Source organism: Rhodococcus sp. 14C212 (genome assembly GCF_011058195.1).
Classification (GTDB): domain Bacteria; phylum Actinomycetota; class Actinomycetes; order Mycobacteriales; family Mycobacteriaceae; genus Rhodococcus; species Rhodococcus aetherivorans.
The window spans coordinates 1-56,179 of sequence record NZ_JAALEH010000025.1; the positions used below are offsets into that span (position 1 = coordinate 1).

Consider the following 56,179-nt stretch of genomic DNA (forward strand, 5'->3'; position numbering starts at 1 on the left):
AGCCGGGCTCGGCGATGGCGCCGCTGCCCGGCATCTCCGCCAAGATCGTCGACGACAACGCCAAGCCGCTGGGGACCGGCGGCAACGGCTACCTGGTGCTCGATCAGCCGTGGCCGTCGATGCTGCGCGGCATCTGGGGCGACATGGACCGCTACCGGGACACCTACTGGTCCCGGTACGCCGAGGAGGGCTGGTACTTCGCGGGCGACGGCGCCCGCTACGACGAGGACGGCGCCCTGTGGGTCCTCGGCCGCGTCGACGACGTCATGAACGTCTCCGGGCACCGGATCTCGACCTCCGAGGTCGAATCCGCACTCGTCGGGCACCCCGCCGTCGCCGAGGCCGCCGTCGTCGGTGCCGCCGACGAGACCACCGGCCAGGGCATCGTCGCGTTCGTCATCCTTCGCGAGGGCGTGCAGAACTCCGGCGATCAGCTCATCGCGGAACTGCGCAACCAGGTCTCCACCGAGATCTCCCCGATCGCCAAGCCCCGGCAGATCTCGATCGTCCCGGAACTGCCCAAGACCCGCTCCGGCAAGATCATGCGCCGCCTGCTGCGCGACGTCGCCGAGGGCCGCGAACTCGGCGACACCTCCACCCTCGTCGACCCGAAGGTGTTCGAGGCGATCCGCGCCCAGGGCAAGTAGGCAGCGGAGCTGCCGGTGCGTCCTTCGGGCTGTCGTAGCCGCCCGAAGGACGCACCGGCCGCGCAGCGGCCCTCCTTTCCCGAGCGAATCAGATCGGACATCGGTCGTCCGGGCCTGCGACGGCTACGATTCGTGCCGGGATACGCCGGGAAGCCCGCTCGGCGGCGCTCCCCGCGTACCCCGAATTCGCGGATCGAAAGGCCTTCGTGAACCAGCCGCTGCGCTCGGAACTCACCCGGTACCTGCGTACCGAGACCGTCGGTGGCGCGATCCTCCTGGTCGCCGCGGCCGTGGCCGTGCTGTGGGTGAACTCCCCGCTCGGACCCGCCTACGAGGCGCTGCGCGACTTCCCCCTCGGTCCGGAATCGCTGCACCTGAACCTCACCGTCGGCACCTGGGCGCAGGACGGCCTGCTCGCCGTGTTCTTCTTCGTCGCCGGACTCGAACTCAAACGGGAGCTGGTGATCGGTGAACTGGCGGACCGTAAGAGAGCCCTGCTGCCGGTCATCGCCGCGTGCGGCGGCGTGCTGCTCCCGGCGCTCATCGCCGCTGCGGTCGGGTGGGGCAGCCCGGGCATGGACCGCGGCTGGGCGATCCCCGTCGCCACCGACATCGCTTTCGCACTCGGAGTTCTCGCCCTCACCGGTTCCCGCATCCCCACCGGCGCGCGTGTATTCCTGCTCAGTCTCGCCGTCGTCGACGACCTCATCGGCATCGCGCTGATCGCCGTCCTGTTCACCACGTCCATCGCGGCGCTGTGGCTGCTCGGGACCGTCGCGTGCGCCGCCGCCTACTGGTACGCCCAGCACAAGCGGATCAAGACCTCGTGGCTGTATGTCCCACTGGCGCTGCTCACCTGGTACGGCATGCACGAGGCCGGCATCCACGCCACCATCGCGGGCGTCGTGCTGGGCCTGCTCACCCGCGTCCGCGTCGACCCGGGCGAGCGGCAGGCACCGGCCGAACGGCTCGCCCACGACATCCAGCCCTGGTCCGCCGGCCTGTGCGTCCCCCTGTTCGCACTGTTCGCCTCCGGCGTCCCCATCAACGGTGAGGTCCTCGGTGACGTGTTCACCAGCCCGGTGGGCCTGTCCGTCCTGCTGGGCCTGCTGATCGGCAAGACCGTCGGCATCTTCGGCGCGTCCTGGCTCGCGATCCGCCTGGGCGTGGCCACCAAGCCGACCGGGCTGGCGTGGCAGGACCTGCTGGCGCTCGCCGTGCTGGGCGGTATCGGATTCACCGTGAGCCTGCTCATCGCCGACCTCTCGCTCGCCGGCATCGACGGTGGGGCGCCTGCGGAGATCGCGAAGGCGTCCGTCCTCGTCACGTCACTGATCGCCTCGCTGCTGGGATCGACGCTACTGTTACGGCGTGGGCGAGCCCACCGTAGTCAATACGAACCAACTGGAGGGGTCGACAAGTGAGCGTGACGAACGGGAACCGGAAGCAGGGTGACGGGGTACCGACGAGCATCTCGTCCATTCCGCTGACCGAGGTGCGCGCCCGCACTCCTCAGGAAGCGAGCATCGGGGACCTGGTCCGCGATGCCACCGCACAGGTCTCGACGCTGTTCCGCGCCGAGGTCGAACTCGCCAAGACCGAGGTCACCGGGGAGGTGAAGAAGGGCCTGCAGGGCAGCCTGTTCTTCATCCTGGCCTTCGCGGTCCTGGTGTTCAGCTCGTTCTTCTTCTTCTTCTTCCTCGCCGAACTGATCGACATCTGGACGCCCCGCTGGCTGGCGTTCCTGATCGTCTTCCTCATCATGGTCGTGGTCACGGCGATCTTCGCCCTGATCGGCTACCTGCGGGTGCGCAAACTGCGCGCCCCGGAGAAGACCATCGACTCGCTCAGGCAGGCCCGTACCGTCCTGCCGCAGCAGCACGACGCGGAGCCGGCACCGGGCCCCCGGCACGCGCGCTGACCCTCCACATGCAGGGCACCGTGTCCCTCCCCGACCCGTCCACGGTCCGGTACCCCGGGCCGTGGACGCACCGCGACATCCACGCCAACGGCATCCGCCTGCACGCCGTCGAGGCCGGCCCGTCCGGCCCCGACGCACCGCTGGCGCTGTTCCTGCACGGGTTCGCCGACCTGTGGTGGTCGTGGCGCCACCAGCTCACCGCCTTCGCGGACGCCGGATACCGCGCCGTCGCCGTGGACCTGCGCGGCTACGGCGACTCCGACAAGCCGCCGCGCGGCTACGACGGCTGGACCCTGTCGGGCGACGTCGCCGGCCTCATCCGTGCCCTCGGCTGCTCCGAGGCGACGCTGATCGGACACGCCGACGGCGGGCTGGTGTGCTGGGCGACGGCCGTGCTGCACCCGCGGCTCGTCCGGGCGATCGCCCTCGTGGACTCGCCGCACCCGATCTCGCTGCGGGACGCGGCGCTGCACGACCGCGCGCAGCGGGCGGCGCTGTTGCCCACGTTCCTCGCCTACCAGGTGCCGTGGCAGCCCGAACGCAGGCTCGTGCGCGACGATGGATGGGAGATCGAACGACTGCTGCAGGCCCGTTCCGGCGCGCGGTGGCAGCAGTCGGACGAATTCCGGGAGGTCGCGGAGCGGATGCGGTCGGCCATCCGGATTCCCGGCACCGCGCACTGCACACTCGAGTACCAGCGCTGGGCGTTCCGCAGCCAATGGCGGCCGGACGGACGACGGTTCATGGCCGCGATGGACAAGACGCTGACCCTGCCCGTCCTGCAACTGCACGGCACGCTGGACCCCTACGTGGTGCCGGCGACCGTGCGCCGGTGCGTACGCCACGCTCCGGGCCGGAAACTGCTCATGATCGACGACGCCGGGCACTACGCCCACCAGGAATGCGCCGACGACGTGACCGCCGCGCTGCTCGACTTCGCCGCCGGACTGTAGGGACGCTCGGCTCAGGCGATGCACGTACCCGTCGCCACCGCAGCGAAGGAATCGTCGGCCAGCTCCAGCTGACTGCTCACCTCCGCCGCGGTCAGCACGAATCCGGTATCGCTGTTGTCCACGGCCGCGCCGAACACGACGCCGAGTACCCGGCCCTGCTCGTCGACGAGCGGCCCGCCGGAGTTGCCCTGACGGATCGAACCGCGGACGGTGTACACCTCCCGTTCGACGGTGCCGGAGCGGTAGATGTCCGGCCCCTGCAGGTCGAGCGTTTCCCGGATGCGGGCGGCGCTCGCCGTGTACGGGCCCCCACCGGGATATCCGAGGACGAGGGCGTCCTGACCCGAATCGGCGGGGGCGGGCGCGAACGCGAGCGGCGCGACGTCGAGGCCCGGCACCGAGAGGATCGCGACGTCGACGGCGGGATCGAACAGCACGACCTCGGCGTCGAGCGCCCCACCGAGTGTCTCCACCGACACCGCCGACGTGCCGGCGACGACGTGCGCGTTGGTCATGACGCGTTCGGGCGCGACGACGAACCCGGATCCCTCGAGCGCACGCTGGCAACTCGGCGCGACGCCGTTGATGCGCAGCACACTCGGGTGCAGGTCGAGCGCGACGGGACTGGCGAGCACGCTCGGGTCCGGCGGCTCCACCTCGGTGATGGGCGTGCGGCCGAACGGACCGATCACCTCCGGCAGGCCCGAGGTGTCGAGCAGGGCCGAGAACTCCTGCGGGACGCCGCGCAGCCAGTCCGGGGCCAGCACGTCGACCGTGGCCAGCACCCGGGAGCCGCGTACGGCGGCCGAGATCTCCGGTTGCGACGACGCGGTGAGCGGAATCGCGAGCAGCCACGCCGCCACCAGCACCGCCACGGCCTGCAGACCGGCTCCGACCACGCTGTCGACGCCCCGCGCGACGGGGCTGTGCATGTTGCTCCGCGCCGCCCGGCCGAGCACCATTCCCGCGACCTCGCCGATGATGACGAGCACGACGATGAGCGCAATCCCGGCGAGGATCCGCATCCGCCCCTCCTCGACGTGCACGAGCACGTGCGGGGCGATGAGGATGCCGGCGACCGCGCCGAGCACCACGCCGAGGAACGCCAGCGCAGACGCCACCGCACCCTGGCGCAGGCCCGACGACGCGGCCACGAGCACGACCAGCAGGATGAGCAGGTCGATCCATCCGGACGGTGTCACGGTTCGACCACCCCTGTCTCGATCTCGGCGAGCGTGACCTCGAAGTCACGGATGTCGGTGTGGTCCCATGCGATCTCCCAGCCCGACACCGCGAACAGGCCCGCCAGGATCCCCGCGGTGAACCCCCACACGAGCATGTCGTCCACGAGGAACGCCGGTCCCTGATAGCCGTGTTCGTGCCGGATCTGGAAGCGGTTGTCCGGATCGAGCAGGTCGTGCAGAGACACCCGCACCACCCGGGCGGCCTCGCGGGGATCGACCACCCCGATGGGGGTGGGCTTCTCCCAGAAGGCGACCACCGGGGTGACGTCGAACCCGGACGGCGGGATGAAGATCTCGGGCAGCACCGTCAGCGGACGGACGCCGGCGGGGTCGAGGCCCGTCTCCTCCTGCGCCTCGCGCAGCGCGGTCGCGATCGGGCCGTCGTCCTCCGGGTCGGCGGCGCCACCCGGGAAGGCGATCTGCCCGCTGTGCTGACGCATCGTCGGCGCCCGCTGGGTGAGCAGGACGTCCGCGTCGGCGGGCAGACCGCCCCGGGCGAGGGGATCGGGTTCGGACGAGCCACCGAACAGCACGAGCACGGCCGCCGGACGGACGGTGAACCCGTCCGGTGCGCGGCGGTCGAGCACCGGGTTGACCTGGTGCGGATCGCTCGGCGCCACGGTGGACACGCGGCGCAGCCAGTACGGCGTCATACCCTCACCCCCAGGTGGTTCTCCACGGCTGCGGCCACCTCGTGGGCGCTGCGGAACGGCTGAGGCAGCACCTTCGCGACGGAACCGTCGGGCCGGATCAGGACCGTCACCGGCAGCACGGGAGGCGACTGCACCGCTGCCTGCACGCGCGCGGACCCGTCCTGCACCCCCGGCAGCCGCACGGCGTACTCGGCGAGCCGGGACAGGGCGTTGGCCTCGTTGGGGTCGGTGTGGACGGTGACGACCGCGACCGCGTCACCGGCACGCTGCGCGTACTCCTGCAGGTAGGGCAGCTCCTCGGCGCACGGCCCGCACCACCAGGCCCACAGGTTCACCAGCGCGGGCCGGCCCGCGAGCGCGGCGGCCAGGTCGACGCTGCTGCCGTCGCCGAGGCACTCGAACCGCAGCCCCGTGAGCGGCCCGGCCCCGTTCCCGGCCGGAGCCGGGCAGGGCTCGAGCGCCGCCGCGGCACGCAGCGGCGCGAGGGATTCGGGGGTGTCCTGGGCGCGGCGGTCCACCGGCGCCGCGGTCGGGCGCCCGCCGTCGGCGGCGGGCGCCGGGTCGTCGGCGTCGCGGGGCCAGATCGCGACGATCAGGGCCACCACGACGACGAGGGCCACCAGGCTCCAGCGGCCTGCGCGGGTCAGTTGCACCGGGTCACCGTCCGGCCAGTTCGAGCAGGTGCTCGGTCTCCGGTCCCTTCACCAGCGCGGCGGCGGTCACGGGGTCGGTCGGTCCGGTGCCGTAGGACGGGCAGTCCTTGGCCAGCACGCAGATGCCGCAGGCGGGTTTGCGGGCGTGGCAGACGCGACGGCCGTGGAAGATCACCCGGTGCGAGAGCAGGGTCCATTCCTTGCGGTCGACGAGCGCGCCGACGGCGTGTTCGATCTTGACGGGGTCGGTTTCCTCGGTCCATTTCCAGCGGTGCACGAGACGCTGGAAATGGGTGTCGACGGTGATGCCGGGGATGTCGAACGCGTTGCCGAGGACCACGTTGGCGGTCTTGCGGCCGAATCCGGGAAGTGTGACGAGATCCTCGAGGCGGCGCGGCACCTCGCCGTCGAATCGCTCGAGCAGGGCCTGTCCGAGGCCGATCAGGGAGTTGGCCTTGTTGCGGTAGAAACCGGTGGGCCGGATGTACTCCTCGAGTTCGGCCCGGTCGGCCTCCGCGTAGGCGCGGGCGTCCGGGTAGCGGGCGAACAGGGCCGGGGTGACCTGGTTGACCCGCACGTCGGTGCACTGCGCGGAGAGGATCGTGGCGACCGCCAGCTCGAGCGGCGTGGTGAAGTCGAGTTCGCAGTACACGTGGGGGAACGCCTCGGCGAGCCGCCGGTTCATGCGGCGTGCCCGTCGCACCAGGGCGAGCCGGCTCTCGGGTTTCCGCTCGCCTCCGGACACGCGTCGTCGGCGCACGTCGGGACTCTCGGACGGGGTCGCATGCACCTGCTCCACTGTACGTACCCGGCCGGTCGCGGATTCGGTGCTGTGTCGCTTCTGAGACCTTTCTTGTGTTTACTTCCCGGTATGCAAGCTCTTGCTGTCGTGCTCTTCCCCGTGCTGCTCATGCTGTTCGCATTGGCGATGGAGCGGGTCGAGTCCCGGCTGAGCCGTCTGTCCGTTCGCCAGCAGGAGGTCGAGGAGTTCCTCGACAAGGCGAGCCACGACGACGTCGCCACCCTGGCCAGGGAGGGATTCCCCCACGCTCTCGCCCGGTTCCACCGCCGTCGGCGGCGGGTCCTCGTCATGGAGCTCGACGATGCGGAGTCCGACATGGGAGCGCGCCGCGCGAGCTGATTTCGGGACGCATCGGTAGGATGCGTGGGCGTTGCTGCAGGAACGGCACGACGGCTGTCGTGGTGTCAATCACTCATGCCGAGTGCGCGCACAGTAGACTTCGTTTCCGTACGCGTTGCAGGTGGCCTGTCCGGGCGCCCGTGGACGTCGTGCAGACCCGGCAGCATGACGATGAGAATTTTCCCCAAAGGAGCGCACGTGGACGACGTCCTGGCCAGAGCAGGCATCTTCCAAGGAGTCGAACCCTCGGCGGTTGCGGCGCTGGTCAAAGAGCTTCAGCCGGTCGATTTCCCCCGCGGACATGTCATCTTCAACGAGGGTGAGCCGGGCGACCGCCTGTACATCATCGTCTCCGGCAAGGTGAAGCTCGGCCGCCGCTCGCCGGACGGCCGCGAGAACCTGCTGACCATCATGGGCCCGTCCGACATGTTCGGTGAGCTGTCGATCTTCGACCCGGGCCCGCGCACCTCCACCGCCACGACCGTGACCGAGGTCCGCGCCGTGAGCATGGACCGCGACGCCCTCAAGGCCTGGATCGACCAGCGCCCGGAGATCGCCGAGCAGCTGCTGCGCGTGCTCGCGCGCCGTCTGCGCCGCACCAACAACAACCTGGCCGACCTGATCTTCACCGACGTGCCCGGTCGCGTCGCGAAGGCTCTGCTGCAGCTCGCGCAGCGGTTCGGCACCCAGGAGGCGGGCGCGCTGCGCGTCACGCACGACCTGACCCAGGAGGAGATCGCACAGCTCGTCGGCGCCTCCCGCGAAACCGTGAACAAGGCGCTCGCCGACTTCGCCCACCGCGGCTGGCTGCGGCTCGAGGGCAAGAGCGTGCTCATCTCCGACTCGGAGCGCCTCGCCCGCCGCGCGCGGTAACAACCGTTCCACTAATCGAGGCCGGTGCATCGACGATGCACCGGCCTCGATTGTTCGGGAGGTCAGGCGAAGCTGCGCAGGTACTCGAGCTGGACATTGACCGACTTCTCCGCGACCGGCCACAGCGACGGGTCCACGTCGGCGTACACGTGTTCGACGACGGACCGCGGCGTGGCGTCGTCCCCCAGCACCCGCAGGGCGGCCCGCACCTGGTCGAGCCGCTCCTCCCGATGGGCGAGGTAGCCGCGGGCGATGGTCTCCAGGTCGGGCAGGTCCGGTCCGTGCCCGGGCAGAACGGTGTACCCGTCGCCCAGATCGATCAGCCGGCGCAGCGACCCGAGGTAGTCCCCGAGGTCGCCGTCGGAGTCGTCGAGGACGGTGGTGCCCCGGCCCAGGATGGTGTCGGCGGTGAGTACGCTGCGGTCGTCCTCGACGACGAAGGACAGCGAGTCCGCCGTGTGGCCCGGCGTGGCGAGTACCCGGATGCGCAGCCCGGCCGCCTCGATCACCTCGCCGTCGGCCAGACCCGCTCCCCCGCCGTGCCGGTGCCGGGCGTCCACGGCTCGCACCGCGCTGCCGGTGAGTTCGGCGAACCGTCCGGCGCCGTCGGTGTGGTCGCCGTGCCGGTGGCTGACCAGGGTCAGCGCCACGGGCACCCGGGCGACGCGCGCGAGGTGCGCCTCGTCGAGCGGGCCCGGATCGACCACGACGCACTCGTCGCTGCCGGGGGCCCGCAGGATCCAGGTGTTGGTGCCGTCGAGCGTCATCATCGACGGGTTCTCCGCCAGCACCACCGCGGCACTGGCGGTGACCTGTCGCAGCTGCGCGTACGCGGGGTGAACCAGCGTCATGATCCGGCCTCCTCCGTCGGAAGGTGTGGGGTGCGTCCCACTCTAGATCCGGCTCACCCCGCGCCCGTCAGCGCACCTCGGCGATGATCTCGACCTCGACGGGAGCGCCGAGCGGCAGTTCGGCCACGCCGACGGCGGAGCGGGCGTGCACACCCGCCTCCCCGAACACCTCGCCGAGGAGTTCGGACGCGCCGTTGATCACACCCGGCTGGCCGGTGAAGCCCTCCGCCGAGGCGACGAAGCCCACGACCTTCACGATGCGGACGACGTTGTCGATGCCGACGAGGCCGTCCAGCGCGGCCAGCGCGTTGAGCGCGGCGATGCGTGCCGCGGACTTGGCGTCCTCGGCCGAGACCTCGGCGCCCACCTTGCCGACGAGACCGAGCGTGCCGTCGACGAACGGCAGCTGCCCGGAGGTGTAGACGTGGTCACCGGTGCGGACGGCGGGAACATAGGCGGCGACGGGTGCCGCCACCGGCGGCAGGCTCAGACCCAGTTCGGCGAGCCGCGCCGTCCAGTTCCGCCCCGCGGAATCCTCTGCTGCCACGCGACTCAGCCCTTCGGGCGCTTGAGGTAGGCGACGTGCTGCTCGCCGGTGGGTCCCGGGAGCACCGACACGAGTTCCCAGCCGTCGGCTCCCCACGTGTCCAGGATCTGCTTCGTGGCATGGGTCAGTAGGGGCACCGTCGCGTACTCCCACGTTGTCAATTCGCTCATGTCTCGACCCTATATGCGCACCGGACTTATAGGCTCGACGTCGTGGCATCAACGACTGCTGAACACGAGGTCTGGCCGGCGAAGGCCGCGCAGGCGCGGCTGCACTTCGTCTCGGGCAAGGGCGGTACCGGTAAGTCGACCGTCGCGGGGGCGCTGGCCCTGGCCCTGGCGGCGGGCGGCCGCAAGGTGCTGCTCGTGGAGGTCGAGGGGCGGCAGGGCATCGCGCAGCTGTTCGACGTGCCGCCGCTTCCGCCGGTCGAGACCAAGATCGCCACGACGGACAGCGGCGGCGCCGTGTATGCCCTCGCCATCGACATCGAGACGGCCTTCCTCGAGTACCTGGACATGTTCTACAACCTCGGGTTCGCGGGACGGGCGATGCGCCGGATCGGTGCGATCGAGTTCGCGACCACGCTGGCGCCGGGCCTGCGGGACGTGATCCTCACCGGCAAGATCAAGGAGACCGTGGTGCGTACCGACCGCACCGGCGAACCCGTGTACGACGTGGTCGTGGTGGACTCCCCGCCGACGGGACGCATCGGCAGCTTCCTCGACGTGACCAAGGCGATGGCCGACCTTGCCAAGTCGGGTCCGATCCGGTCGCAGAGCGAAGGTGTGGTGCGGCTGCTGCACTCCGACGAGACGATGGTCCACCTGGTCACGCTGCTCGAGGCGCTGCCGGTTCAGGAGACCACCGACGCGGTGGCCGAGCTGCTCGCCGCAGATCTGCGGCTGGGCACGGTGATCGTCAACCGCACCGCCCCCGACTTCCTACCCGAGGAGATGGTCGACGAGGCCGCCGCCGGCCGGATCGACGCGGAGGCGGTACGCGAGGGGCTCGACCGCGCCGGGGTCGCCCTCGGCGACGAGGACTTCGCGGGTCTGCTGACCGAGACGATCGAGTACGCATCCACCCTGCAGGCGCAGCAGGTCAGCGCCGCCCAACTCGACGAGGTGAACGTGGCACGAATGCATCTGCCCGCGCTGGCGGACGGCGTGGATCTCGGCGGGTTGTACGAACTCGCCGAGCAGCTCGGCGAACAGGGCGTGCGGTGACCGCGCCGCGGGCGCACCACGCGCCCCCGCTCGACGTCCGGTCCATCCTCGCCGACCCCTCGTCGCGCATCATCGTGTGCACCGGTGCGGGCGGGGTCGGCAAGACGACGACCGCGGCGGCGCTGGCCCTGCGTGCGGCCGAGCAGGGCCGCAACGTCGTGGTGCTGACGATCGATCCGGCTCGGCGGCTGGCCCAGGCACTGGGCGTGCAGGCCCTCGACAACAGCCCGCAACTCGTGCAGCTGGGACCGGACGCGAAGGGCGAGCTGCACGCGATGATGCTGAACATGCGCCGCACCTTCGACGACATGGTGCTCGAGCACTCGGCACCGGAGAAGGCGCAGCAGATCCTCGACAACCCCTTCTACCAGACGGTGGCCTCGTCGTTCTCCGGCACGCAGGAGTACATGGCGATGGAAAAGCTCGGGCAGCTCGCGGCGAGCGACACGTGGGATCTGATCGTGGTCGACACCCCGCCGTCGCGGAACGCGCTGGACTTCCTCGATGCACCGCAGCGGCTCGGGGCATTCCTCGACGGGCGGATGATCCGATTGTTCACCGCGCCGGGCCGCGGGCTCGGGCGGCTGGTCACGGGCGCGATGGGCCTGGCCCTCAAGGCGGTCTCGACGATCGTCGGCAGCCAGATGCTCTCGGATGCCTCGGCTTTCGTGCAGTCCCTCGATTCGATGTTCGGCGGGTTCCGGGAGCGGGCGAACCGCACGTATCAGTTGCTGCAGCAGCCGGGCACCCACTTCATGGTGGTGGCCGCGGCCGAACCGGATGCGCTGCGCGAGGCGTCGTTCTTCGTCGAGCGGCTCTCCGAGGACCGCATGCCGCTCGCGGGTCTGATCCTCAACCGCACGCATCCCACACTGTGCCCGCTGCCGGCCGATCACGCCCTGACCGCGGCGGATCTGCTCGAGGAGCAGGGCCGGAAGGAGGACGCGCCGACCGAGGCCGTGCTCCGGGTCCATGCTCATCGGGCGGTGACGGCGAAACGAGAGCTGCGGCTGCTGGCCCGGTTCACGAGCGCGCACCCGCGGGTGCCGGTCGTCGGCGTGCCGTCGCTGCCGTTCGAGGTCTCGGACCTCGAGGCACTGCGCGCCGTCGCCGATCAGATGACCCGCGAGGCATAACCTCGCGGGTCTCGGGGGCGCGCGGTCAGACGGCGTTCTGGTGCTGGCGCTGCGCTTCGAAGAAGTCGGCCCAGGAGTCGACTTCGGGGTGCTGCTTGAGCAGCGCCCGGCGCTGACGTTCGGTCATCCCGCCCCACACGCCGAATTCGACGCGGTTGTCGAGGGCGTCGGCGCCGCACTGCAGCATCACCGGGCAGTGCCGGCAGATGACTGCGGCCTTGCGCTGGGCGGCGCCGCGGACGAACAACTGATCGGGGTCCACTTCTCGGCATCGGGCTTTCGATACCCATGCGATGCGTGCTTCTGCTTGGTCTACGTCGAGCCGGGCCGTCGGGGTGGTCATGTGCATTCAGTTGCCCCTTACTCTCCGAACGCCGTGTCACGGGTCCTGGAAGGCGCGCAGAATCGACGGCGTAGCACGACGGATCTGCACCACATTCCTATTCAGGTGTTATCTGCATCACACTGAGGACTCAATCTAGGTAAAGACTTCCCCGCGCGCAAGGTGGAGAAACACTTTTCTGGTACGCCCGTGCATCACTGCACGTCGGAGGGCTTTTGCCAGCGCAACGCGCACACGGGAACGCGTGCGCCGGGGCCTGCGCCCCGCGGTGGCACGTACTGTGTAACCGTGTCGATCGGAAAAACGGTGGCGAAGCTCGCAGGATGCACGGCACTGGGCGGAGTCCTGCTGGCCGGTGTGATGTTCCCGGCGGCCGGAGGCTTCGGCTACGTGTCGAACCGCGCCGCGGACACGGTGGACAACAGTTCCGCCGAACTCGTCGAGGGCGTGGTGCCGGCGGTCACCACGATGACCGATGCGGCGGGCACCCCCATCGCCTGGCTCTACGACCAGCGCCGGTTCGAGGTGCCGAGCGACCGGATCTCCAACGAGATGAAACTCGCCATCGTCTCCATCGAGGACAAACGCTTCGCCGAACACCAGGGTGTGGACTGGCAGGGCACCATCCGCGCCTTCCTCACCAACACCACCAGCGGTCAGGTCGAGCAGGGCGCGTCCACGATCGACCAGCAGTACGTGAAGAACTACCTGCTCCACGTGGTCGCCAAGACCGACGCCGAGCGGCGCGCGGCGATCGAGACGACGCCCGCACGCAAGATCCGGGAGATCCGGATGGCGCTGACGCTCGACGACGAGCTGACCAAGGACGAGATCCTCACCCGCTACCTGAACCTCGTGCCGTTCGGGAACGGGTCCTTCGGCGTGCAGGACGCCGCCCAGACGTACTTCGGCATCGACGCGAAGGATCTGAACGTCACCCAGTCCGCGATGCTTGCCGGCATGGTGCAGTCCAGCTCCGCGCTGAACCCGTACACCAATCCGGACGGCGTGCTGGCGCGACGCAACGTCGTGCTCGACACGATGATCCAGAACATCCCCGAGCGCGCCGCCGAGATCCGGGCCGCGAAGGAGCAGCCGCTCGGCGTCCTGCCCGAGCCGAAGACCCTGCCGCGCGGCTGCATCGCGGCGGGCGACCGCGGGTTCTTCTGCGAGTACGCCCTGCAGTACCTGGCCGAGGCCGGGTTGTCGCGCGAGCAGATCGACAAGGGCGGATACCTGATCCGCACCACGCTCGACCCCGAGATCCAGAACTCGGTCAAATCGTCCCTGGACAAGTTCACCAGCCCGACCGTCGACGACGTCGCGACGGTGATGAACGTGATCCGGCCCGGGGAGGATTCGCACCGCGTCCTGGCGATGGGGTCGAGCCGCGTGTACGGCCTCGACGGCGGGGCCTCGCAGACGGTGCAGCCGCAGCCGTACTCGCTGACCGGTCACGGCGCCGGCTCGGTGTTCAAGATCTTCACCGTCGCCGCGGCGATGGAGAAGGGCCTCGGCACCAGCGCCGTGCTGGACGTGCCGTCCCGCTACAACGCCCGCGGCCTCGGCGACGGCGGTGCCCCCGGCTGCCCGCCGGCCACCTACTGCGTCGAGAACGCCGCCCCGTACCCGGCGAAGCTGTCGGTGCCGGACGCGCTCGCGCAGTCCCCCAACACCGCCTTCGTCAAGCTGATCGAGGCCACCGGTGTGGACGCGGTCGTCGACATGTCGGTGCGGCTGGGCCTGCGCTCGTACGCACAGCCCAACACGTCCGGCTTCGGCGAGCAGAGCATGGTCGAGATGCAGAAGGCCCAGCACCTCGGCTCGTTCACCCTCGGTCCCACCTGGGTGAACCCGCTGGAGCTGTCGAACGTCGCCGCCACGCTGGCGTCGCACGGCAAGTGGTGCCCGCCGACGCCGATCGACGCCGTGTTCGACCGCGACGGCAAGCCCGTGCCGATCACCCAGCAGGCGTGCGAGCAGGTCGTCGAACCGGGTCTGGCCGACACCCTCGCCACCGCCCTGAGCAAGGACACCGCGGGCGGCGGTACGGCGTCCGGCGCGGCCGGCTCGGTGGGCTGGAACCTGCCGGTGGCGGCGAAGACCGGAACGACCGAGTCGCACATGTCGTCGGCGTTCGTCGGATTCACGAACAACCTGGCCGGGGCGGTCTACACCTACGGCGACTCCCCCACGCCGGGGCAGATCTGCAGCGGACCCGTGCGCCCGTGCTACGACGGCAATCTGTTCGGCGGCACCGAGCCGGCCCGCACCTGGTTCACGGCACTGCTGCCCGTCGCGAACAAGTTCGGGCCCACCGAGTTGCCGCCCGCGGACCAGAAGTACGTGCGCGGAGCCGGCAATGCCCAGGTGCCCAACGTCGTGGGCCTGAACCGTCAGCAGGCGAGCCAGCGGCTGATCGACGCCGGCTTCCAGGTGACGGAGACGACGGTCAAGGCGGAAGGCCGCAGCGGCACCGTCGCCTCGGTCTCCCCGTCCGGGTCGGCCGTCCCGGGGTCCACGGTGACGATCTTCATCAGCGACGGCTCGGTGCGCGCGGCGCCCCCCAGCCCGAGCGCGACCCCCGGCCGGCCGACCGAGAGCCAGGTGCCGGACACGACGGTGCCGGCCGCGCCGGCACCCATCCCGGGACGATGACCCTCGCCGCCCGGTCGCGCGACGACCGGGCGGCGTCTTCGTCTACAGGCGCGACTTGACGGCGGCGGACAGGCGCTTGCCGTCGGCCTTCCCCGCGGCGATCGCGGTCGCCGCCTTCATGACCTGACCCATCTGCCGCGGCCCGGGCCGCTCCCCGATCTCCTCGGCGACCTGCGCGATGGCGGTGTCCGCGACGTCGGCGAGCTCGGCGTCGTTGAGCGGCGTCGGCAGGTACCCGTCGATGATGCGGGCCTCGGCGTGCTCCTTCGCCGCCAGTTCGCCGCGACCGTTCTCGGTGTACACCTCGGCGGCCTCGCCGCGCTTCTTCGCCTCGCGCGCGAGCACCTTCACGACATCCTCGTCGGTGAGCTCGCGCGCGTGCTTGCCGGCGACCTCTTCGGTCTGGATGGCGGCGAGCAGCATGCGCAGCGTGCTGGTGCGCAGCGGATCCTTGTCCTTCATCGCGGCCGTGAGGTCGGCGCGGAGCGTGGACTTGAGCGAGGATGTGGTGTCGGACATGCCTCGACGCTACGCGGCGCCCTGCGAACCCGTGCGCGGACGAGCCCCGGCGGTACGCTGGAGACGTGCCTGACGTTCCCATTCTTCGACGTGCCGCGATCGGCGCGGCCGGTGCCGCAGTCCTGGGCCTCGGCTACGCGACGCTCATCGAGCGCAACGCCTTCGCCCTGCGGGAGGTGACGCTCCCGGTCCTTGCGCCGGACGCCTCGACGCTGCGCGTGCTGCACCTGAGCGACATCCACATGACGCCCGGGCAGCGGCTCAAGCAGAACTGGCTCCGCGAACTCGATCGCCTCGAGCCCGACCTCGTGGTCAACACCGGCGACAACCTTGCGCATCCGAAGGGGGTCCCCGCCGTCGTGCAGGCGCTCGGCGGCCTGCTCGCCCGGCCGGGGCTGTTCGTCTTCGGCAGCAACGACTACTTCGGGCCCCGGGTGAAGAACCCGCTGAAGTACTTCGACCGCGACCACGAGCGAGTGCACGGCGTGCCGCTGCCCTGGAGCGATCTGCGCGCCGCGTTCAGCGAGCGCGGCTGGCTCGATGTCACCCACGTGCGACGCGAACTCGAGATCGCCGGGGTGCGCATCAGCGCGGCCGGTGTCGACGATCCGCACATCGACCGGGACCGATACGACACCGTCGCGGGCCCGGCGAACCCGGCGGCGGATCTGCGGCTGGGGCTGACCCACTCGCCCGAACCGCGCGTGCTGGACCGGTTCGCGGACGACGGCTACGACCTCGTGATGGCGGGCCACACCCACGGTGGCCAGCTGTGCCTGCCGCTGGTCGGCGCGCTGGTGACCAACTGCGGGCTGGACCGGTCCCGGGTCAAGGGCGTGTCGCGCTGGGGCTCGCACATGCGGCTGCATGTGTCGGCGGGCATCGGCACGTCGCCGACCGCGCCCGCCCGGTTCTGGTGCCGGCCCGAGGCGACGCTGCTGACGCTGATCCCGGCCCCGCGCGAGCAGGCTCGCAGCACCGCGGACGCGGGTACCCGGAGCACGTTTTCACCGCACTGACCAGGCGATTTAACCGTCACACCGATCGTGCTGTAAGCTGACCGAGGTTCGAAACGGGGTGTGGCGCAGCTTGGTAGCGCGCTTCGTTCGGGACGAAGAGGTCGTGGGTTCGAATCCCGCCACCCCGACTCGTGAAGGACCTGATCGGGGCCCCTTCTCCGCACGGAGAAGGGGCCCCGATCCCGTTCTCCGGGCCTCGGCACGCCGCGCCGGACGCGATCGTGAAGTACGGTGAGCAGACCGGCACGTTTCCCGCCTCGAGCGCCCGGCTCGACGCCTCCCGGTGACAAGTCGGCCTCCACGAGGCCGCGCAAGGAGCGTCGCATGACGCACGACCACTCCGTACCGTCGCGACGCCCCCCTGCTCGATTCCCCACCCCGACCCAGACTCCCCGCGTCCTGCTCCGGCCGAGCTCGGCACCACCGTCACCGATCGACGGCTCCTGGTTCCCCTGGACCGCGAACCTCACCGACGAGCTGGACGAACTGATATCCGCGCTCACCCTGCGACTCGGCCCCGTTGCCCGGGTCTGCTTCGACTGGAACGCCCTGCAGATATCGCGAAAACGAATCGACGAGTTCGACCTCGACTCCGGCGGTATCGCACTGCGCGAGCCGGCACCCGGACAACCACCGCACACGATGTACTTCCTCGGGTGCAACGGCACACAACTCGTGCTGGTGCTCCTGTCGCCCGACACCGAGCCCGATCACGCCTTCGGCATCATGCGCACGCTGGCGGATTCGTAGTTCCGGCCGGCGACGTCGGCTCACCCCGATGTCCGACCGTCCCCGGAGTCCAGTGTTGCCCTCAAGCCGGAAAAGAAGAGGTCGAGGCCGCGCTCGAATTCGGCGGCGCCGTCGTAGGAGGCCAGTATCGGCGCGAGACGGCGCAGGAGCGGGAATTCGTCGACCGGTAGGCGATGCAGTCCCAGGCGGAGCAGGTCGTCGGACTCCTCGGGCCGCTCGACGAGTTCCTGCAATTCGTCGAGGACGTGACCGTGGAGGAATCCGAACAAGGCCCGGTAGACGTGCAAAGCATCGGCCGCGGAGAAGCCGGCCCGGGTGAGCAAGGTCAGGACGCCTTCGAGCGGGCGCAGTGTACCGAGAGGCCGCAGCGCGAGGGGTGTGGCCAAGGGGCGGATGACCAGCAACGGAACCACGTGTGGGTGGTCGAGGGCCAGTCGACGGAAATCCTTTGCGACCGTCCGCAGTTGATCTTCCCAGTCACCGTCCCGGGGGTCGACGGACAGTTGCTCGAGGACGATTTCGGCGACTCCGTCGAGGAGGGCGGCCTTGTTCGGCGCGTGGCGGTAGAGGGTCATCGGATCCCGGCCGAGAGCCTTGCCGAGGCGGCGCATCGAAAGCCCCTCGACGCCGTCGCGATCGATGATCGCGAGCGCAGACGCAAGGATCAATTCCCGGGTTCGAATGTTCCCGCCGGACCTGCCGTCGTCGGATCCGATCGAGCGGCCCGCAGGAACTTTCGGCATCACGGACTCCTCTCCGTTCGTCCCCACTGTAGTCCTATGCCGTAGGTCTACAGTGTTGACACCTCGAGGGCCTGGGGTGTTGACTGGGTCCACACCCCAGGCCCCGGAGGCCGCCATGATCAACGTCCTGCGACCGCACGCCCTGCTCGCCGCCGTGCCCTGCGGGCCGGGAGAGCCGAACGACAGCAGGCGAGAACGCGACTCCATGGGGTACGCCGTGGCAAGCCGCCGCAACCCCTGTTGATTCAGTCCTGCCGTGTGGGGCCGAATTCGGCATCGCACGTTGCGGACTCGAGGCGAAAGAACACGATGGCGATCTCCGACATCAAGGAATACGCGCACCTCACCGCGGAAGACGTCGAGGCGCTCAGCATCGAGCTGAACGAGATCCGCCGGGATGTCACCGAGTCGCTCGGCGCGGCGGACGCCGCCTACATCCGGCGCACGATCGCGTTCCAGCGTGCACTGGATGTCGCTGCACGGCTGATGATCTGCGCCAGCAGGGCTCGGGCCGGGTGGGTTCTCGGGGTGACAGCCCTCGCTGTGGCCAAGAGCGTGGAGAACATGGAAATCGGTCACAACGTCTCGCACGGGCAATGGGACTGGATGAACGACCCGGAAATCCACTCCACCACGTGGGAATGGGACATGGCCGGGCTCTCCTCGCAGTGGCGGTACTCCCACAACTACCGCCACCACGTCTTCAACAACGTCGTCGGCGTGGACGACGACCTCGGCTTCGGCGTCATCCGGATCACCCGCGACCAGCCTTGGCAGCCGGGGAATCTGGCGCAACCGCTGCGAAACCTGCTGTTGGCAATTACATTCGAATGGGGGATCGCACTGCACGGTCTGCATTCCGCGAACGAGCACGCCGGCAGCGAGGCCGAGATGACCGTCCACAGGCGAGCACTGACGGGAAAGGTTGTCCGCCAATCGCTGAAGGACTACCTGGTCTTCCCCGCTCTCAGCGGTCGTCGCTGGCGGCGTACCCTGACGGCCGATCTGGTCGCGAATCTGCTCCGGAACCTGTGGTCGTACGTGGTGATCTTCTGCGGGCACTTTCCTGACGGCGCCGAGAAGTTCACCCTCGTCGAGCTCGAGCACGAGACAAAGGCGGAATGGTATCTCCGGCAGATGCTCGGAAGCGCCAATTTCCGCGCGGGCGCGGTGATGGCTTTCCTGAGCGGTAACCTCTGCTACCAGATCGAGCATCACCTGTTCCCGGATCTCCCCAGCAACCGCTACGCAGAGATCTCCGGGAAGGTCCGGGCGCTGTGCGACAAGTACGATCTGCCGTACACCACCGGTTCGCTCGTCCGGCAGTACCTTCTGACGTTGCGCACCATCCACAAGCTCGCTCTGCCTGATCGATTCCTGCGGGCGACCTCCGATGACGCCCCGGAAACCGCCTCCGAGCTGAAGTTCCGCTCCCCGGCTACCGCGCCGGTCGTTCCGCCGGCGGCCCTTCGGCCCGGCCGTCGGGCAGTTCCGCGGACCTTGCACCTCGACCGGCGCAACCGCCGGTGAGGGACGGACTCCACCCGGCAACGGGTTGATCCCCCGGGGGTGGGGCCACGGAAGAGCACGTGGCAAGGATAGCCTGCCCTCATGAACAAGCTCAGACACCTCGGCCGCCTCACCGCCGCGACCCTGCTCGTCACCTTCACGGTCGCGGCGTGCGGCGGCGCCGCCGAGTCGACCCGCGACACCGGCGCCGGCAACGCCGACGTCGCCACCGGCGGCCGGCTGTTCGCCACCGCCGACGCGGAGACGGCGAAGCTCGGCAGCGACGCGGCACCCGGACAGTTTCCCCGTGTCGTCACCCACGCTCTCGGCGAGACGGAGATCGCGGCCAAGCCGCAGCGCGTCGTCGTGCTCGACGGCGGCGAACTCGACGACGTCCTCTCCCTCGGCCTCACGCCCGTGGGCATCGCGAGTCCCGAGGGCGCGGCGGAGCAGCCGTCGTACCTCGCGGACCGGCTCGCCGGTGTCGCTGACGTGGGCACGATCAACAACCTCGATCTCGAGGCCATCGGCACGCTGCGGCCGGATCTGATCGTCGGCAGCAAGCTCCGCGCGGACAAGATGTACCCGCAGCTGTCCGCCATCGCCCCGACCGTGTTCTCGATCCGGCCCGGTTTCCCGTGGAAGGAGAATTTCCTGCTCGTCGCGGACGCGCTGGGCGAGGAGGAGAAGGCCGAGTCGGTCCTCAACGCCTACCAGACCCGCGCCGACGAGGTGCGGGACTCGATCCAGGGCGATCCGAGCATCTCGCTCGTGCGGTTCATGTCCGGCAAGATCCGCCTGTACGGGAACCTCTCGTTCATCGGCGTCATCCTGCAGGACGTCGGGCTGCGCCGTCCGCCGATCCAGGACATCGAGGAACTTGCGGCCGAGGTCAGCCCGGAAACGATCACGGAGGCGGACGGCGACCGGATCTTCTACTCGAGCTACGGCAGAGAAACCGACGAGGCGGCCGTCGTCGGCGGCCCGCTGTGGTCGAGCCTCACAGCCGTGCAGCAGGGGCGCGCCGTCGCGGTGAGCGACGAGACATGGTTCCTCGCACTCGGCCCGACCGGCGCGATGCTCGTTCTCGACGACCTCGAGCGATTGCTCGCACGGCAGTAACCGACATCGGCGTCAGATCGTCACCTCGTCGCGCCAACGGGTCAGCAGCGCGGCGTCACCGAACACGTCGAACCGGTCGAGGGAAGCCCGGTTCCACAGGAGGAGCAACAGATCCGACGCCGGCCCGCGGACTGCGACGTCCCCCTCGGCGTGGGTGTGGACGACGGAAGGTTCGTCGGCATCGAAGGTGATCGACCATTCGCCCTCGCCCGCGGCGAGGGCGGGGTCGGTCGCATGCAGGTGCATCGTCTTCCCCGACCAGGACGGCGACCCGGCACTCCCCGCCCCGGCAAGGGCACGGAACGGGAGCAGCACCCCGAAGAGTTCGTCGATGCCCTCAACGGCCAGTGCGGTGTCGACGGGCGTGGTGCCCTCGCCCGTGGCGAGCTCGGCGTCGATCCGGTGCAGCGCAGTTTCGACCGCCATGCGACGGACCCAGAACGAAGCCGGTTGCGGTCCGGCGAAGGTCTGCTCGTCCGCGTGCGGATCGGCCGACTGCACGGCCTCCGTCAACTCCTCGAGTCCGTCCCGCACCCATGCAAGGACGGCGGCCCCGCCCGGAGCGGGTGGGATCTCGGTGCGACCGCCGGTCCACAACCAGGCCGCCGCGTTCCGGTGCACTCGGCCGACGTGCCCGAGAAGCCGCTCGACAGACCAGCGCGGGCAGGTCGGGACCGGCCGGTCGAGCCGGCCTTCGCCGGCGGCGAGCAGCCGCTCGGTGTCCGCGCGCAACAACGCCGGATAGGAGGCTCGATCCATCCCTCGATTATGGGTGGCTCCCCCGTCGCGCCGAAGCCCCGGCGCGCCGGGCTGGGACCGCGCGGTCAGCGGGCCGTCTCGCGCACTCGCAGTGTCACCACGTCGAGGGGGTCGCCGACGTCCGAGAGCCCGTCGGATTTGCGGGCGGTGACGGCCCCGAACTCGACCGTCTCCACGCCGTGGGTGCCGGCGAAGGCGTACAGGCCGTAGGTGCCGTTTGCCGCACTGTCGCTCACCGTGAAGGCGATTCGCTCCTCGCGGGTCTCCCCCGGTGCCAGATCGACGTCGATCGGGCCCAGGACCGGTTCGCCTTCCTCGCCGTTCGGACGGACCGCACTGCCCCACACCTGACCCGTGTAGGGCGCGTCGCCTGGTGCTTCGACGAGCATGGTGGCTTCGATCACCCCGCCCGAGGCGGGCAGCGTCGTGGCCGTGTCTGCCGTGAGCGAGACGCGTACGGGAAGATCCGTCCGGGGAACGTCGGGGCGGGTCGACGACGGGGACCCGTCGCCGATCTCCGGCCAGCCGTTGGCCCACACGATCCGGTCGATCATGCCCTCCCGTCGCTGGGCACCGCTGGGCAGCTGGAGATCGTCGCGGGGAATCGCGTGGTAGACGATCCAGTCGTCGCCGGCGTCGTCGGTCACCACCGTGTTGTGCCCGGGTCCCGCCCACGGATCACTGCCGGCCAGGATGAGCGCGCCGCCACCGCCGTCCAGGTCGTCCCCCTTGCGGTCGACGTACGGGCCGGTCAACGACTCGGACCGGCCGACGAGCACCCGGTAGGCGGTGTCGGCGCCGTTGCAGCAGTGACCGGAGGAGAGGAACAGGTAGTAGTAGCCGTCGCGGTATTCGACGTGCGGCCCCTCGAAGCGTTCGTCCGCGACCCGGACCGGTTCGCCTGCGGGCGCGGTTCCGTCCGCTGCGAGCGGGATGGCGTAGACGCCCTTGAAGTTCCCGACGAACATCGTCCTCGTCGTGCCGTCGTCCCACACGAACGGATCGATCGTGCCCTGGACGCCGACGTCCTCGGCACAGAACACGGGACGGCCCAGGTCGGTCCACGGGCCGGCCGGTCCGGGTGCGGTGGCGAGGCCGATGCACGGATTCGCCCCGTCCGGCAGCGCGTAGTAGAGGCTGTACCCGGTGTCCGACTCGATCACGTGGGGAGCCCAGACGTAGTTGTTCTCCGGATGCCATCCGGGAATCTCGGAGAACACGTCGTCGACGTACATCCAGTCCGTGAGGTCGAAGGACTTGAAGACGGACATCCCCCGTAGTCCCCGGCCGTCTCCCCAGTCGTCGCCAGTGGTGTACATGTAGTACGCCCCGTCGGGCGCCCGCACGATACTGGGGTCGGCCGCGACGGGCTCGACGATCGGGTTCGCCGCGGCGGGTGGTGCCGGCGCGATCAGGAACGCGAGCAGCGACATCGCCGCCGCGACGGACCCACGACGGACGTGGCGTCGAGCCGCGTGTGTGCCGCCCGCTTTCTTCCCCGTCTCGAACTTCCGCACGTCGCTCCCACCGTCGACTCACATGGAACGGGGCCAATGTATACGGATGTGACTGGTGTGAGAGTTGTGAACGACGGAAGCGGCCGGATCGAAACCGAACCGTGCCCTCGGCACGTAGCGGGAACCCACTCCCGCGGCCCCTACACCGGCGGCAGCAGCCGGTCCAGGAAACCGTTGCTGAACACACGGTGCGGGTCGTGCCGATCGAACGACGCGCGCGCCGCGTCCCAGTCCTCGTCGGCGAGCAGCCCGGTGCGGTACATCGCGGGGATCGTCTCGCCGAGGAACCGTGGATCCCGGTGTCCCCCTTGCTCGTCGAACGCCCAGCCCTTCGACCACTCGGACCGGAAGGTGCCGTAGTCACCGGAGTAGTGGTCGGCCATCCACTGCTCCATCTCCCGGAAGAAGGCGGACTGTCCCGCGGTGCCGGGGATGGAGACGACGTTCATCCAGATGGCGGTGTCCCAGTCGGGCCGATCGGGGCGGGGACGCACGGGCGACAGATTCGGCGCTCCCGCCGAATCGACGAGCACCTCCGACTGGTCGTCGACGGTGCACAGTCGCACCTCGAACGGCATGTTGACCGGATACTGCCCGAGCGAGGCGTAGTAGGTCATCCGCTCGTGCAGCCAGGTGGTGAACTCATGGACGACGCGGGCGATGTTCGAGCGCCGCGTGACGACGACCCCGCCGCCGGCGATGACGCGCAGCGTGGTGGCCCGCAGGTAGAACAGCAGGTCCTTCGACCAGCCCCACAGGTCGGCGGTGCCGGTGGCGGCGAGACCGGCGGCGACGGCCCCGAACTGACCGGCACCGAAGGCCGGGGTGGCAGCCTGCATCCCGCTCGCCACCTGGCCGAGAGGGGTGGTGACCTCCTCGGGGATGCTGTCGGAGAAGAAGTAGTTGTACGGGCCGTGCACCTCGCGCGCGGTCGATGGCTTCTCGGGGCACACCGACCAGATCTTCAACCATGGCGTCTCGGTGAAGGGGAACCAGATCGCCTCGACCCGGCCGGACTCCTCGACGAACCGCTCGAAGGTGCGGCCCGGGGAGCCGGCCGGGGCGAACAGTTCCTGCCACGGTACGTCGGTGAAACTCCGGCAGCGCAGCCGGTAGTTGGCCCCGGCCTGCAGGGTCACCGAGGTGACGAAGCTGCGGCCCAGGTGGGCGAGCAGGGGCGTGATCTCGGGTTCGGACCGACGGAACTCGCGCAGTTCGTAGGCGCCGGCGGCGGCGTTCCACACGACGGCGGTGAGGGCGACGACGAGGTTCGACAGCGAACCGAACGACTGGCCGGGGATCGCCCGCTCCCCCGCCGCCGGATAGGTGGCGCCGTGCGCGCCGATCGACAGCGCGCCCGCGATGGTGATGTCGCCGATCGCGGGGGCATTGGCCCAGCCGAGGCCGTGCTGTTCGAGCGCGGTGAGGATCGACTCGATGTCCGCGCCCGCGCCGGCGGTGACGGTGGCGGGCGTTCCCGCGGGATCGACGGTGACGGCATTCAGGTGCGCCATCGTGTCGATCAGCACGATCTTCTCGACACTCTCGCCGGGCACGACGGTCAGCGGGCTCCAGCTGTGCATCGTGCCGCGCGGCCGGACGCGGTAGCCGTGGGCGCGGGCCCAGTCGGCGATGCGCACGACGTCGTGCGCATCGCGTGCGGTGGCGGTCCACACCGCGTCGAAGCGGATCGTCCGGGCCCAGTTCTCGAAGCGCTGCTGGGCCAGCGGGATGTCCGCGGGGAACTCCGGCGGTGCCGGAATGGTGGCGCGCGGATCACCGACCGGGACCGCGCCGGCGGGTTTCCAGGCGAGACCGGTCAATCCGACGGCACCGGCGGCGCCGAGAAAGCCTCGTCGGCTGAGGGTCGTGGTCGAGGCGGGGTCGCCGTTCGTCCGGGCATCGCGGGGGTCCACCGGGCTGGGCTCCGATCTGGCGAGGGGCAGAAACAGGGCAAAAATAGAACAAGTTCTCTTTCGATGCCAGTGGTTCCGTAATGCGCCGCCGTCCACCGCCGGAGCGAGGACGTAGGACCCTAGCCCCGGGCCCCGTCACGGGCAGACGGTGACAGGGTGCCGTCGCACGGCGGTGACAGGGTGCCGTCGCACGGCGGTGACAGGGTGCCCCGGCGCGACGGGACCGACTCGTTACGGCCGGCCGCCGATGAACGGACAGGCCCGGAAGGGAACGCCATGACGTCTACCACGATCGATACCGGCGTGTACGTCTCGTCCGACCCGCCGTGGCGCGAGGTGCGGATCATCACGGCGCTGGCGAGGTATGGCGGGCTGACGTCGCTGTTCGTCTGGGACCATTTCCAGGAGTTCTACCCGACCGCCCTGTGGGACAGGACCTTCACCCGTTTCAGCGATCAGGTGTCGAGCCCGCACGAGGTGTTCGACTACCAGACCCTCCTCGGGGCACTGGCGGCCCATGCGGGGAGGATGCGGCTCGGGGTGGCAGTGAGTGAGCCGATCCGGCGCCACCCGGTGCTGCTCGCTCAGGCCGCCCTGACCCTGGCGCATCTGACCAAGCGCGCACCCATCCTCGGCCTGGGCTCCGGGGAGCGAATGAACACCGAACCGTACGGGCTGTCACAGGCACACCCCGTCGAACGACTCGGCGAAGCCCTGCAGATCGTCCGCCGCTGCCTCGACTCGCACGGCCCGTTCGACTTCGACGGCACGCACTTCCATCTGGACGGTGCGGTGATGGACCTGCAGGCCCCAGCCGGGCGCACCCCGGAGATCTGGATCGCCGCCCACGGACCCCGGATGCTGCAGTTGACCGGGCGCTACGGCGACGGGTGGCTGCCGATGACCATCGCGCTGCGCACCCCGGACGAGTACGCGGCGAAGCTGGCGCGCATCCGTACCGCCGCCGCCGAGGCCGGCCGCGACCCCGACCGGATCGTGCCGGCGTTGGTGGCCTACGTCCTCGTCGCGCCCACACAGAAGCGGGCGCAGGCGATGCTGCACAGCCGGATGATGCGGTACTGGACGCTGCTGTTCTCTGCCGAGCACTGGGCCGCGGCCGGCGCGGTACATCCCTTCGGGCCGGAGTTCCGCGGCTCGGTCGACGTGATCCCGGAACGCTACGACCGGGCCCGGTGGGAAGAGGCGCTCGCGGCGGTGCCCCCCGAGGTCACCGAATACGGATTCCTCGTCGGCACACCGGGCCGGATCACTGCGCGGCTGCGGGAGTTCGGGGAGGCCGGGCTGCGGCATGTGGTGCTCGGCACCACGTCGTCCTACCTGTCGCTGCAGGACTGGGCATTCACGGCGCCCGCCGTGCATCGCATCGCCGCGTCGCTGCGCAGGTGAGCACCTCGAGGACCTACACCCCGACGGCTTCCCGCAGGAGTTCCGGCGCGCCGTCGATCGACCACACCGCTATCGCGACCGCGGCGATCGTCAGCCCTGGACCGAGGATCGCCAGTTCGAAGGCGCCGCCGGCGCGGATGGCAAGGAACCCGGGCATCCTGATCTCCCACCAACGCTCGCCGCGCCACGGCACGAACGGCGCGAGGAACGGTATGCCCTCCTTGGTGACGGCGTCGCCCAGGCAGTGCGTCGCACACCCCAGCGCCACCGCCACCCCGAGGCCCACCGAACCGACCTCGCCGGGGAACCAGTTCCACATGAGCACCGACAGCACCGCCGAGGTGGCGGTCACCACGAGCCAGCCGTTGCGCTTGGCCCATCCGTCCGCGAGCCCGCGCAGCGCCAGGCCGAGCGTGACGAACAGGACGGCGACGACCGCGACGCGGTCGAACCGGGCGACGAGCGTGGAAACCCCCGCCCCCAGCAGGCCTGCGAACAGGGCCGTGTGCGTCAGCGTGCGATGCCCGCCGCGACGGCTGCGGTCGCGGCGGCCCTTGGTGAGCGTGTAGTAACCGAGCGAGAGGTTGTCGATGCCGCGCGCCGCGACCTGACTCACCGGCCCGAAGGACCGCGCGACCGTCGACTGGGGCGTGTCGAGATCCGGCAGGAGGGCCGAACCGGCGCAGACCGCGGCGAACGCGAACGTCTCGGCCGTGGATGTAGGCCCGCCCCACTCGCGGGGCAGCACGTCGGCGACGAGGAGGCCGACCAGCGCCCCGGACACCGCGTGGGTGGGACCCATGACCATCGCTGCAGGCACCTTTCGATCGGAGAACGAACCGATGTCAACGTAGCAACCACATCCGACACTTCAGTAACACAGGTGTTCGATCGCCCGGCACACGAAGGGCCACCCGCGGGATCGGGTGGCCCTCACGCACGCGACGGCTCAGGCGAGCTGCGCCTGCCACATCCAGTGCGTCTGTTCGAGGCCGGCGGTCTGGGCGATGAGCAGATCCTGCGTGACCGGGTCCGCCTCGTCCGTCGCCGCGATGCGCTCGCGCAGGCGTCCGATGACGGCCGCGAGGTTGTCGGTGATCACCGCGACGACCTGCTCGTCCTTGGTCCAGCCTGCGCCGAAACCCGTGGTGCCGGAGTCCTGGGCGACGGTGGTGGCCCGGCCGTCCGGGCTGACGCCGATAGCCGTGAGGCGCTCCGCCACCTCGTCGGTGTAGGTGCGGGCGGCCGTGACGATCTCGTCCAGCGCGAGATGCAGGCTGCGGAACTGCGGGCCGACGACGTTCCAGTGCGCCTGCTTGGCGATCAGGCTCAGGTCGATCATGTCGACGAGGGTGCCCTGTAGAGCGTCCCCGGCGACCTTCTGCTGGTCCGGGTTCAACGTGCTGGTGATCGGTCCGGTCATGATCGGAGCTCCTATCCGTGTCGATGTGCCTCCCGGCGGCGACGGACGTCGCGCGCCGGCCGTCCTTCGGACATACTCCCCCGCTTCAACGCCCGACGCGGTGGCCGAGTTCCGCGCGGCCGCAGGCAACGAAGTGGACACGGGATCCCTTCGGCCCGGAGTGTCCGTGGCAGCGGCGGCCGCGCGGGCGGATGATGGAGGAAGAATCCGTATCGAGGGAGGACAGAGTGATGCAGACGGTCATCGTGTGGATACTGGCCACCCTCCTCTACTGGTGGGGCATACTCTGACGGGAGGTCAGGCCCGGCCCGCCCGCACGCCCTCCTCGACCTTCTTGCCGAGGTCGGCGTCGACGTTCGACCAGTATTCGAAGATCCGCTCGTACAACACCGCCGCGGTCCCCCCGAGGATGTGGCCGACGATGTTGCCCACCAGCCGCTCACGGGCCGCGTCGTCGAGCACCTCGCGGACCAGTGTGCCGGCCCGACCGAAGTCGTCGTCCTCGGCATGCCGGACGTAGCCGGCCCGCACCGCCTCGGTGCCGAACTCCCACACGCCTTCGTCGCCGGCGGCCTGCGGGTCGGCGTGCGGGCCGCCGAAGCTGTTCGGCGCATACACCGGGGTGCCGGGGTCGTTGAACGAGTACCGCATGGCGCCGTCCTTGGAATACGAGTTCACCTCGTCCTTCGGCGCGTTGACGGGCAGCTGCGCGTGGTTCGCGCCGATGCGATAGCGGTGCGCGTCGGCGTAGGAGAACACGCGGCCGAGCAGCATCTTGTCCGGCGACAGGCCGATGCCCGGCACGATGTTCGACGGCGCGAACGCGGCCTGCTCGATCTCGGCGAAGAAGTTGCGCGGGTTGCGATTCAGCGTCCAGGTACCGATCTCGATGAGTGGGTAGTCGCGCTGCGACCACACCTTGGTCAGGTCGAACGGGTTGAAGCGATACCCCTCCGCCGCGGCCACGGGCATGATCTGCACCTTCAGTGTCCAGCTGGGGAACTCGCCCCGTTCGATCGCGTCGTGGAGATCGGCGCGGTGGTAGTCCGGGTCGGTGCCGGCGAGCCGGTCGGCCTCGGCCTGCGTGAGGAATTCGATGCCCTGGTTCGTCTTGAAGTGGTACTTGACCCAGAATCGCTCCCCGGCGGCGTTGACCCACTGGTAGGTATGGGAGCCGAAACCGTCCATGTGGCGCCAGGTTCGGGGGATACCCCGGTCACCCATCAGCCACGTCACCTGGTGGGCGGTCTCGGGACGCAGCGTCCAGAAGTCCCACTGCATGGTGTGGTCGCGCAGACCCGAGCCGGGCAGCCGCTTCTGGGAGTGGATGAAGTCGGGGAACTTGATCGGGTCCTTGACGAAGAACACCGGTGTGTTGTTGCCGACGAGGTCGTAGTTGCCGTCCTCGGTGTAGAACTTCACCGCGAAACCGCGCGGGTCGCGCCACGTGTCGGGGCTGCCCTGCTCCCCGGCGACCGTCGAGAAGCGCACGAGGGATTCGGTTTTCGCACCGGGCTGGAACAATTTGGCCTTGGTGTAGGCGCTGACGTCGCCCGTGACGACGAGCTCGCCGAACGCACCGCCGCCCTTGGCGTGCACGACGCGCTCCGGGATCCGCTCGCGGTTGAAGTGGGCGAGCTTCTCGATGAGGTAGTGGTCGTGCAGCAGGACGGGGCCCTGCGTTCCGGCGGTGAGCGATTCGTCGTCGCTCGCGACCGGAATGCCGACGTTGTCGGTGGTGGGGCGTGGATTCGTCATGGTGATCCTCCTCTGGAAGGGTGCACGCACCGCGCCACGTCGCTCCGGGGCGGGTCGTGGGCGGAGTGGAGAAATGTTGCGGGACTATGACTTTCGGCAGTCGGGGCACAGCCCCCAGAACGTCACTTCCGCCTCGTCCACGACGTATCCGTGGTCGTCCGAGGGTTCGAGGCACGGCGCCGCTCCGACGACGCACTCGATGTCGGTGACCGCGCCACAGTTGCGGCACACCAGGTGGTGGTGGTTGTCGCCGATCCGGGTCTCGTACCGGGCCGGCGAGCCCGCGGGTTCGATGCGACGCAGCAGCCCGGCCCCGACGCACGCCTTGAGCACGTCGTACACCGCCTGCGTGGAGACGGAGCCGAGTTCGCTCCGCACCGCGGCCGCGATCTCGTCCGCGTCGGAATGGGGGTGCGCGGCAACCGCGCCGAGTACGGCAACACGCGGAGCAGTCACCCGGAGACCCACGGAGCGCAATTGCGCCGTGGGGTCGAAGTGCTCATCCGCTCGTTGCATGACCCCAGTATGCCCATTTTCTGGAATTAGTCAAGAAAAGGCGGGGGATCGGTCCGTGCACGATCCCCCTGATTCCGCACAACGGACCCGTCGGCCGGGTCTACTCTGCTCTCAGCCCCACTCGGGAGAGGTCCGCCCCGGACCGGAACCCGCAGGGGCACGAAACCGGTGGGCTGTTCGCGCAGGTACAGGAGTACGTCGTCGAGCCGGGTGGGCCCACCCTGCGAGAGGAGTCGTGACAGTGGCGCATCTTCGCACGTTCGCGGTGCTCGGAGTCGTCGGTGTGACGGCGACGGCGACGGCCCTCGTCGTCGGTTCCGTGGCCGGAGCCCAGGGCTCCACGTCCGTCGACGGCCCGCCCCGCCCCGTCGGTAACGGATCGGCGCACACGTACGTCACCGTCGGACCCGACGACACCCCCACCGCGATCGGCGTCCGCCTCGATGCCGCCGCCCTCGACGGCCTCACGAGCGGTCTGCTGCCCACCACCGAGGCCTACGTGCTCGACGTTCCCGACGGGGCGCCCGCGACGGTCGTCGACCATGTCACGCTGGACTGGAACTCGCACGGCCACAATCCGGAACACGGCTTCGACCAGCCGCACTTCGACGTGCACTTCTACCTCGTCGACACCGCGACGGTGGAGTCGATCAACCCGCTCGTCCTCGGGTATCTCGAGCGGGCGGCGAAGCTGCCGGACCCGAAGTACCTCCCGGAAGGCTACGCGCCGTCGGACCCCCAGCCGATTCTCGGCACCGTCCCCAATATGGGACTGCACTGGCTCGACACCGCCGAGCCGCACGGGCACTTCACCGAGACGGTCCTGCAGGGCTCATGGGACGGCCGGCACGTCTTCATCGAGCCGATGATGACCCGGGACTGGCTGGCGTCCCGGCCCGACCTGCACGAGGAACTGCGGCAGCCGAGCGCGTACCAGCAGTCCGGCTACTACCCGACCACCTACTCGGTGACGTGGGACGACACGGCCGGGCAGTACGTCGTCGAACTCGGTGGGCTCACGATGCGCGAGGCGTCGTGAACCCACCGCAGGTTCCCTAGCGCACCGTCCGGGCCGGGCCGATGCTCATCCGGCCCGACGTGATGACGATGCCGTGGTGCGTCCCCGGCAGCAGCCACCGTCCCAGTGTCGGGCCCTGCGCCTCGACGCGGACCCGGGCGTAGCGGAACCGTCCCCTGAGCCGTGCCGTGGCGCGGGCCCGGCTGCCGTCCGGTTCGGGCTGTGCGAACGCCAGTCCGCCGACGATCGGCAGTTCCGGACCTCGCGGGGTCGCGTCGGTGTCCACCTTCCACGTGTCGCCCGTGGCGGAGAACCGGCCGGTGACATCGCCGGTGAACGAAGCGAGCACCTTGGGCAGATGCCAGTGCTCCCGCCCACCGTGCACGGACGCCTCGGAGTCCACCGCGATGAACGGCACTGCCATCGCCGGGATCAGCCCCGGCCGCAGGACGGGACTCGCGAGCACCTCTCGGTAGGGGCCGACGGGCGATTCGAGGTAGTCCACCACCATCGCGAGGGTGAACGGCAGGGTGCGGCCGCCGGGGCCGAACCGGGCCGCCCCGGGCGCGCTGCGGTGCCACCACAGGGCCGCGCGCGCCTGCGCCGACCACGGCGGCGGGGCGGACGTCGGCCAGTCGGTACGTTCGTCGGTGCTCTCAGGCACGCTCCACAACACGGGCGGGCTCCTCTCGTCGGACGGGATGGATCGGCAGGCGCAGCGCCGCGGGAGCCGACTCCGGAACGCTGGGCCGCACCGGCCGCACCGGAGTGACCGGCACGTAACCGGATCCGAGCGCCGGGCGTGGATCGGCCGCACCCTTGTTGGGCCACAACGCCATCGCCCGCTCGGCCTGCGCCGTGATGGTGAGCGACGGGTTCACGCCCAGGTTGGCGCTGACCACGGATCCGTCCACGACGTGCAGGCCCTCGTGGCCGTAGGCGCGCAGGTAGGGGTCGACGACACCGGACTCGGGCGAGTCCCCGATCACGCAGCCGCCGAGGAAGTGCGCGGTCATGGGGATGTTGGCCAGGTCCGCAACCGATCCGCCCGGGTCGCCGTCGATCTTGTCGGCGATCCGCCGGATGGCCTCGTGACCCACCGGAATCCACTCCGGTGGGGGCGCGCCGGGTCCGCGACGGCTCGTGAGCCGGCGTCCGAACGGTCCGCGCGTGCTCGCCAGTTCGAGGGAGTTGTCGTCGGTCTGCATGACCAGCGCGATCACGGTCCGCTCGGACCAGCGCCGTACCGACAGGGTGCGCAGGAACGCGGCAGGGTTGCGGGCCGCCACTGCGAGGAACTTCACCAGCCGCGGCGTCCGGCCTCCACCGTCGACCAGGAGGGCCTGCAACAGCCCGATGGCGTTGCTGCCCTTGCCGTACCGCACAGGCTCGATGTGGGTGTGGTCGTCCGGGTGGAAGGAGGCGGTGATCGCGATGCCGCGGGAGTAGTCCACGGTGCGGTCCTGCGCCGTCGCGGCGAGCACCGCTTCGGAGTTGGTGCGCACCACCGTGCCCAGCCGCGGCGACAACCGCGGCAGGGCGCCGGTCTCGCGCATCGCGAGCAGCAGACGCGACGTGCCGTAGGTGCCGGCGGCAAGCACCACCTGGTCGGCGGTGAACACGCTGTGGCGCTTGCGGACCCGGTTCGTACTGCGGGTGCGGACCTCGTATCCCCCCTCGGCGCGCGGGCGGATCTCGGTGACGGTGGTGAGCGGATGGATCGTCGCCCCGGCCTGCTCCGCAAGGTGCAGATAGTTCTTGACGAGGGTGTTCTTCGCGCCCACCCGGCAACCCGTCATGCAGCCGCCGCACTCGGTGCAGCCGGTGCGCTCGGGCCCGGCGCCCCCGAAGAACGGGTCCGGCACCGTCTTTCCCGGATCGCCGAAGAACACGCCGACCGGCGTGGTGGTGAACGTCTCGCCGACCCCCATCTCCTCGGCCACCGAGCGCATCACCTCGTCGGCGGGGGTCGTCAGCGGATTCGGGCGCACGCCGAGCATCCGCGCCGCCTGCTCGTAGTACGGTCCGAGTTCGGCCTGCCAGTCGGTGATGTGCCCCCACTGCGGGTCCTGGAAGAACCGGGCCGGCGGCCGGTAGAGGGTGTTGGCATAGTTGAGCGATCCCCCGCCGACGCCGGCGCCCGCCATGACCAGGACGTCGGGCAGCAGGTGGATGCGCTGCACGCCGTAGCAGCCCAGGGCCGGGGCCCACAGGTACTTGCGCAGTCGCCAGCTGGTCTTCGGCAGTTCGTCGTCGGCGAAGCGGCGGCCGGCCTCGAGGACGCCGACGCGGTAGCCCTTCTCCGTCGCGCGCAGCGCGGCGACGCTGCCGCCGAAGCCGGAGCCGACGACCAGCACGTCGTAATGGGTCATGCCGCAATCCTTTCGGCAGCGGGACGGGTCACGTAGTTCTCGGGATCGAAGTGCCTGGTCTTGGCGCGGTACCGCCAGGTGAACGTCGGCCACATCACCGAGTTGCGTCCCTTGCGGTCGAGATACCAGCTGTGGCAGCCGCCCGCGTTCCACACCGTGCCGGCGAGGGCGGGGTCGAGTTCGGCGTTGTAGTCGCCCTGCGCGCCGGCGGTCACCTCGACGGTGGCCAGTTCCCGGGACCGCATGGTGCGCAAGGCGTCCGCGATGTACGCGGCCTGCGATTCGAGCATGTACACGATCGAGCTGTGGCCGAGGTTGGTGTTCGGCCCGTACATCAGGAAGAGGTTGGGGAAGCCGTGGACCGAGACACCCAGGTAGGCGCTGGGGCTGCCGTTCCAGGACTCGGCCAGGGTGCGGCCGTCGCGTCCCCGGATGTGCCGGGCCACGGGCGGTTCCGTGACGGTGAAGCCGGTGCCGAAGATGACGGCGTCGACGTCGTACTCGTTGCCGGCCTCGTCGACGACACCCTTCTCGGTGACCGCGGTCAGCCCGGAGGCAACCACGGTGACGTCGGGCCGGGTGATCGCCGGGAACCAGTCGTTGGACAGCAGGATCCGCTTGCACATGATCCGGAACCCGGGGGTGAGCTTCGTCCGCAACTCCGGATCCGGGACCTGCTTGTCGAGGACCGACAGCGCTCGACGCTCGAACAGCGGCACGAGCCACCGGCGCGCGAACGGCCGTGTCATACCGACGACGTACGTTTCCTTCTGTCCGTAGACGGCCCCACGAACGACCTTCTGCGCGAACGGGAAACGCCGGTAGAGGGCGCGCACCGGACGCGCAATGGTGTGATCGTGCTTGGGCATGACCCACGAGGCCGTGCGCTGGAACAGCGTCAGGTGCCCGACGGTGTCGACGATGGCGGGGACGAACTGGATCGCGGAGGCGCCGGTGCCGATCACGGCGACGCGCTTGCCGCGCAGGTCGTAGTGGTGGTCCCACTCTGCCGAGTGGAACATCTTGCCGCGGAACATCTCCAGGCCCGGCACCTTCGGGAGGGTCGGGGTGGACAGCGCGCCGGTCGCCGAGACGAGGATGTCGGCGGTGAGGTCGCCGCGCGACGTCGACACGATCCAGCGGGCGCTCTCGTCGTCCCACTGCGCGTCGCGCAGTTCGCACCCGAACATCGTCCGGTCGGTGACGCCCTGTTCCTTCGCGACCCGCCGCAGGTAGGCGTAGATCTCCTCCTGGGTGCCGTGGGCCTTCGACCAGTCCGGTTCGGGCGCGAAGGAGAACGAGTACAGCGCGCTCGGCACGTCGCAGGCCGCACCCGGGTAGGTGTTCACCCGCCAGGTGCCGCCGACGTCGTCGCCCCGCTCGATCACGAGGACGTCGGCCCGCGGGTGCTCACGCAGCAGCGTGGCTGCCATGCCGATGCCCCCGAAGCCGGCCCCGACGACGAGCGTGTGTACGTGCGGCGGGAGGGTCTCGATGCTCACTTCATCACCAGTTCCTTCCAGACCGGGAGCAGCCGCTCCCGGATCTCACGATCCGATTCGGGGGTACGCATCAGGGCGGCGACGGCCAGTCCGCGGGCCAGTTCGATGCTCAGGTCGATCCCGTCGGGACCCATCCGGTCCCCCATGATCTCCAGGCAGCCGACCCGCAGCGCGTCGGAGACCTTGCGCTCGAGGGGGATCACGGCCTCGTGCAGGGTGCGATCGGTCCGGGCGGCCACCCACAACTCGAGCGCGGCGTGGAACAGCGGTCCGCGGAACGCGTCGGTGAGGACGTCGAGGCCGCGCTCGGGGTCCGGGCTGGCCTCGAGGATCTCCGTGAGGCGCTTGTCGACGAGGTGCTCGACCGCGGCGACGACGAGCGATTCCTTGGTCGGGAAGTGATGCAGCTGCGCACCCCGCGACACCCCGGCCCGTTTGGCGATGACCTGGGTGGTGGTGCGCGCGTAGCCGAGTTCGACGAGCGAGTCGACGGCCGCGTCGAGGAGTTTCGCCCGGGTCACGGCGGTGCGCTCGGCCTGCGTGCGCCCCGTGCCCGTGGATGTGGTTCGAGTCACAAGAACGGACGGTAACAGCAAAACAACAAACAGTCCAGACTGCTTGCAAGTTTTTAGCCGAGACACATATCCCCAGCTGAGGGCGCCGGTCGCCCGGAAAGCGGATGGATTTCAACCGTTGACTATTTCAATCATTATTGGTCTACTGTGATCTGCGCGACAAACCACGAGGTCGCAGAAGGAGGACCGCCGTCTCCATGAGTGCCGTGTCGCTCGAACGCACCATCTACGAACCCGACCACGACGCGTTCCGCGAAACCGCGCGACGCTTCGCCGAGCGCGAGGTCGCACCCCACCTCGAGGAGTGGGCTGCGGCGGGCCGGGTCGATCGCGAGCTGTACCGGCAGGCCGGCAAACTCGGCCTGCTCGGTGTCGCCGTGCCGGAACGGTTCGGCGGCGGGGGCATCGACGATTTCCGGTTCGGCGCCGTGCTCATCGAGGAACTCGCCCGCGTCGGCGCCCAGGCCGTCACGATGGGCTTGTCGGGATTCAACGACCTGGTCGCCCCGTATTTCACGGCCCTCGGCACCGATGAGCAGAACCATCGTTGGCTCGCCCCCATGGTCGCCGGCGAGACGATCGGCGCGATCGCCATGACCGAACCCGGCGCCGGCAGCGACCTCGCCGCCGTCGCCACCACCGCGCTTCCGGACGGCGACCACTTCGTGCTGAACGGCAGCAAGATCTTCATCTCCAACGGCCTGCTCGCCGACACGATCATCGTCGTCGCGAAGACCGATCCCGCCGCCGGGAAGAACGGGGTGAGCCTGCTCGTCGTCGAGGACGGCATGCCGGGGTTCACGAAGAACGGCCCGCTCCACAAGGTGGGCCTGTCCGCGCAGGACACCGCCGAGCTGGTGTTCGACGACGTCCGCGTGCCCCGCGCCAACCTGCTCGGCGAGGAGAACAGGGGCTTCGGCTATCTGCGGCACAACCTGCCGCAGGAGCGGCTCAGCATCGCGGTGACCTCCATGGTCCTGATGACCCGCACGTTCGAGACGGCGCTGCGCTACGCCACCGACCGCACGGCGTTCGGGCAGCGCATCGCCGACTTCCAGGCCAACCGCTTCTACCTCGCCGAACTGGCCACCGAGATCGAGATCGCGCAGGTGTTCGTGGACCGTTGCATCCTCGACGCCGCCCACGGCCGGCTCGACGAGGTGACGGCGGCGATGGCCAAGTGGTGGGTCACCGAACTGCATCTGAGGGTGGTGCACCGGGCCGTGCAGCTGCACGGCGGCTACGGGTTCATGAAGGAGTACGACGTCGCCCGCGACTATCTGGACTCCCGGGCCGGGACCCTCTACGGCGGCACCACGGAAATCATGAAGGAGATCGTCGGTCGCCGGCTCACCCGGACGTAGCCGCTGCGGCCACAGACCATCCCGAATCCCTAGGCATCGAGGAGATCCCGTGCTCAACCAAGGTACCGGAACCTGGCCGCACCGACGTTCCCGGCAGGCCCCCGACGCGGTCGCGCTCGACTTCCGCGGCACCACCGTCACCTACCGCGAACTCGACGAGCGGGTCACCCGGCTCGCCCACGCCCTGCGCGCCCGGGGTCTCGGCCCCGGAGACCGGGTCGCGCTGTTGTCCGCGAACCACCCCGCCTACCTCGAGGTGCTGTTCGCCGCCGGCCTGCTCGGGGCCGTGTTCGTGCCGCTCAACGCCCGGCTGACCACCCCCGAGGTGGAGTACTGCCTGGCCGACTCCGGCAGCGCCGTGCTGATCCATTCCGCCGCCCTCGCGGACGTCGCCGACGCGGCCGCCACCGCGGCCGGCACCGCCCGACGCGTGGTCCTCGACGGGCCACCCGACGACCGGGCCGTCGGCTATGAGGAGATCATCGCGACCGCTCCCGCCGACCGTCTCGACGTCCCGGTCACGCACGACGACCCGTGCTTCATCATGTACACCTCCGGCACCACGGGCCGGCCCAAGGGCGCCGTCCTCACCCACGGCAACGTGGTGTTCGCAGTGATGAATCCGATCGTCGATCTCGACTTCCTCTCCGACGAGGTGGCCCTGGTCGCCGCGCCGCTCTTCCATACCGCCGCATTGAACTTCGTTGCCCTGCCGACCCTGCTCAAGGGCGGCACCGTGATCGTCGAGGAAGGCTTCGAGGCCGGGCAGATCCTGCACCTGATCGAGACCAAGAGGGTCACCTACTCGTTCGGGGTGCCCACGATGCTCGACGCGATGAGCGCCCACCCGAACTGGGACCGCACCGATCTGAGTTCGATCCGCCGCTGGATCGTTGCCGCCGCACCGGTACCGCCGCGGACCCTGCAGACCTACACCGCCCGCGGCGTCCGCCTCTGCCAGGGATACGGATTGACCGAGACCGGTCCGGGCGCACTGATCCTCACGCCGAAGGATGCCGAGCGCAAGCTCGGCACCGCGGGTGCTCCGCACTTCTTCACCGACGTGCGCGTCGTCGACCCCGACGGCACCGAGGTGGCCCCCGGCGACCGCGGCGAGATCCAGATCTCCGGACCGAACGTGATGCGGCGGTACTGGAATCGTCCCGACGCCACCGCCGACGCGTTCACCGGCGACGGCTGGTTCCGCTCCGGCGACGTGGGAGTGCCCGACGAGGACGGCTTCGTCACGATCGTCGACCGGCTCAAGGACATGATCATCTCGGGTGGCGAGAACATCTATCCCGCCGAGGTGGAAGCCGCCATCCTCGACCTGCCCGGCGTGCTCGGCTGCGCCGTCTTCGGTGTGCCCGACGAGAAGTGGGGTGAGGTGGGCCGGGCCGCCGTCACCCTCGCCGACGGCGCCACCCTCACCGAGGACGAGCTGTTCACCTTCCTCGGCGAGCGCCTCGCCAGGTACAAGATCCCCAAATCCCTTCTCGTTCTCGACGAGATCCCCCGCAACGCCACCGGAAAGATCCGCAAGGACAAGTTGCGCGAGCAGTACGCCCACTGACCCGACCGCCACTGCAGGAGCTCCCATGACCGTCACCGCATCCGCGGACATCACTGCGGCCCAGAGAAAGAAGGAAGTTCGACGCGTCGTGCTGTCGAGCTACCTGGGCAGCACCATCGAGTTCTACGACTTTCTGCTCTACGCGACCGCGGCAGCGATCGTCTTCGCCCCCGTGTTCTTCTCGGACCTGTCCCCGCTCGCCGGGACCATCGCGTCGATGGGCACGTTCGCCGCGGGCTACCTGGCCCGTCCGTTCGGCGGCGTCGTCTTCGGGCACTTCGGCGACCGGTACGGCCGCAAGTCGATGCTGCTGATCTCCATGACGGTCATGGGCGTCGCCTCGTTCCTCATCGGTCTCGTCCCGCCGGCGTCGGCGATCGGATCCTGGGCCGCAATCATTCTCGTGCTGCTGCGCGTGTGCCAGGGCATCGCCGTCGGCGGTGAGTGGGGCGGCGCGGCGCTCATGTCCCTCGAGCACGTCGGCGGGCGGGGGCGCGGCTTCGCCGCCTCGTTCACCAACGCCGGCGCACCCACCGGTTCCCTGCTCGGCACCCTCGCCCTGGCGCTCGTGGCGCTGCTGCCCGAGGACGACTTCCTGTCGTGGGGCTGGCGCATCCCGTTCCTGCTGTCCGCGGTGATGCTGGCCGTCGGCCTGTTCGTCCGGGCCCGGGTGTCCGAGAGCCCGCTGTTCCGGGAGGCGATGGCCCAGCAGGCCGAGGTGGACGCCACCGCGGTCGACAGGCGGACCCCGCCGCTCCTGAGCATCCTGCGCCGTCCGCGGAACCTGCTGCTCGTCGCCCTGGGATGCATGGCCAGCTTCGGCATCCAGACCATGTTCACCACGTTCGCCATCGGGTACGCGTCCCATTCCGGGGTGACCCGATCGCAGGCGCTCATGGCGTTCGCCGTCTGCCAGTTCGTCGCGATCTTCACCCTGCTCGGATTCGCCCGCCTCTCCGACCGGGTCGGCCGGCGACCGGTGATGCTCTTCGGTCTCGGCGCGTTCGTCGTGCTGATCGTGCCGATCCTGACGCTGCTGTCGTCCGGCAACGTCGCCCTGGTGACGCTCGGGTTCGTGCTCGGCTTCGGCGTCTGCCAGTCCGCGACGTACGGTCCGATGGCGGCGTACATCGCCGAGCAGTTCGGCACCGCGGCCCGGTACACCGGCGCCTCGCTCGGCTACCAGGGCGCGACACTGCTCGGCGCGGGCTTCACTCCGGTGATCCTCGCGTCGCTGCAGGCGGCCGCCGGCGGCGGCACGGGCCTGGTCGCCGCCTTCATGATCGGGCTGGCAGTCCTGAGCGCGGTGTTCATCCTCCTGGCGAAGGAGAGCAAGGACCGCGACCTGAGCACGTACGAGCACTGAATCCTCGAACGGTGACGGGCGCGCAGGGATTTCCCTGCGCGCCCTTCTGCGTTCACCGCCGCATCGGCACGCGGAGCGGATGGGCGGCACGGAGCCCCTCGTAGGATCGCCGGCATATTCGGATGCGCCCCGCCGGCGCCGCGACCACAATCGTCGGGACGGAATCGACGAAGGAGACACAGCCGATGGTGCAGCCACGTTCCCGGGACTTCGCGCAGATCGACGTGTTCGCCGCCGAGCCGTACCGGGGAAACCCGGTCGCGGTCGTCCTCGACGGCGCCGGCATCCCCGACGAGGCGATGGCAGAGTTCGCGGCGTGGACGAACCTGTCCGAGACCACGTTCGTCCTTCCCCCGACGACCCCCGAGGCCGACTACCGGCTGCGCATCTTCACCCCCGGCGCGGAGATCCCGTTCGCCGGCCATCCCACGCTCGGCTCGGCGCACGCGTGGGTCGAGGCCGGCGGCGTGCCGAAGACTCCGGGCCTTCTCGTCCAGGAATGCGGAGCCGGACTCGTCGAACTGCGCCACACCGACGAGGCCGCAGCGTTCCGCGCCCCCGAGCTGGTCCGTCGCGGCGACCTCGACGAGGGCCACCTGGGCCGGATCGCTCGTGGCCTGGGGATCGCGCGCGACCGGATCGTGGCCCACAACTGGGTCGACAACGGGCCCGGCTGGGCTGCGGTCCTGCTCGAGTCCGCGCAGGACGTGCTCGACCTCGAACCCGACGACCAGCACATGCGCGACCTGATGCTCGGTGTCGTCGGCCCCTGCCCGCCGGGATCACCGCAGCAGTTCGAGGTCCGCGCCTTCGCCGCGCCCGTCGGCGTCAAGGAGGACCCGGTGACGGGAAGCCTCAACGCCGGTTTGGCCCAGTGGCTGATCGGCGCCGGCCTCGCGCCGGCCGATTACCGGGCGAGCCAGGGGACGCGCGTGGGCCGCCGCGGCATCGTGACCGTGCACTCGTCGGGCGACGAGGTGTGGATCGGCGGACACAGCACGACGTGCATCCGCGGGACCGTGCACCTGTAGGAGCCGGTCGTGAGCCGGGTCCGCCGCTCCGAACCCGGGTGGGCGACTACGCCGACAGCGCCCGGGCCAGATCGGCCGGAACCGGCATCGGGGTCGTCAGGCCGGCGGCGACCCGTCCGGTGTTGCCTTCGGGATACCGGCCGGTCATCGAACCGGGAGCAGCGACGACGATCCGCACGACCTGCCCGAGGGCCTCGCGGCGGTCACGGCAGCGCAGCGCCAGGGCGAGCATCGCGACGTGGTTGCAGGTGTGCAGCCACGGAGCCGGCTGGGAGAGGATGTGCGCGCGTTCGAGGTGGCGCCACCGTTGCCGCGGGTCGCCGGCAGTTTTCGACGCGGCCATCTCCTGTCGGTAGAGGTCCCGGGCGGCGGTACCGATGCGCGGCATGACCGATCCTTTCGGTGAACGTTGTCGAGCGCGAGTTGTCAGCAGCATTTCCCGGTCTCCGCTACCTGGCAAGAACGGGCCGCCACGAGCCGATCGTTCCCGCGCCTGCGTCGCCGCACGCGCCACTAGGATCGGCGGTCAGGTGCCGATCACAGCAGTCGAGGACGGGTGATGGAAACTCTCGCACGCTACGTGGAACTGTTCGTGCCGATGCTCTGGCTCGGGATGGTGCTCGCCATCTCCTTCCTTGAAGCACCCCTGAAGTTCCGGGCGCCGGGAATCACCATCCCCCTCGGACTCGGTATCGGTCGCCTGGTGTTCCGGGCGCTCAACACGGTGGAGGGGGTCCTCGCCCTCGTGCTGTTCGCGGCGTGCCTGGTCTCGTCGCCCGGCACGACGGGGTGGATCCTGCTCCTCGTGACGGCGGCCGTGCTGGTGGTCCAGGTGGCGGTGATCCGCCCGCCGCTGACGCGCCGTTCGAACCGCATTCTCGCCGGGGAGGACGCACCCCGCTCGAAGGTGCACTACGCCTATGTGGCACTCGAGATCGTCAAGGTCGCCCTGCTGATTGCGCTGGCGATCGTTCTGGCGCGCACGTTCGCCTGACGCCGGGCCGGCGCCGGGCTCGTTGCTCCGCTCGCTCAGCGCGTGTCCTCGGCGCGGTGCACGCCCGCCCGGTGGGCGGGGCCGACCCCCTCGTCGTCACCTCGGGTCGTGTCGGCCCGCTCGGCGGGCCGTTCCTCGGTCGGCGACGTCGTGGCGCCACCCGGGGTCCCGGAGGGCTCCGCCGACTTGCGGGTCTCGTCGGCCACCGGCCGTCCGGCACCGCCGGTGCTCGCATCTCCCTCGTCGTCCGATGCGGGACGGACATCCCCGCGCTCCGTCCGCCCCTCGTAGGGCGGGACGACCGCGTCCGCATCCCCTACCGTCGTGGTGTGCCCGGGGCGGTGCGACCCCGCGTCGCCGGGCTCGGCGGAGATCATCTCGTCGTCCTCGAACGCGCCGGCGGGGCGGTCCGCAGGCCCTCCTCCGGGGCCGGTGGAGCCCAGGTCACGCGAGCCGGGGGCACCCCGCTCCGACTGCGGTTCTTCTTGCCTTCCGGTTCCGTCGTTCATCGCTTCTCCTCGGGGATTCGAGCATTCCGACGAATGGACCCCTCACTCCATCCGAGCACGCGGCGCCGCGTTTGTCGACAGTCGATCTCGCCGGGGAGACGGCAGGACGCCCCACTGCGGACCGCCCCGGACGAAGGTTCCGGCGGAACGGGACGAACCGGCCCGACGGCCGAAAGCCTGTTCAGTTGTTCAGGTGGGCAGCTAGAATCGCGTCGACGCATCCTCACGTCTCGGAGGTTCTTCCGATGGACGTCGTAGCCATGCACATGAGCGACGGTCTGCTCGACGCGCGGACCTCGCTGGCGTTCTTCGTCGTCGCCGCGCTCGGCCTCGCGGTGGCGATCCGCAGGGCCCGGTCCGAGCTCGACGAGCGCACCGCTCCCCTGGCCGGCCTCGTCGCGGCGTTCGTCTTCGCCCTGCAGATGATCAACTTTCCGGTCCTGCCGGGCGTGAGCGGGCACGTACTCGGCGGCGCGCTCGCCGCCGTCCTGGTCGGTCCCGCGACCGCCGTCCTGTGCCTGACGGTCGTGCTGGTCGTGCAGTCCCTGCTCTTCGCCGACGGCGGTCTCACCGCCCTGGGCGCCAACGTCACCAACATGGCCCTGCTCGGCGTGCTGGCCGGGTACGGCACGGCCGTGGCGCTGCGCCCGCTGCTGCGCCGGTACCCGCTCGGGCCGGCCCTCGGCGTGATCTCGTTTGCCGCAGCGCTGATCGCGACGGTCGCCGCGGCGACCGGGTTCCTGGTCGAGTACGCGATCGGCGGCACCGCCGGTTCCGCCGGCACCGTCGCCGCGTTCCTGCTCGGCACCCAGGTTCTCATCGGCGCCGGGGAAGGACTCGTCACCGCCGTCACCGTCGTCGCGGTGGCACGGGCACGGCCCGACATCGTCCATCTGCTCCGCCCGCTGCGGCAACCGACCCGGGCACCGGCATGACGCGCCGGCGTGTCCTGATCCTGTTCGCGGTGGCGGCGTTCCTGTGCGCGGGGGTGCTGTCGTATCTTGCCGATTCGAGCCCCGACGGACTCGAGGCCGCGACCGCGCGGGGATGTGCCGTGGTCGAGCTCGACGGTAGCGCCACCGTTACCGGGCAGTGCCCGGCGAGGGAGGCCACCGACCATCCCTGGGACGCGGGTCCGCTCGCCGGCTACACGATCGGCGGCCACACCGGATCCACCGGCGTGGCCGGAATTCTCGGCGTCGCAGCGACTTCGGTGGTGGCCGCCACGCTGTTCCGGGTGCTCGCCCGTCGACGGGGCACATCCGGGACCGGGACCCCGGGAGCGCGGCCGTGACCACCACGCTGTGGAGCGGGCCTGCACACGCGACGACGCCTGTGCACCGCCTGCCCACCGAGGTGAAGATCGTCGCCGCAACGGCCTTCGTCTTCGTCGTGGTCGCCACCCCACGCGAGGCGATGTGGGCGTTCGCCCTCCATTTCGCGGTCGTCGCGGCGATCTGCGCACTTGCCGGGATCCGCGTCGGGTGGCTGGCGCCGCGCATGTCGATCGAGGCACCGTTCGTCGTGCTCGCCGTCCTGCTCCCGTTCGCCGAGGCCGGCGACCGGGTCGACGTCCTGGGGTTCTCCCTGTCGGTTCCGGGCCTGTACGCGGCGTGGGGCATCCTGGTCAAGGGCACCCTCGGGGTGCTCGTCTCCCTCGTCCTCGCGGCGACCACCCCGGCCCGGGACCTGCCCGCCGGCCTGGCCCGCCTGCGGGTTCCGGCACTGATCACGACCGTAGCGGTGCTCATGCTGCGCTATCTCGAACTTCTTGCCGCCGAGGCAAACCGAATGCACCGCGCCCGGATCTCTCGTGGCGACGACCCACGCACCCTCCACCGCATCGGAGCTACGGCCCGCGGAATCGGGGGGCTGTTCGTCCGTGCCTACGAGCGCGGTGAGCGGGTGCATCTGGCCATGCTCTCCCGCGGATTCACCGGTGCCGTCCCGGCCTTCGGTCCTCCCGCCACCGCGGTGGCCTGGGCCGCGGGCCTGCTGCCGGCCGTCGCCGCCGGTGCCGTGTGCGCCGCCGCCTGGGTGACGGCATGACCGCGGAGCCGGCCGTGCTGCTGTCGGGGGTACGGCACGTGCACCCCGACGGGCACTGCGCCCTCGACGGCGTCGACCTCGCCGTCGCCGCCGGTGAGCGGGTCGCGGTCCTCGGCCCGAACGGCGCCGGCAAGACCACCCTGATGCTGCATCTGAACGGCGTACTGGTGCCGTCGTCCGGGACCGTCCGGATCGGCGGGCTGCCGGTCGCGCGGCACACCCTGCGGGAGATCCGGCGACGTGTCGGACTGGTGTTCCAGGATCCCGACGACCAGTTGTTCATGCCGACCGTCGCACAGGACGTGGCGTTCGGGCCCACCAACTTCGGCGTTCCCGCAGCCGAACTCGACGCCCGGGTCCGCGAGGCCCTCGAGGCGGTCGGCATGACCGAGCACGCCGACCGCAACACCGCACACCTGTCCGCGGGTCAGCGTCGACGGGTCGCCCTCGCCACCGTGCTGGCGTGCCGGCCCGACGTTCTGGTCCTGGACGAGCCGTCCACCGACCTCGACCCCGTCGCCCGCCGGGAACTGGCCGAGGTCCTCCTCGGCATCGACGCCACCCTGCTGCTGGTCACCCACGACCTCCCGTACGCCGCGCAGTTGTGCAGCCGGGCCGTGATCGTGAGCGACGGACGACTCGTCGCGGACGGTCCGATCACCACCCTCCTCGCCGACACCGAACTGCTCGCCGCGAACCGGCTGGAACTGCCGTGGGGTTTCGCCCTGCCGCAGACCGATCCGTGCTGAGCACTGAGCATCGTCACCCCGCGGCGAGCCGGCCGTTGGTGCGGTCGAGCTGCCGCATCGTCGCGGCTTCCAGCCGCTCCACCTCCTCCTCCCCGAGCCGGTCACACAGGAAATCCCAGTGCAGCGCGACATGTTCTCCGCGCCGCAGTCCCGGCACGAACACACCGGCACCGGTGCGGCGCCGTACCGTCTCGGCGCGTTCCGCGCCGAGACGCAGGCGGGCACCGTCGAACTCGAGCCGGCGACTGCGCACCGTCGCCGTGTCGGCTTCGATGTCGACGACGGTGCCCCAGCGGATGCGGCACGAGTCGAGAACCTGTACCGGCTGGGGCATCCCGGTGGTCAGCAGTCGCGACCACGGATACACCCCCAGCACGTGGAACGCGTGCGTCGGCGCCGCCTCGGCAAGCAGTTCGGGTGTCAGGTGGGTCCAGTAGTGACCGGCCCGCGTGCCCAGCCGCTCGAGCAGCCGCGTCCCGAACGCCACCGGATCGATCCGGTCCGTCAGCGCGTTCCCGGTCCAGTAGGCGCGCACCACCTCTGCGTCCAGGGGGTCGGTCCGGCCGCTCAGGGTTGCGATCAGCTCCTGGTAGGGCCACGCTCCGGTGAACCGCCGGGCGGCGGCCACGACCGCCGCGCCGTCGCCGTGCCCGCACGCGGCGGCCTCGAGGGCCGCCGCGCCTGCCGGGCCGCAGTAGCCGAGCGCGTTCGGCGCATGGGCGTAACGGGCGAAGAGCCGCTGCCCTTCCGTCACCACTGCCCCTCCGTCACCACTGCCCCTCCGTCACCACTGCCCCTCCGTCACTGCCACGGATCAGGCCGTTCCGCGTTGCCCCACCAGCGCCGCGGTATCCCGGTGCAGCCGGCCGAAGTTGTAGTAGGCCGCACACGCCCCCTCCGGTGACACCATGCAGGTGCCGATGGGGGTCTCGGGCGTGCACGCCGTGCCGAAGACCTTGCATTCCCACGGTTTGATGACGCCCTTGAGCACCTCGCCGCATTGGCATGCCTTCGGGTCGGCGACGCGCAGGCCTGGCATCGAGAACCGCTGCTCGGCGTCGAAGTCCGCGTAGTCGGGGTGGATGCCGAGCGCGCTCTGCGAGATGAAGCCGAGGCCGCGCCACTCGAAGTGCGGGCGCAGCGCGAACGTCTGCGCCATCAACCGGAGGGCCTGCACGTTTCCCTCGGGCCGCACCACCCGGCTGTACTGGTTCTCCACCTCGCACCGGCCGTCCCGGATCTGCCGCAGCAGCATGTGCACCGAGGCGAGGATGTCGAGCGGCTCGAATCCGGCCACCACGATCGGTTTTCCGTACACGGCGGGGACGAAGCGATAGGGACGCAGTCCCACCACGGTCGACACGTGACCCGGTCCGAGGAATCCCGAGAGCCGCAGATCCGGCGATTCGAGGATCGCCTTGATGGGCGGCACGATCGTCACGTGGTTGCAGAACACCGTGAAGTTGCTCAGGCCGAGCTGTCTCGCCCGCACGAGCGTCACCGCCGTGGACGGGGCGGTGGTCTCGAATCCGACGGCGAAGAACACCACATGCCGGTCCGGGTGGTCCACCGCGATCTTCAAGGCGTCCAGCGGGGAATACACGAATCGGACGTCGGCGCCGCGGGCCTTGGCCTCGAGCAGGTTCCCGCGCGAGCCGGGCACCCGCATCATGTCCCCGAATGTCGTGAACACCACGTTTGGTTGCTCGGCCAGCCACATGGCGTCGTCGATGCGGCCCATGGGGATCACGCACACCGGACAGCCGGGTCCGTGCACCAGCTCCACCGACGCGGGCAGCAGGTGTTCGATGCCGTGCCGGTAGATGGTGTGGGTGTGGCCGCCGCACACCTCCATGAACTTGAACTCCTCGCCGGCGGCGAGGTCGGTGATCGAGGCCACCAGGGCGCGCGCGGCGGCGGGGTCGCGGAACTCGTCGACGAATTTCATGATCCTGCTCTGCCTTTCATGCGGTGCTCACGCGATCTCGGACGCGTTGAAGGCTTCGATCTCGTTGACGTAGTCGGCGCCCATCTTCCGCACCTGATCGAGGGTCAGCTTCGCCTCGTCCTCGTCGATCCGGGCCATCGCGAAACCGACGTGCACCAGCACCCAGTCCCCGACCTGCAGGCCGGTGTCGGCGAGCAGCCGGACGCTGATGGCCCGCTGCACGCCGTTGACGTCCACCTTCGCCAAATGCTGGGCGGGGTCGACCATGTCGACCACCCGACCGGGAATCCCCAGGCACATTGTGTCTCTCCTCACCTCAGCAGATCCGGGGCAGCGGATCGCCCACGAGCATGTCCACGATCCGGCTGCCCCCGAACGCGGTACGCAACGCGACGATGCCCTCCGGTTCGGGCAGCATCTCCCCGATCTCCGCGGCGTCGCCGCCGCCGGGGCACGCCCGCAGTGCGGCGAGGGCGGCGTCCGCCTCGTCCGGGGCGACGACCGCGACGAACTTGCCCTCGTTGGCGACGTACAGCGGGTCGATGCCGAGCATGTCGCACGCCCCGGTCACCGTCGGCCGGATCGGCAGCGCGGCCTCGTCGAGCACCACCGCCAGGCCGGTGGCCTGCGCCAGCTCGTTGCACACGGTGCCGACGCCACCGCGGGTGGGGTCGCGCATCCACCGGGTCGACGGCGCGGCCGCGAGCAGGGCAGCCACCATCTCGTGCACCGGCGCCGTGTCGGAGGCGATGTCCGCTTCGATCGCCAGGTCGCCGCGGGCCAGCAGCACCGCCATGCCGTGGTCGCCGAGCGTCCCGGAGATCAGCACGCGGTCGCCGGGGCGCACCAGATCGGCCCCGAGGCGACGCCCGGCGGGTACCAGGCCGACCCCGGCGGTGCTGATGTAGAGACCGTCGGCGGCGCCCCGGCCCACCACCTTGGTGTCGCCGGTGACGATCTCGACCCCGGACCGGGTGGCGGCCGCAGCCATGTCGGCGACGATCTCGCGCAGCCGCACGATCTCGAAGCCCTCCTCGATGACGAACGCCGCGGACAGCCACCGCGGCCGGGCGCCCGACACGGCGAGGTCGTTGACCGTGCCGTGCACGGCCAGGTGCCCGATCGAGCCGCCCGGAAACGACAGTGGCTTGACGACGAACGAGTCCGTGGAGAACGACAGTCTCTCCCCGGAGTCGAGCCGCACGGTGGCGGCGTCACCGAGCTGTTCGAGTTCGGTGTTGCGGAAGGCGTCGACGAACACCGAATCCACCAGTGCCGCGGACGCCTTGCCCCCGGCGCCGTGCGAGAGCGAGATCACGGTGTCGCGCAGGCGCGGCCGGCGCCGCCGGAACGCCTCGATCCGTTCGAGGACCCGGTCCTCGCGTTCGGCCGATGTGCTCACCGTCCGCCTCCCGTCGCCGATTCCGCGCGCGCCAGGTGTTCCTGCGCGGCCGACCACAGCCGGTACCCGATCAGGGCATGGCTCTCCTGGATCCGGTGGATGCTCTGCGAGCGGATGGTGAAGCAGAAGTCGAGATCGTCGGTGGCGGCCATCCGGCCGCCGTCGTGCCCGGCGAATCCGATGGTGAGCAGCCCCCGCCGCCGCGCCTCCGCCAGCGCCGTCATCAGGTCGTCGGAGTTGCCGGAGGTGGACAGCGCGATCGCGACGTCGTCGCCGTGCGCGTGCGCGATGATCTGCCGCGAGAAGATCAACTCGAACCCGACGTCGTTGCCGAGCGCCGTCACCACCGCCTGGTCCGCGGCGAGCGACCAGGCCGGCACCGGCCGTCCCCGGGCCGGCCGGCTGAACAGCGTCGCCAGGGTCGCCGCGTCGGTGGAGCTGCCGCCGTTGCCGAAGGTGTAGAGCCGGCCGCCGCGAGCGAAGCGCTCGGCCATGCGCTGCCCCGCCGCGACGAGATCCTCGCCCCACTCGTCCAGCGAGGCCCGTTGCAGGCGCGCGCTCTCGGCCGCCTTGCCGCGCGCCGATTCCGCAAGATCGCGCAAGAGGGCGGTGGCGTCGTGCTCCTGCGCGTCGATGAACGGGTACAGGAAGTCGGTGTCTTCCGGTTCGGTACTCACAGCCGCTCCCCCGCATCGAGTTCCTGCGCGTCGAGTCTGGTGATGGCGACGCCACCGTGCACCAGCACCAGGTCGCCGGGCGTGACGTCGCCGAGGAGGGAGACGTCGACCCGCTCCTGTCCGGTCGCGGTCCGCACCGGCGCGGCGCCGGTGTCGTCGGCCGGCCACACCACCTCGCCGAGCCGGCCCTCGTCGCTGCAGGTCACGCACACCTCGTCGGTGCAGCCCGGATCGGTGAGCAGGCCGGGATGCTCGAAGCACACGTGGGTCAGTTCCCACAGCAGGTGGTACAGCAGCACGAACCGCCCGGTGGCGGGCACCATGGGATCGTCCGAGTCCACCCACAGCACGTGGGTGGCCACACCGGGCGCGGGCCGCGGACCGGAGCCGATCCAGATGGTGTCGGTGCCCCACGCGGGTGCGCGCCGGGCGATCTCGCGCACGGCCGGCTGATCGGCGGAGGCGACCGCCAGGACGACGTCGCCGGGGCGGGCGGCGACCCGGCACTGGGCGACCGGGTCCGGCTCCACGAGCGACACCGACGGCAACGCTCGCTTACCCATGATCACGGGGTGCACGAACTCGACCGCCACGTGATGGGCGTGCGGCTCCCACTGCGGGGACACCACCCACAGGGTCGCCCCGGCATGGAACCGCCGGGCCAGGCTCAGCGCCGTCGCGGCGAGGTCGGCGGCGAGTTCCGCGCCGATGGGTTCGGTGTCGTGTGTCGATGTCATCGCGCTCGTCCCGTCCCGGCGGGGTCCACGGCCCGGCTGCGTGCGAACGCGGCGCCGAGCGCGGCCTGCCCCAGTGACAGGCCACCGTCGTTCGGTGGCACCCGCCTGTGTGTCAGCACCTCGAACCCTCTGTCCTGCAGCATAGTTCGCACCATGCCCAGCAGGAGCCGATTCTGGAACACGCCGCCCGTCAGGCCGATGGTGCGCACCTCCGCCGCCTCGGCGATCCGGGCCGCCAGCCGCACTGTTGCCGATGCCAGCGCACGGTGGAATCCCGCCGCGAGGGCCGCGGCCGGGACCCCGAGCCGGATGCCCGCGACGAGGCAGGCCAGCGTGCCGGCCCAATCCAGCTCGTCCCCGCGCAGCGACGAATGCACCGGCGCGGCATCCGTAGCGGTGCGCGCCAGCACCTCGAGTTCGATCGCGGCCTGCGCCTCGTAGCTGATCCGGTGCCGCACCCCCAGCAGGGAGGCCACCGCGTCGAACAGCCGGCCGGCGCTGGTGGTGCGCACGCAGCCGACGCCCGACGCCAGCTGCGAGTCCACCACGGCGCGTTCGGCGGCACCGAGCGCGCTCACGCACGGCAGGTCCTCGATCTCCTCGATGCCGGCCTCCCGCAGCAGGGCCAGCGCGACCCGGGCCGGGGTGCGCACGGCGACGTCGCCGCCGGGCAGCGGGAACGAACGCAGGTGCCCGGCACGCCGGGCGTCGCGGGGATCCGTTCCCATCAGCAGCAGCTCCCCGCCCCAGACGGTGCGGTCGCAGCCGTATCCGGTGCCGTCGAACGCGATCCCCAGCGCCGGGGTACCGAGCCGGTGATGCTCGGCGAGCAGGGACGCGACGTGCGCGTGGTGGTGTTGCACTGTGTGCAGCTCGACGTCGTGGTCCGCGCAGTAGCGTTCGGCCCACTCCCGGGTCGCGTAGCCGGGATGCGCGTCGGCCACCACCACCTCGGGGGTGACGCGGTGCAGGGCGGTCAGCTGCGCGACCGACGCCTCGAAGGCGCGCCGGCTCTCCACCGTGCCCATGTCCCCGAGATGCGCCGAACAGAAGGCGTAGTCCTGCCGGGTCAGGCAGAAGGTGTTCTTCACCTCGGCGCCGACAGCGAGGACCACCGGCGCGGCACCGCCGAGCAGCACCGGCATCGGCGCGAATCCCCGGGAGCGCCGCAGCGGCAGTTCCACGCCGTCGGCGACCGCGACCACCGAGTCCTCGCACGGCACCGCGATGTCCCGGTCGTGCATCAGGAACAGGTCGACGATGCCGCCGAGCCGGGACACGGCATCGTCGTTGCGGAAGCAGAGGGGCTCACCGGACAGGTTTCCCGACGTCGCCACCAGCAGCCGCGGCACGTGGCTCTCGTGCCCGGGCACCGGCGCGAACAGCAGATGGTGCAGCGGCGTGTACGGCAGCATCACCCCGAGCTCGTCGAGCCCGGGTGCGACCGCGTCGGCGACGGCCGCGCCGGGACGGGTCCGCAGCAACACGATCGGGCGGGCCGGCGCGGTGAGCACGGCCTGCTCGGCCGCGGACAGCAGGCACGCCGCGGTGACGGCAGCGACATCCGGAGCCATCACGGCGAACGGCTTGTCCGGCCGATGTTTCCGTTCCCGCAGCCGGTTCACCGCGGTGGGGTTCGTGGCATCGCACACGAGATGGAAGCCGCCGAGTCCCTTGACCGCCACGATGTCCCCGGCGGCGAGCGCCGCCTGCACCGTGGCCAGCACCTCCGCGTCTCCGTCGATCCGGCAGCCGTCGCGTACGGCGAAGATCCGCGGGCCGCAGTCCGGGCAGCAGATCGGCTGGGCGTGGTAGCGGCGGTCCGCCGGGTCGGTGTATTCGTGGGCGCAGCTCGGGCACAGGGGGAACCGGGCCATGGTCGTCGCCGGCCGGTCGTACGGCAGGTCGGTGATCACGGTGTAGCGGGGCCCGCAGTGGGTGCAGTTGACGAAGGGATGCCGGTAGCGCCGGTCGGCGGGATCGTTCAGCTCGCGCAGGCAGTCGGCGCACGTCGCCACGTCCGGCGGGATCAGGGTGCGCGCCCCGTCGGCGTGGTAACTCTCGACGATGCGGAACTCGTCCTCGCCCCGCGGCATTCGCGGCGCGGCGGCCACGTCGACGAGCACGGCGAGCGGCGGTGCGTCGGCGCGCAGACGGCGGGTGAACTCGTCCAGATCCGCGGCGGCACCCTCGATCTCGAGGAACACCCCGGAGTCGTCGTTGCCGCAGTACCCGCCCAGGCGCAACTCGCGGGCCAGCCCGGCGGCGAACGGCCGGAAGCCGACGCCCTGCACCACGCCACGCACCACCAGGCGCCGGCGCTCGGCCACGGGGTTCACGGCGCCGCTCCCGGTTCGTCCCGGGGCCGTCCCATCAGTTCGAGCCCGGCCATCGCGCGCCGCGCGCCGGCCTCGTCGACCCGCTCCATCGCGAAGCCCATGTGGATGACGATCCAGTCGCCGGGGGCGAGGTCGGGGTCGTCGAGCATGCCGACGTTCACCTTGCGCTCCTCGCCGGCCACGTCGACGAGGGCGAGCTGCCCGGCGTAGCCGTCGAGCCGCCGGATCACCCGTCCCGGGATGCCGAGGCACACCGCTCAGCCCTCGTCCCCGGCGACCGCGGCTCCCGCCGGCGGCGCCTGCGCACGCAGGCAGCGCACGGTGCGCCGGACGGCATCGACGGCCGGGCCGACGGCCGCGGCCACCGCCGGGGACAGCCCGATGCCCTCCTCGACCGCCGCCACCTGGCAGCCCACCACCACGGTGGGGGGCGCCTGCCCGCCGAGCGCCTCGAGGCTCGCGAACACCGCGGCCGGGTCCATGCCGTGCGCGTCGAGGCCGGCCGGCCCCTGCGTGGCGGTGTCGGCTTCGAAGACCCGTACGGCGCCCGGCTCGCCGGCGGCGGGGACGGCGTCGACGAGCACGAGCGCGTCCCACCCGTCGAGCAGGTCGTAGGCCAGGTGCATGCCGCGGATCCCGTAGTCCACCACCCGGGTTCCGGGTGTGTCGGCCGCGATCCGCCGCACCACCTCCGGGCCGAAGCCGTCGTCGCCGAGAAAGATGTTGCCGATGCCCGCCACCAGGATCCGCACCACGTCACATCCTGCGCATCCGCAGGTACCGCTGGATGTCCGGCAGCGACTGCACCGTCACGACCACACCGCCGATCACCGCGGCGGCCAGTGCCGCGGTGGCCAGCATTCCGATGAATCTCATGGCTCCTCTTTCCTCCCGAGCGGCTCGAGTTCGTCGGGCGCGAAGTACAGGTAGCGCCCGTACCAGTCGTGCAGGTCCGCGGCCGGATCCTCGACGAGGACGACCCCGACGTGGGTCTCGCCGTCGACGTCGGCGTGCACGGTGGCCACGCGCGCCACCCGGCCCCGGAAGAACAGGTCCTGCGCGTCGGCCCGGCGCGACGGGTGCAGCCGCACCAGGCTGCCCTGCGCGACCCGGATCCCGCCGACCAGCACCCCGTCCGTCTCGGGTCGGACGCTGGTGTCCGCCTCGGGGGTCCACCAGTCGACGCCGTCGGGCAGTTCGGGAATCAGCCCGCCCTCGCGGTGCGGGTCCCGCAGGATGCCGTGCAGGGCCTGCATCTCGGCGGGGGTCATCGTCTCGCAGCGTTCGACGATCTGCGCGGCCCGGGGGTCGGTGGCCCGCGCCTCGGCCTTCTCCTCGTCGGTCAGCGTCAGTACCCGCAGGGTGAGGATCTCGTCGATCTCGGTGGCGTCGAACAGGTCCCCACCGCTCTGCTCGGCGACCTGCGGATGGTCGTACAGGATGATCGGGGACACCAGCAGCGTCGCGGACTCGCCGGGCGTGGCGGGGTCGGTGTCGCCGGCGAGGACCGGGAAATACCGGGTGTGTGCGCACTCGCCCGCGAGGCCGGCGACGTCGGCGGGCGGCTCGAGCAGCGAGACGAACCGCCCGCCGCGGGCGGCGAGGATCAGATGCGCGCCGATCAGCGACCGTCGCAGCGCGTCGGCGGCGTCCGCGGGTGTGTCGCCGGTGTTCTCGACGGTGAGATCCAGGCGCATCGGCGCCCCGGTTCCGGTGGACGGCCCCCGCTCCACGCGGACGACGGCGTGCACCGGCCGTCGCGTGCGTACCACCCGGCCGGTGACGGCACCGTCCGCGGCGGTGAGCAGTTCGATGTCCGCTCCGCCGGGAACGGCGACCGGAACCGTGCGCGGGACGGCGAGTTCGGCGACCGGCAGCGGCCCGAGGGGAATCTCGCATTCCACGGCCTCGTCCCACCCTATCCACGAGCGGCCCGCGACGGTCAGTTCGGCCACGGTGACGTAGTCGTCGCCGTCGCGGCGCTGCACCGTGCGGGTCTGCAGTTGCAGGAACCGCACGACCACGTCGATCGTGGCGTCGGCGCGCAGCGGGCGCAGCACGCACTGCGTGGCCAGCGCCCGCTCCTCACCGATCTCGGCGGCAGCGGCGCCGGGCGGGCCGAGCACACCGAACTGCCAGCGGGAGTGGTTCTTACGGGAACTCGCCCGGTACGGGTACAACAGGTAGCCCTCGTACAGCACGGCGTCGGCCACCGCCCGCACCCGATCGGCCTGTCCCTGCACGGTCACGACGCCGCCTCCCCCGCGCCGGACGCCGCGGCCGCCCTCGCCTCGGCCGCGGCGAGCAGTTCGGTGACCGCCGCGTCGAGATCCGTGTGCCCGTGCGCCACCTTGTACCGGGTCAGCGCCGCCAGCGTGTCGTGCCCCATGCGGGCGAACCCGGTGCCGGGGAAATGACTGCGGATCATCTCGTGCCACACCGAGACCGGCAGGTCGTACCGGGCCTCGCGGTCCCACGGCACCGGTTCGACGGCCACCCCGGCGCCGCCGCGGCCGAACACCGTCCCGCTGAACAGCAGCAGCAGCGGCACCGCGCCGTCGCCGAGGGCGTGCAGATACCGGGCGGCCGCGACCTCGAAGTCGTACGTGCAGGGCAACGGCAGTGCCGTCTCGCACTCGCCGGCGAAGCCGGGCACCATCGTGGACGTCTGCAGCCATGCGAACGAGGAGAGGGTGCTGCCCCACCGGTCGCGCGTGCCGAACAGGTCTCCCAGGGCCGCCTCGGCGTCCGGGCCGTAACGTCGGCGGGCCGGTTCCAGGCGCACCTGGCAGCGCAGCGCCACGCTGTGCACCGGCGCGCCCGTGGTTTCGCGGATCCGGAGGCGCGCCGAGAGGCTCGGGGTGGCGGCATACGGTTCGGGAGCGATGTCGACGACCGTGAAGTCCAGGGCGGTCACGCCGGCCCCCTCGCCGGGACGGGCCGGCTCCGCCGGGCGACCTCCGCGAAGAAGGCGTCGAGCTCGGCACGGGCATCGGTGCCGCCGTCGAAGCCGCGCCACACCCGTCGCAGCCGGCCGACCAGCGCGTAGCAGGCGTCGATGGGCACCAGGTGGCAGTCGGCGGCGCCCCGTCGCGGAACCCGCACGAGCAACGCCTCCACGTCCGGCAGCGGAGGCACGAGCGACGGATTGCCGCCGCACAGCGCCTCCCAGGCGTCGAGCGGCAGTTCCGATTCCGTCGCGCCGGCCGGGCCGGGATAGAACGCGACGGTCCGGCCCAGGGACGAATTCCGGAAGAAGAACGCCAGGTTCACCGGGATCTCGAGACTCGCCCAGGCGCCGGGGGTGAGCGCGAACTCCGGGAAGGACAGGTACCGATCCGGCACCGCCCGGTAGCGCAGTTCCGCCCCGGGATCGGTGAACAGCAGACAGCAGGGCCGGCACACGCACATCAGCTGTCGTGCCTGCACGTCGACGACGTGCCCGTGCCCCTCGCCGATGGCCACGGCGCACATCTCGCAGCGCTCCCCCGCCGGCCGGGGTGCGGCGATACGCTGCAGGACCTCGAAGGGGAACGGCATCACGCCACCCCGGCGGGCACGGCCACCGAGAGCACCCCGTCCCGCACCAGCAGCGGCACCGGCTCGAGATGTTCGTCGCCTGCGTCGAGCCGGACGCCGGCGCCGCGCACGTCGTAGTGCGCCGCACAGGTCGGGCACCGCAGCACCGCCGCGTCCGCGCCGGCCCCGGCTCGCCGGTGCAGTGCCGCGCCGGCGAACGCGTGGGTGCAGACCGGGCACCTGTCCCGGTAGGCGAGGAGCTCACCGGCGACGCGGCACACCAGAACCGGCAGTCCGGCGACGACGAAGCCGCCGACCTCGCCTTCCGGGATCTCGTCGAGCTCCGGTGCCGCACACCATGTTCCCCGAACATCGGGATGCACCCGGGTGAACAGCGCCTCCGCCGGAATGAGTCCTTGCCCCGCGGAGCCGGCGGTCTCGAACTCGAGCTCGGTGATCTCCGGCGCCGCCGCCCGCACCGCCTCCTGCACGGCCAGCTCCAGGGTCACCGCCGACGACGGGCATCCGTGGCAGCTGCCGAGCAGACGTAACCGAACCACGTCGTCGCGGATCGCGACCAGCTCGACGTCCCCGCCGTGCGACCCGAGGTACGGGCGCACCCCGTCCAGCGCCGTGCGCACCCGGGTCGCC

Annotated in this window: 59 protein-coding genes, 1 tRNA gene and 1 pseudogene (1 of these 61 cut by a window edge); 25 read left to right on the plus strand and 36 right to left on the minus strand. The window is 70.6% G+C overall.

All coding sequences use genetic code 11. The features are described 5' to 3' along the window. From G6038_RS13395 to G6038_RS13410, 4 genes and pseudogenes are all read left to right on the plus strand, one after another. Positions 1–647: pseudogene (locus G6038_RS13395) on the plus strand (AMP-binding protein); the annotation flags it as partial. A gap of 206 nt (positions 648–853) precedes the next feature. After that, positions 854–2,071 (plus strand): Na+/H+ antiporter NhaA, encoded by a 1,218-nt coding sequence (gene nhaA, locus G6038_RS13400; RefSeq protein ID WP_165038359.1) that lies wholly within the window; start codon positions 854–856, stop codon positions 2,069–2,071. Further along, the gene (locus G6038_RS13405; protein ID WP_165038360.1) at positions 2,068–2,568 is read left to right on the plus strand and encodes a phage holin family protein; all 501 of its coding nucleotides are present in this window, start codon (positions 2,068–2,070) and stop codon (positions 2,566–2,568) included. The genes nhaA and G6038_RS13405 overlap by 4 nt, the downstream gene beginning before the upstream one ends. A gap of 8 nt (positions 2,569–2,576) precedes the next feature. After that, positions 2,577–3,521: an alpha/beta hydrolase gene (locus G6038_RS13410; protein ID WP_165038361.1), complete on the plus strand. Its 945-nt coding sequence runs from the start codon at positions 2,577–2,579 to the stop codon at positions 3,519–3,521. 11 nt (positions 3,522–3,532) lie between these two features. Here G6038_RS13410 and G6038_RS13415 read toward each other — a convergent pair whose 3' ends face one another. Genes G6038_RS13415 through nth form a run of 4 tightly spaced genes read right to left on the minus strand, consistent with a single transcriptional unit; the run spans position 3,533 to position 6,870 of the window. Further along, positions 3,533–4,723 (minus strand): MarP family serine protease, encoded by a 1,191-nt coding sequence (locus G6038_RS13415; RefSeq protein WP_165038362.1) that lies wholly within the window; start codon positions 4,721–4,723, stop codon positions 3,533–3,535. After that, positions 4,720–5,418 carry a CoA pyrophosphatase gene (locus G6038_RS13420; protein ID WP_165038363.1) on the minus strand — a complete coding sequence of 233 codons (699 nt, stop codon included), beginning with the start codon at positions 5,416–5,418 and terminating at the stop codon, positions 4,720–4,722. The genes G6038_RS13415 and G6038_RS13420 overlap by 4 nt, the downstream gene beginning before the upstream one ends. Continuing rightward, positions 5,415–6,071, minus strand: coding sequence for a TlpA disulfide reductase family protein (locus tag G6038_RS13425; protein ID WP_346772815.1), 657 nt, complete (start codon positions 6,069–6,071; stop codon positions 5,415–5,417). Before G6038_RS13425 ends, G6038_RS13420 begins: the two co-directional genes overlap by 4 nt. A gap of 4 nt (positions 6,072–6,075) precedes the next feature. Continuing rightward, positions 6,076–6,870 (minus strand): endonuclease III, encoded by a 795-nt coding sequence (gene nth / locus G6038_RS13430; RefSeq protein WP_165038364.1) that lies wholly within the window; start codon positions 6,868–6,870, stop codon positions 6,076–6,078. A 72-nt stretch (positions 6,871–6,942) separates the two neighbouring features. Here nth and G6038_RS13435 point away from each other — a divergent pair, with 72 nt between their 5' ends. Next, positions 6,943–7,212 carry a hypothetical protein gene (locus G6038_RS13435; protein WP_029547213.1) on the plus strand — a complete coding sequence of 90 codons (270 nt, stop codon included), beginning with the start codon at positions 6,943–6,945 and terminating at the stop codon, positions 7,210–7,212. A 198-nt stretch (positions 7,213–7,410) separates the two neighbouring features. Further along, positions 7,411–8,085 carry a Crp/Fnr family transcriptional regulator gene (locus G6038_RS13440; RefSeq protein ID WP_003935274.1) on the plus strand — a complete coding sequence of 225 codons (675 nt, stop codon included), beginning with the start codon at positions 7,411–7,413 and terminating at the stop codon, positions 8,083–8,085. Positions 8,086–8,147: 62 nt separating this feature from the next. Here G6038_RS13440 and G6038_RS13445 read toward each other — a convergent pair whose 3' ends face one another. The 3 genes from G6038_RS13445 to G6038_RS13455 all read right to left on the minus strand — a co-directional run bounded on the left by G6038_RS13445 (position 8,148) and on the right by G6038_RS13455 (position 9,653). Continuing rightward, positions 8,148–8,936 (minus strand): MBL fold metallo-hydrolase, encoded by a 789-nt coding sequence (locus tag G6038_RS13445; RefSeq protein WP_165038365.1) that lies wholly within the window; start codon positions 8,934–8,936, stop codon positions 8,148–8,150. Positions 8,937–9,003: 67 nt separating this feature from the next. Continuing rightward, entirely contained in the window at positions 9,004–9,483 is a 480-nt protein-coding gene (locus G6038_RS13450) for a RidA family protein (protein WP_165038366.1), read from the minus strand. Between the two features lie 5 nt (positions 9,484–9,488). After that, the gene (locus G6038_RS13455) at positions 9,489–9,653 is read right to left on the minus strand and encodes a DUF4177 domain-containing protein (protein WP_006945567.1); all 165 of its coding nucleotides are present in this window, start codon (positions 9,651–9,653) and stop codon (positions 9,489–9,491) included. A gap of 42 nt (positions 9,654–9,695) precedes the next feature. Between G6038_RS13455 and G6038_RS13460 the strand changes: the two genes are divergently transcribed. Both G6038_RS13460 and G6038_RS13465 read left to right on the plus strand, forming a co-directional pair. Then, positions 9,696–10,709 carry an ArsA-related P-loop ATPase gene (locus G6038_RS13460; RefSeq protein ID WP_165038367.1) on the plus strand — a complete coding sequence of 338 codons (1,014 nt, stop codon included), beginning with the start codon at positions 9,696–9,698 and terminating at the stop codon, positions 10,707–10,709. After that, positions 10,706–11,845, plus strand: a complete 1,140-nt coding sequence (locus G6038_RS13465; protein ID WP_165038368.1) for an ArsA family ATPase — start codon at positions 10,706–10,708, stop codon at positions 11,843–11,845. Before G6038_RS13460 ends, G6038_RS13465 begins: the two co-directional genes overlap by 4 nt. A 25-nt stretch (positions 11,846–11,870) precedes the next feature. Here the strand turns inward: G6038_RS13465 and G6038_RS13470 are convergent, their stop codons facing one another. Further along, a complete protein-coding gene (locus G6038_RS13470; protein ID WP_165038369.1) occupies positions 11,871–12,194 on the minus strand; it encodes a WhiB family transcriptional regulator in 324 nt (107 codons plus the stop codon). Positions 12,195–12,494: 300 nt separating this feature from the next. On the opposite strand from G6038_RS13470, the gene G6038_RS13475 reads away from it, so the two are divergent. Then, positions 12,495–14,846, plus strand: a complete 2,352-nt coding sequence (locus tag G6038_RS13475) for a transglycosylase domain-containing protein (protein ID WP_165038421.1) — start codon at positions 12,495–12,497, stop codon at positions 14,844–14,846. A 42-nt stretch (positions 14,847–14,888) separates the two neighbouring features. On the opposite strand, the gene G6038_RS13480 is transcribed toward G6038_RS13475, so the two are convergent. Next, on the minus strand, positions 14,889–15,365 hold the full coding sequence (locus tag G6038_RS13480; RefSeq protein ID WP_165038370.1) for a GatB/YqeY domain-containing protein: 477 nt from the start codon (positions 15,363–15,365) through the stop codon (positions 14,889–14,891). Positions 15,366–15,430: 65 nt separating this feature from the next. On the opposite strand from G6038_RS13480, the gene G6038_RS13485 reads away from it, so the two are divergent. From G6038_RS13485 to G6038_RS13495, 3 genes are all read left to right on the plus strand, one after another. After that, positions 15,431–16,384 (plus strand): metallophosphoesterase, encoded by a 954-nt coding sequence (locus G6038_RS13485; RefSeq protein WP_165038371.1) that lies wholly within the window; start codon positions 15,431–15,433, stop codon positions 16,382–16,384. A gap of 54 nt (positions 16,385–16,438) precedes the next feature. Next, a tRNA-Pro gene (locus G6038_RS13490) sits at positions 16,439–16,512 on the plus strand. A 196-nt stretch (positions 16,513–16,708) separates the two neighbouring features. Then, positions 16,709–17,134 carry a DUF5994 family protein gene (locus G6038_RS13495; RefSeq protein WP_165038372.1) on the plus strand — a complete coding sequence of 142 codons (426 nt, stop codon included), beginning with the start codon at positions 16,709–16,711 and terminating at the stop codon, positions 17,132–17,134. Positions 17,135–17,154: 20 nt separating this feature from the next. Here G6038_RS13495 and G6038_RS13500 read toward each other — a convergent pair whose 3' ends face one another. Beyond that, positions 17,155–17,877, minus strand: a complete 723-nt coding sequence (locus G6038_RS13500) for a TetR/AcrR family transcriptional regulator C-terminal domain-containing protein (protein WP_165038373.1) — start codon at positions 17,875–17,877, stop codon at positions 17,155–17,157. A 309-nt stretch (positions 17,878–18,186) separates the two neighbouring features. On the opposite strand from G6038_RS13500, the gene G6038_RS13505 reads away from it, so the two are divergent. Then, a complete protein-coding gene (locus tag G6038_RS13505) occupies positions 18,187–19,407 on the plus strand; it encodes a fatty acid desaturase (RefSeq protein ID WP_165038374.1) in 1,221 nt (406 codons plus the stop codon). Positions 19,408–19,488: 81 nt separating this feature from the next. Next, positions 19,489–20,508, plus strand: coding sequence for an iron-siderophore ABC transporter substrate-binding protein (locus G6038_RS13510; RefSeq protein ID WP_165038375.1), 1,020 nt, complete (start codon positions 19,489–19,491; stop codon positions 20,506–20,508). Positions 20,509–20,520: 12 nt separating this feature from the next. Here the strand turns inward: G6038_RS13510 and G6038_RS13515 are convergent, their stop codons facing one another. The 3 genes from G6038_RS13515 to G6038_RS13525 form a co-directional block, all read right to left on the minus strand. Beyond that, positions 20,521–21,267, minus strand: coding sequence for a maleylpyruvate isomerase family mycothiol-dependent enzyme (locus tag G6038_RS13515; protein WP_165038376.1), 747 nt, complete (start codon positions 21,265–21,267; stop codon positions 20,521–20,523). A gap of 65 nt (positions 21,268–21,332) precedes the next feature. Further along, a complete protein-coding gene (locus tag G6038_RS13520; RefSeq protein WP_165038377.1) occupies positions 21,333–22,784 on the minus strand; it encodes a family 43 glycosylhydrolase in 1,452 nt (483 codons plus the stop codon). Positions 22,785–22,924: 140 nt separating this feature from the next. After that, positions 22,925–24,700 (minus strand): cholesterol oxidase substrate-binding domain-containing protein, encoded by a 1,776-nt coding sequence (locus tag G6038_RS13525; protein WP_165038378.1) that lies wholly within the window; start codon positions 24,698–24,700, stop codon positions 22,925–22,927. A gap of 276 nt (positions 24,701–24,976) precedes the next feature. Between G6038_RS13525 and G6038_RS13530 the strand changes: the two genes are divergently transcribed. Beyond that, a complete protein-coding gene (locus G6038_RS13530; RefSeq protein ID WP_165038379.1) occupies positions 24,977–26,107 on the plus strand; it encodes an LLM class flavin-dependent oxidoreductase in 1,131 nt (376 codons plus the stop codon). 13 nt (positions 26,108–26,120) lie between these two features. Here the strand turns inward: G6038_RS13530 and G6038_RS13535 are convergent, their stop codons facing one another. The 4 genes from G6038_RS13535 to G6038_RS13550 form a co-directional block, all read right to left on the minus strand. Next, the gene (locus tag G6038_RS13535; protein ID WP_165038422.1) at positions 26,121–26,915 is read right to left on the minus strand and encodes a metal-dependent hydrolase; all 795 of its coding nucleotides are present in this window, start codon (positions 26,913–26,915) and stop codon (positions 26,121–26,123) included. A 141-nt stretch (positions 26,916–27,056) separates the two neighbouring features. Next, on the minus strand, positions 27,057–27,530 hold the full coding sequence (locus G6038_RS13540; RefSeq protein WP_165038380.1) for a DNA starvation/stationary phase protection protein: 474 nt from the start codon (positions 27,528–27,530) through the stop codon (positions 27,057–27,059). A gap of 297 nt (positions 27,531–27,827) precedes the next feature. Further along, positions 27,828–29,288 (minus strand): catalase, encoded by a 1,461-nt coding sequence (locus G6038_RS13545; protein ID WP_165038381.1) that lies wholly within the window; start codon positions 29,286–29,288, stop codon positions 27,828–27,830. A gap of 84 nt (positions 29,289–29,372) precedes the next feature. Then, positions 29,373–29,804 (minus strand): Fur family transcriptional regulator, encoded by a 432-nt coding sequence (locus G6038_RS13550; RefSeq protein WP_165038382.1) that lies wholly within the window; start codon positions 29,802–29,804, stop codon positions 29,373–29,375. Between the two features lie 241 nt (positions 29,805–30,045). Here G6038_RS13550 and G6038_RS13555 point away from each other — a divergent pair, with 241 nt between their 5' ends. Continuing rightward, positions 30,046–30,843 carry a DUF5602 domain-containing protein gene (locus G6038_RS13555; protein ID WP_165038383.1) on the plus strand — a complete coding sequence of 266 codons (798 nt, stop codon included), beginning with the start codon at positions 30,046–30,048 and terminating at the stop codon, positions 30,841–30,843. A gap of 16 nt (positions 30,844–30,859) precedes the next feature. Here G6038_RS13555 and G6038_RS13560 read toward each other — a convergent pair whose 3' ends face one another. Genes G6038_RS13560 through G6038_RS13575 form a run of 4 tightly spaced genes read right to left on the minus strand, consistent with a single transcriptional unit; the run spans position 30,860 to position 35,271 of the window. Next, positions 30,860–31,486 carry an acetoacetate decarboxylase family protein gene (locus G6038_RS13560; RefSeq protein WP_165038423.1) on the minus strand — a complete coding sequence of 209 codons (627 nt, stop codon included), beginning with the start codon at positions 31,484–31,486 and terminating at the stop codon, positions 30,860–30,862. Then, entirely contained in the window at positions 31,479–33,194 is a 1,716-nt protein-coding gene (locus G6038_RS13565; RefSeq protein WP_165038384.1) for a GMC family oxidoreductase, read from the minus strand. The genes G6038_RS13560 and G6038_RS13565 overlap by 8 nt, the downstream gene beginning before the upstream one ends. Continuing rightward, positions 33,191–34,696, minus strand: a complete 1,506-nt coding sequence (locus G6038_RS13570) for an NAD(P)/FAD-dependent oxidoreductase (protein ID WP_165038385.1) — start codon at positions 34,694–34,696, stop codon at positions 33,191–33,193. Before G6038_RS13570 ends, G6038_RS13565 begins: the two co-directional genes overlap by 4 nt. Then, positions 34,693–35,271 carry a TetR/AcrR family transcriptional regulator gene (locus tag G6038_RS13575; protein WP_165038386.1) on the minus strand — a complete coding sequence of 193 codons (579 nt, stop codon included), beginning with the start codon at positions 35,269–35,271 and terminating at the stop codon, positions 34,693–34,695. The genes G6038_RS13570 and G6038_RS13575 overlap by 4 nt, the downstream gene beginning before the upstream one ends. A 197-nt stretch (positions 35,272–35,468) precedes the next feature. Between G6038_RS13575 and G6038_RS13580 the strand changes: the two genes are divergently transcribed. The 4 genes from G6038_RS13580 to G6038_RS13595 all read left to right on the plus strand — a co-directional run bounded on the left by G6038_RS13580 (position 35,469) and on the right by G6038_RS13595 (position 40,605). After that, positions 35,469–36,635, plus strand: coding sequence for an acyl-CoA dehydrogenase family protein (locus G6038_RS13580; RefSeq protein WP_165038387.1), 1,167 nt, complete (start codon positions 35,469–35,471; stop codon positions 36,633–36,635). 49 nt (positions 36,636–36,684) lie between these two features. After that, positions 36,685–38,208: a long-chain fatty acid--CoA ligase gene (locus G6038_RS13585; protein ID WP_165038388.1), complete on the plus strand. Its 1,524-nt coding sequence runs from the start codon at positions 36,685–36,687 to the stop codon at positions 38,206–38,208. A gap of 25 nt (positions 38,209–38,233) precedes the next feature. Continuing rightward, positions 38,234–39,574: an MFS transporter gene (locus G6038_RS13590; RefSeq protein WP_165038389.1), complete on the plus strand. Its 1,341-nt coding sequence runs from the start codon at positions 38,234–38,236 to the stop codon at positions 39,572–39,574. Positions 39,575–39,759: 185 nt separating this feature from the next. Further along, positions 39,760–40,605 (plus strand): PhzF family phenazine biosynthesis protein, encoded by an 846-nt coding sequence (locus tag G6038_RS13595; RefSeq protein ID WP_165038390.1) that lies wholly within the window; start codon positions 39,760–39,762, stop codon positions 40,603–40,605. Positions 40,606–40,651: 46 nt separating this feature from the next. Here the strand turns inward: G6038_RS13595 and G6038_RS13600 are convergent, their stop codons facing one another. Continuing rightward, positions 40,652–40,993: a DUF3703 domain-containing protein gene (locus tag G6038_RS13600; protein ID WP_165038391.1), complete on the minus strand. Its 342-nt coding sequence runs from the start codon at positions 40,991–40,993 to the stop codon at positions 40,652–40,654. 171 nt (positions 40,994–41,164) lie between these two features. Between G6038_RS13600 and G6038_RS13605 the strand changes: the two genes are divergently transcribed. Next, on the plus strand, positions 41,165–41,599 hold the full coding sequence (locus tag G6038_RS13605; protein WP_165038392.1) for a hypothetical protein: 435 nt from the start codon (positions 41,165–41,167) through the stop codon (positions 41,597–41,599). Between the two features lie 35 nt (positions 41,600–41,634). On the opposite strand, the gene G6038_RS13610 is transcribed toward G6038_RS13605, so the two are convergent. Next, positions 41,635–42,108 carry a hypothetical protein gene (locus G6038_RS13610; RefSeq protein ID WP_165038393.1) on the minus strand — a complete coding sequence of 158 codons (474 nt, stop codon included), beginning with the start codon at positions 42,106–42,108 and terminating at the stop codon, positions 41,635–41,637. A 245-nt stretch (positions 42,109–42,353) separates the two neighbouring features. Here G6038_RS13610 and G6038_RS13615 point away from each other — a divergent pair, with 245 nt between their 5' ends. From G6038_RS13615 to G6038_RS13630, 4 genes are read left to right on the plus strand one after another with little or no spacing between them, the layout of a single operon-like run. Continuing rightward, entirely contained in the window at positions 42,354–43,043 is a 690-nt protein-coding gene (locus G6038_RS13615; protein ID WP_165038394.1) for an energy-coupling factor ABC transporter permease, read from the plus strand. Next, on the plus strand, positions 43,040–43,402 hold the full coding sequence (locus G6038_RS13620; RefSeq protein WP_165038395.1) for a PDGLE domain-containing protein: 363 nt from the start codon (positions 43,040–43,042) through the stop codon (positions 43,400–43,402). The genes G6038_RS13615 and G6038_RS13620 overlap by 4 nt, the downstream gene beginning before the upstream one ends. Further along, complete coding sequence (gene cbiQ / locus G6038_RS13625; RefSeq protein WP_165038396.1) at positions 43,399–44,157, plus strand: cobalt ECF transporter T component CbiQ; 759 nt, start codon at positions 43,399–43,401, stop codon at positions 44,155–44,157. The genes G6038_RS13620 and cbiQ overlap by 4 nt, the downstream gene beginning before the upstream one ends. Then, entirely contained in the window at positions 44,154–44,906 is a 753-nt protein-coding gene (locus tag G6038_RS13630; RefSeq protein ID WP_165038397.1) for an ABC transporter ATP-binding protein, read from the plus strand. The genes cbiQ and G6038_RS13630 overlap by 4 nt, the downstream gene beginning before the upstream one ends. A 13-nt stretch (positions 44,907–44,919) precedes the next feature. Here the strand turns inward: G6038_RS13630 and G6038_RS13635 are convergent, their stop codons facing one another. The 13 genes from G6038_RS13635 to G6038_RS13695 all read right to left on the minus strand — a co-directional run. Beyond that, positions 44,920–45,660 carry a DUF6390 family protein gene (locus tag G6038_RS13635; protein WP_165038398.1) on the minus strand — a complete coding sequence of 247 codons (741 nt, stop codon included), beginning with the start codon at positions 45,658–45,660 and terminating at the stop codon, positions 44,920–44,922. 60 nt (positions 45,661–45,720) lie between these two features. Beyond that, positions 45,721–46,854: a hydrogenase formation protein HypD gene (gene hypD / locus G6038_RS13640; protein ID WP_006941958.1), complete on the minus strand. Its 1,134-nt coding sequence runs from the start codon at positions 46,852–46,854 to the stop codon at positions 45,721–45,723. 27 nt (positions 46,855–46,881) lie between these two features. Then, on the minus strand, positions 46,882–47,154 hold the full coding sequence (gene hypC, locus G6038_RS13645) for a HypC/HybG/HupF family hydrogenase formation chaperone (protein WP_165038399.1): 273 nt from the start codon (positions 47,152–47,154) through the stop codon (positions 46,882–46,884). A 16-nt stretch (positions 47,155–47,170) separates the two neighbouring features. Beyond that, the gene (gene hypE, locus G6038_RS13650) at positions 47,171–48,256 is read right to left on the minus strand and encodes a hydrogenase expression/formation protein HypE (RefSeq protein ID WP_346772816.1); all 1,086 of its coding nucleotides are present in this window, start codon (positions 48,254–48,256) and stop codon (positions 47,171–47,173) included. Continuing rightward, a complete protein-coding gene (locus G6038_RS13655) occupies positions 48,253–48,933 on the minus strand; it encodes an SIS domain-containing protein (protein ID WP_165038400.1) in 681 nt (226 codons plus the stop codon). Before G6038_RS13655 ends, hypE begins: the two co-directional genes overlap by 4 nt. After that, on the minus strand, positions 48,930–49,670 hold the full coding sequence (locus G6038_RS13660) for a HypC/HybG/HupF family hydrogenase formation chaperone (protein ID WP_165038401.1): 741 nt from the start codon (positions 49,668–49,670) through the stop codon (positions 48,930–48,932). Before G6038_RS13660 ends, G6038_RS13655 begins: the two co-directional genes overlap by 4 nt. After that, the gene (gene hypF / locus G6038_RS13665) at positions 49,667–52,009 is read right to left on the minus strand and encodes a carbamoyltransferase HypF (RefSeq protein WP_165038402.1); all 2,343 of its coding nucleotides are present in this window, start codon (positions 52,007–52,009) and stop codon (positions 49,667–49,669) included. Before hypF ends, G6038_RS13660 begins: the two co-directional genes overlap by 4 nt. Beyond that, the gene (locus G6038_RS13670; protein WP_165038403.1) at positions 52,006–52,263 is read right to left on the minus strand and encodes a HypC/HybG/HupF family hydrogenase formation chaperone; all 258 of its coding nucleotides are present in this window, start codon (positions 52,261–52,263) and stop codon (positions 52,006–52,008) included. The genes hypF and G6038_RS13670 overlap by 4 nt, the downstream gene beginning before the upstream one ends. 3 nt (positions 52,264–52,266) lie before the next feature. After that, on the minus strand, positions 52,267–52,764 hold the full coding sequence (locus G6038_RS13675) for a hydrogenase maturation protease (RefSeq protein WP_165038404.1): 498 nt from the start codon (positions 52,762–52,764) through the stop codon (positions 52,267–52,269). Positions 52,765–52,881: 117 nt separating this feature from the next. Continuing rightward, positions 52,882–54,258, minus strand: coding sequence for a hypothetical protein (locus G6038_RS13680; protein WP_165038405.1), 1,377 nt, complete (start codon positions 54,256–54,258; stop codon positions 52,882–52,884). Further along, positions 54,255–54,926: a DUF6084 family protein gene (locus G6038_RS13685; RefSeq protein ID WP_165038406.1), complete on the minus strand. Its 672-nt coding sequence runs from the start codon at positions 54,924–54,926 to the stop codon at positions 54,255–54,257. The genes G6038_RS13680 and G6038_RS13685 overlap by 4 nt, the downstream gene beginning before the upstream one ends. Continuing rightward, positions 54,923–55,549, minus strand: a complete 627-nt coding sequence (locus tag G6038_RS13690; protein ID WP_165038407.1) for a DUF5947 family protein — start codon at positions 55,547–55,549, stop codon at positions 54,923–54,925. The genes G6038_RS13685 and G6038_RS13690 overlap by 4 nt, the downstream gene beginning before the upstream one ends. Beyond that, positions 55,549–56,179 carry the 3' portion of a NifU family protein gene (locus G6038_RS13695; RefSeq protein ID WP_165038408.1) on the minus strand. 242 nt of this gene lie beyond the right edge of the window, so only the last 631 of its 873 coding nucleotides appear in the window; the start codon falls outside the window, past its right edge; its stop codon occupies positions 55,549–55,551. Before G6038_RS13695 ends, G6038_RS13690 begins: the two co-directional genes overlap by 1 nt.

Coding starts and splice junctions, on each gene's coding strand:
- G6038_RS13410 (WP_165038361.1), top strand. CDS start 2,577: ATGCAGGGCACCGTGTCCCTCCCCGACCCGTCCACGGTCCGGTACCCC.
- G6038_RS13420 (WP_165038363.1), bottom strand. CDS start 5,418: ATGACGCCGTACTGGCTGCGCCGCGTGTCCACCGTGGCGCCGAGCGAT.
- G6038_RS13435 (WP_029547213.1), top strand. CDS start 6,943: ATGCAAGCTCTTGCTGTCGTGCTCTTCCCCGTGCTGCTCATGCTGTTC.
- G6038_RS13445 (WP_165038365.1), bottom strand. CDS start 8,936: ATGACGCTGGTTCACCCCGCGTACGCGCAGCTGCGACAGGTCACCGCC.
- G6038_RS13455 (WP_006945567.1), bottom strand. CDS start 9,653: ATGAGCGAATTGACAACGTGGGAGTACGCGACGGTGCCCCTACTGACC.
- G6038_RS13470 (WP_165038369.1), bottom strand. CDS start 12,194: ATGCACATGACCACCCCGACGGCCCGGCTCGACGTAGACCAAGCAGAA.
- G6038_RS13480 (WP_165038370.1), bottom strand. CDS start 15,365: ATGTCCGACACCACATCCTCGCTCAAGTCCACGCTCCGCGCCGACCTC.
- G6038_RS13495 (WP_165038372.1), top strand. CDS start 16,709: ATGACGCACGACCACTCCGTACCGTCGCGACGCCCCCCTGCTCGATTC.
- G6038_RS13500 (WP_165038373.1), bottom strand. CDS start 17,877: ATGCCGAAAGTTCCTGCGGGCCGCTCGATCGGATCCGACGACGGCAGG.
- G6038_RS13505 (WP_165038374.1), top strand. CDS start 18,187: ATGGCGATCTCCGACATCAAGGAATACGCGCACCTCACCGCGGAAGAC.
- G6038_RS13510 (WP_165038375.1), top strand. CDS start 19,489: ATGAACAAGCTCAGACACCTCGGCCGCCTCACCGCCGCGACCCTGCTC.
- G6038_RS13515 (WP_165038376.1), bottom strand. CDS start 21,267: ATGGATCGAGCCTCCTATCCGGCGTTGTTGCGCGCGGACACCGAGCGG.
- G6038_RS13530 (WP_165038379.1), top strand. CDS start 24,977: ATGACGTCTACCACGATCGATACCGGCGTGTACGTCTCGTCCGACCCG.
- G6038_RS13535 (WP_165038422.1), bottom strand. CDS start 26,915: ATGGTCATGGGTCCCACCCACGCGGTGTCCGGGGCGCTGGTCGGCCTC.
- G6038_RS13540 (WP_165038380.1), bottom strand. CDS start 27,530: ATGACCGGACCGATCACCAGCACGTTGAACCCGGACCAGCAGAAGGTC.
- G6038_RS13545 (WP_165038381.1), bottom strand. CDS start 29,288: ATGACGAATCCACGCCCCACCACCGACAACGTCGGCATTCCGGTCGCG.
- G6038_RS13550 (WP_165038382.1), bottom strand. CDS start 29,804: ATGCAACGAGCGGATGAGCACTTCGACCCCACGGCGCAATTGCGCTCC.
- G6038_RS13565 (WP_165038384.1), bottom strand. CDS start 33,194: ATGACCCATTACGACGTGCTGGTCGTCGGCTCCGGCTTCGGCGGCAGC.
- G6038_RS13580 (WP_165038387.1), top strand. CDS start 35,469: ATGAGTGCCGTGTCGCTCGAACGCACCATCTACGAACCCGACCACGAC.
- G6038_RS13590 (WP_165038389.1), top strand. CDS start 38,234: ATGACCGTCACCGCATCCGCGGACATCACTGCGGCCCAGAGAAAGAAG.
- G6038_RS13595 (WP_165038390.1), top strand. CDS start 39,760: ATGGTGCAGCCACGTTCCCGGGACTTCGCGCAGATCGACGTGTTCGCC.
- G6038_RS13600 (WP_165038391.1), bottom strand. CDS start 40,993: ATGCCGCGCATCGGTACCGCCGCCCGGGACCTCTACCGACAGGAGATG.
- G6038_RS13605 (WP_165038392.1), top strand. CDS start 41,165: ATGGAAACTCTCGCACGCTACGTGGAACTGTTCGTGCCGATGCTCTGG.
- G6038_RS13610 (WP_165038393.1), bottom strand. CDS start 42,108: ATGAACGACGGAACCGGAAGGCAAGAAGAACCGCAGTCGGAGCGGGGT.
- G6038_RS13615 (WP_165038394.1), top strand. CDS start 42,354: ATGGACGTCGTAGCCATGCACATGAGCGACGGTCTGCTCGACGCGCGG.
- G6038_RS13620 (WP_165038395.1), top strand. CDS start 43,040: ATGACGCGCCGGCGTGTCCTGATCCTGTTCGCGGTGGCGGCGTTCCTG.
- G6038_RS13630 (WP_165038397.1), top strand. CDS start 44,154: ATGACCGCGGAGCCGGCCGTGCTGCTGTCGGGGGTACGGCACGTGCAC.
- hypD (WP_006941958.1), bottom strand. CDS start 46,854: ATGAAATTCGTCGACGAGTTCCGCGACCCCGCCGCCGCGCGCGCCCTG.
- hypC (WP_165038399.1), bottom strand. CDS start 47,154: ATGTGCCTGGGGATTCCCGGTCGGGTGGTCGACATGGTCGACCCCGCC.
- G6038_RS13660 (WP_165038401.1), bottom strand. CDS start 49,670: ATGACATCGACACACGACACCGAACCCATCGGCGCGGAACTCGCCGCC.
- G6038_RS13690 (WP_165038407.1), bottom strand. CDS start 55,549: ATGCCGTTCCCCTTCGAGGTCCTGCAGCGTATCGCCGCACCCCGGCCG.